48 protein-coding genes and 1 pseudogene (1 of these 49 running past the window's edge) are annotated in these 57,671 nt (G+C 34.4%); 24 read left to right on the plus strand and 25 right to left on the minus strand.

What is annotated here, in order from left to right; translation table 11 throughout:
- The 3 genes from BJS11_RS02995 to BJS11_RS13520 all read left to right on the plus strand — a co-directional run.
- A partial coding sequence (locus BJS11_RS02995; protein ID WP_245167056.1) for a glutamate synthase-related protein occupies positions 1 to 401 on the plus strand: 401 nt, incomplete at its 5' end.
- 151 nt (positions 402 to 552) lie between these two features.
- Entirely contained in the window at positions 553 to 1,629 is a 1,077-nt protein-coding gene (locus tag BJS11_RS03000) for a M42 family metallopeptidase (protein ID WP_069994450.1), read from the plus strand.
- A gap of 163 nt (positions 1,630 to 1,792) precedes the next feature.
- The gene (locus tag BJS11_RS13520; protein WP_142351550.1) at positions 1,793 to 2,005 is read left to right on the plus strand and encodes a hypothetical protein; all 213 of its coding nucleotides are present in this window, start codon (positions 1,793 to 1,795) and stop codon (positions 2,003 to 2,005) included.
- A gap of 37 nt (positions 2,006 to 2,042) precedes the next feature.
- Here the strand turns inward: BJS11_RS13520 and BJS11_RS03005 are convergent.
- Positions 2,043 to 2,861 (minus strand): annotated as a pseudogene (locus tag BJS11_RS03005) (SDR family oxidoreductase).
- Positions 2,862 to 3,078: 217 nt separating this feature from the next.
- Here BJS11_RS03005 and BJS11_RS03010 point away from each other — a divergent pair.
- From BJS11_RS03010 to hisIE, 13 genes are all read left to right on the plus strand, one after another.
- Entirely contained in the window at positions 3,079 to 4,617 is a 1,539-nt protein-coding gene (locus tag BJS11_RS03010; protein WP_069994451.1) for an AbgT family transporter, read from the plus strand.
- 219 nt (positions 4,618 to 4,836) lie between these two features.
- Positions 4,837 to 6,369, plus strand: coding sequence for an exopolyphosphatase (gene ppx, locus BJS11_RS03015; RefSeq protein WP_069994452.1), 1,533 nt, complete (start codon positions 4,837 to 4,839; stop codon positions 6,367 to 6,369).
- Between the two features lie 68 nt (positions 6,370 to 6,437).
- The gene (locus tag BJS11_RS03020) at positions 6,438 to 8,597 is read left to right on the plus strand and encodes an RNA degradosome polyphosphate kinase (RefSeq protein ID WP_069994453.1); all 2,160 of its coding nucleotides are present in this window, start codon (positions 6,438 to 6,440) and stop codon (positions 8,595 to 8,597) included.
- Positions 8,598 to 8,844: 247 nt separating this feature from the next.
- On the plus strand, positions 8,845 to 10,146 hold the full coding sequence (dsdA, locus tag BJS11_RS03025) for a D-serine ammonia-lyase (RefSeq protein ID WP_069994454.1): 1,302 nt from the start codon (positions 8,845 to 8,847) through the stop codon (positions 10,144 to 10,146).
- Between the two features lie 220 nt (positions 10,147 to 10,366).
- The gene (locus tag BJS11_RS03030; RefSeq protein WP_069994455.1) at positions 10,367 to 11,182 is read left to right on the plus strand and encodes an ATP phosphoribosyltransferase regulatory subunit; all 816 of its coding nucleotides are present in this window, start codon (positions 10,367 to 10,369) and stop codon (positions 11,180 to 11,182) included.
- A gap of 18 nt (positions 11,183 to 11,200) precedes the next feature.
- Positions 11,201 to 11,815, plus strand: coding sequence for an ATP phosphoribosyltransferase (hisG, locus tag BJS11_RS03035; RefSeq protein ID WP_069994456.1), 615 nt, complete (start codon positions 11,201 to 11,203; stop codon positions 11,813 to 11,815).
- Positions 11,808 to 13,079, plus strand: a complete 1,272-nt coding sequence (gene hisD / locus BJS11_RS03040; RefSeq protein WP_374699925.1) for a histidinol dehydrogenase — start codon at positions 11,808 to 11,810, stop codon at positions 13,077 to 13,079. Before hisG ends, hisD begins: the two co-directional genes overlap by 8 nt.
- Positions 13,066 to 14,070 (plus strand): pyridoxal phosphate-dependent aminotransferase, encoded by a 1,005-nt coding sequence (locus BJS11_RS03045; protein WP_069994458.1) that lies wholly within the window; start codon positions 13,066 to 13,068, stop codon positions 14,068 to 14,070. Before hisD ends, BJS11_RS03045 begins: the two co-directional genes overlap by 14 nt.
- Positions 14,048 to 14,626 (plus strand): imidazoleglycerol-phosphate dehydratase HisB, encoded by a 579-nt coding sequence (gene hisB / locus BJS11_RS03050; protein WP_069994459.1) that lies wholly within the window; start codon positions 14,048 to 14,050, stop codon positions 14,624 to 14,626. The genes BJS11_RS03045 and hisB overlap by 23 nt, the downstream gene beginning before the upstream one ends.
- On the plus strand, positions 14,623 to 15,201 hold the full coding sequence (gene hisH / locus BJS11_RS03055) for an imidazole glycerol phosphate synthase subunit HisH (protein WP_069994460.1): 579 nt from the start codon (positions 14,623 to 14,625) through the stop codon (positions 15,199 to 15,201). Before hisB ends, hisH begins: the two co-directional genes overlap by 4 nt.
- On the plus strand, positions 15,194 to 15,898 hold the full coding sequence (gene hisA / locus BJS11_RS03060) for a 1-(5-phosphoribosyl)-5-((5-phosphoribosylamino)methylideneamino)imidazole-4-carboxamide isomerase (protein WP_069994461.1): 705 nt from the start codon (positions 15,194 to 15,196) through the stop codon (positions 15,896 to 15,898). Before hisH ends, hisA begins: the two co-directional genes overlap by 8 nt.
- Positions 15,895 to 16,653, plus strand: coding sequence for an imidazole glycerol phosphate synthase subunit HisF (gene hisF / locus BJS11_RS03065; protein WP_069994462.1), 759 nt, complete (start codon positions 15,895 to 15,897; stop codon positions 16,651 to 16,653). The genes hisA and hisF overlap by 4 nt, the downstream gene beginning before the upstream one ends.
- Complete coding sequence (gene hisIE, locus BJS11_RS03070) at positions 16,650 to 17,282, plus strand: bifunctional phosphoribosyl-AMP cyclohydrolase/phosphoribosyl-ATP diphosphatase HisIE (RefSeq protein WP_069994463.1); 633 nt, start codon at positions 16,650 to 16,652, stop codon at positions 17,280 to 17,282. Before hisF ends, hisIE begins: the two co-directional genes overlap by 4 nt.
- A gap of 333 nt (positions 17,283 to 17,615) precedes the next feature.
- On the opposite strand, the gene BJS11_RS03075 is transcribed toward hisIE, so the two are convergent.
- Both BJS11_RS03075 and BJS11_RS03080 read right to left on the minus strand, forming a co-directional pair.
- Complete coding sequence (locus BJS11_RS03075) at positions 17,616 to 18,131, minus strand: GNAT family N-acetyltransferase (protein WP_069994464.1); 516 nt, start codon at positions 18,129 to 18,131, stop codon at positions 17,616 to 17,618.
- Positions 18,132 to 18,218: 87 nt separating this feature from the next.
- A complete protein-coding gene (locus BJS11_RS03080) occupies positions 18,219 to 18,923 on the minus strand; it encodes an SDR family oxidoreductase (protein ID WP_069994465.1) in 705 nt (234 codons plus the stop codon).
- A gap of 173 nt (positions 18,924 to 19,096) precedes the next feature.
- Between BJS11_RS03080 and BJS11_RS03085 the strand changes: the two genes are divergently transcribed.
- Positions 19,097 to 19,366: a DUF1413 domain-containing protein gene (locus BJS11_RS03085; RefSeq protein WP_069994466.1), complete on the plus strand. Its 270-nt coding sequence runs from the start codon at positions 19,097 to 19,099 to the stop codon at positions 19,364 to 19,366.
- 203 nt (positions 19,367 to 19,569) lie between these two features.
- Here BJS11_RS03085 and BJS11_RS03090 read toward each other — a convergent pair whose 3' ends face one another.
- The 7 genes from BJS11_RS03090 to BJS11_RS03120 form a co-directional block, all read right to left on the minus strand.
- Positions 19,570 to 19,761 carry a hypothetical protein gene (locus BJS11_RS03090; protein WP_069994467.1) on the minus strand — a complete coding sequence of 64 codons (192 nt, stop codon included), beginning with the start codon at positions 19,759 to 19,761 and terminating at the stop codon, positions 19,570 to 19,572.
- Between the two features lie 183 nt (positions 19,762 to 19,944).
- Positions 19,945 to 20,787 carry an SDR family oxidoreductase gene (locus BJS11_RS03095; RefSeq protein WP_069994468.1) on the minus strand — a complete coding sequence of 281 codons (843 nt, stop codon included), beginning with the start codon at positions 20,785 to 20,787 and terminating at the stop codon, positions 19,945 to 19,947.
- A 13-nt stretch (positions 20,788 to 20,800) separates the two neighbouring features.
- Positions 20,801 to 21,850, minus strand: a complete 1,050-nt coding sequence (gene uxuA, locus BJS11_RS03100) for a mannonate dehydratase (RefSeq protein ID WP_069994469.1) — start codon at positions 21,848 to 21,850, stop codon at positions 20,801 to 20,803.
- Between the two features lie 21 nt (positions 21,851 to 21,871).
- Positions 21,872 to 23,278, minus strand: a complete 1,407-nt coding sequence (gene uxaC, locus BJS11_RS03105) for a glucuronate isomerase (protein WP_069994470.1) — start codon at positions 23,276 to 23,278, stop codon at positions 21,872 to 21,874.
- 16 nt (positions 23,279 to 23,294) lie between these two features.
- Complete coding sequence (locus BJS11_RS03110) at positions 23,295 to 24,698, minus strand: MFS transporter (RefSeq protein ID WP_069994471.1); 1,404 nt, start codon at positions 24,696 to 24,698, stop codon at positions 23,295 to 23,297.
- A 14-nt stretch (positions 24,699 to 24,712) separates the two neighbouring features.
- Positions 24,713 to 25,723: a sugar kinase gene (locus tag BJS11_RS03115; RefSeq protein ID WP_069994472.1), complete on the minus strand. Its 1,011-nt coding sequence runs from the start codon at positions 25,721 to 25,723 to the stop codon at positions 24,713 to 24,715.
- A 4-nt stretch (positions 25,724 to 25,727) separates the two neighbouring features.
- A complete protein-coding gene (locus BJS11_RS03120) occupies positions 25,728 to 26,366 on the minus strand; it encodes a bifunctional 2-keto-4-hydroxyglutarate aldolase/2-keto-3-deoxy-6-phosphogluconate aldolase (RefSeq protein ID WP_069994473.1) in 639 nt (212 codons plus the stop codon).
- Between the two features lie 568 nt (positions 26,367 to 26,934).
- On the opposite strand from BJS11_RS03120, the gene BJS11_RS03125 reads away from it, so the two are divergent.
- Both BJS11_RS03125 and BJS11_RS03130 read left to right on the plus strand, forming a co-directional pair.
- Positions 26,935 to 27,780: an HAD hydrolase-like protein gene (locus tag BJS11_RS03125; RefSeq protein WP_069994474.1), complete on the plus strand. Its 846-nt coding sequence runs from the start codon at positions 26,935 to 26,937 to the stop codon at positions 27,778 to 27,780.
- Between the two features lie 4 nt (positions 27,781 to 27,784).
- The gene (locus tag BJS11_RS03130) at positions 27,785 to 29,509 is read left to right on the plus strand and encodes a glycoside hydrolase family 3 protein (RefSeq protein WP_069994475.1); all 1,725 of its coding nucleotides are present in this window, start codon (positions 27,785 to 27,787) and stop codon (positions 29,507 to 29,509) included.
- A 262-nt stretch (positions 29,510 to 29,771) separates the two neighbouring features.
- On the opposite strand, the gene uidA is transcribed toward BJS11_RS03130, so the two are convergent.
- From uidA to BJS11_RS03150, 4 genes are all read right to left on the minus strand, one after another.
- Complete coding sequence (uidA, locus tag BJS11_RS03135) at positions 29,772 to 31,565, minus strand: beta-glucuronidase (protein ID WP_069994476.1); 1,794 nt, start codon at positions 31,563 to 31,565, stop codon at positions 29,772 to 29,774.
- Positions 31,566 to 31,605: 40 nt separating this feature from the next.
- Entirely contained in the window at positions 31,606 to 33,009 is a 1,404-nt protein-coding gene (locus BJS11_RS03140; protein ID WP_069994477.1) for an MFS transporter, read from the minus strand.
- 245 nt (positions 33,010 to 33,254) lie between these two features.
- A complete protein-coding gene (locus BJS11_RS03145) occupies positions 33,255 to 33,437 on the minus strand; it encodes a hypothetical protein (RefSeq protein WP_069994478.1) in 183 nt (60 codons plus the stop codon).
- A gap of 93 nt (positions 33,438 to 33,530) precedes the next feature.
- Entirely contained in the window at positions 33,531 to 34,745 is a 1,215-nt protein-coding gene (locus BJS11_RS03150) for a helix-turn-helix domain-containing protein (protein WP_069994479.1), read from the minus strand.
- A 176-nt stretch (positions 34,746 to 34,921) separates the two neighbouring features.
- Between BJS11_RS03150 and BJS11_RS03155 the strand changes: the two genes are divergently transcribed.
- Positions 34,922 to 35,980 (plus strand): FRG domain-containing protein, encoded by a 1,059-nt coding sequence (locus BJS11_RS03155; RefSeq protein ID WP_069994480.1) that lies wholly within the window; start codon positions 34,922 to 34,924, stop codon positions 35,978 to 35,980.
- Between the two features lie 2 nt (positions 35,981 to 35,982).
- The gene (locus BJS11_RS03160) at positions 35,983 to 37,704 is read left to right on the plus strand and encodes an AIPR family protein (protein WP_069994481.1); all 1,722 of its coding nucleotides are present in this window, start codon (positions 35,983 to 35,985) and stop codon (positions 37,702 to 37,704) included.
- A gap of 309 nt (positions 37,705 to 38,013) precedes the next feature.
- Here BJS11_RS03160 and BJS11_RS03165 read toward each other — a convergent pair whose 3' ends face one another.
- The 10 genes from BJS11_RS03165 to BJS11_RS03210 form a co-directional block, all read right to left on the minus strand.
- Entirely contained in the window at positions 38,014 to 39,096 is a 1,083-nt protein-coding gene (locus tag BJS11_RS03165) for a YkvI family membrane protein (protein ID WP_069994482.1), read from the minus strand.
- Between the two features lie 269 nt (positions 39,097 to 39,365).
- Complete coding sequence (locus BJS11_RS03170) at positions 39,366 to 40,724, minus strand: gluconate:H+ symporter (protein WP_069994483.1); 1,359 nt, start codon at positions 40,722 to 40,724, stop codon at positions 39,366 to 39,368.
- A gap of 205 nt (positions 40,725 to 40,929) precedes the next feature.
- Entirely contained in the window at positions 40,930 to 42,474 is a 1,545-nt protein-coding gene (gene gntK, locus BJS11_RS03175) for a gluconokinase (RefSeq protein ID WP_069994484.1), read from the minus strand.
- Positions 42,475 to 42,509: 35 nt separating this feature from the next.
- A complete protein-coding gene (locus BJS11_RS03180; protein ID WP_069994485.1) occupies positions 42,510 to 43,190 on the minus strand; it encodes a GntR family transcriptional regulator in 681 nt (226 codons plus the stop codon).
- 168 nt (positions 43,191 to 43,358) lie between these two features.
- Positions 43,359 to 44,075, minus strand: coding sequence for a MerR family transcriptional regulator (locus BJS11_RS03185; RefSeq protein ID WP_245167059.1), 717 nt, complete (start codon positions 44,073 to 44,075; stop codon positions 43,359 to 43,361).
- Positions 44,076 to 44,150: 75 nt separating this feature from the next.
- Complete coding sequence (locus tag BJS11_RS03190; protein WP_069994486.1) at positions 44,151 to 44,846, minus strand: GTP pyrophosphokinase; 696 nt, start codon at positions 44,844 to 44,846, stop codon at positions 44,151 to 44,153.
- Between the two features lie 279 nt (positions 44,847 to 45,125).
- A complete protein-coding gene (locus BJS11_RS03195; RefSeq protein ID WP_069994487.1) occupies positions 45,126 to 45,539 on the minus strand; it encodes a DUF2188 domain-containing protein in 414 nt (137 codons plus the stop codon).
- 267 nt (positions 45,540 to 45,806) lie between these two features.
- A complete protein-coding gene (locus BJS11_RS03200) occupies positions 45,807 to 47,723 on the minus strand; it encodes an FUSC family protein (protein WP_142351551.1) in 1,917 nt (638 codons plus the stop codon).
- Between the two features lie 495 nt (positions 47,724 to 48,218).
- Positions 48,219 to 48,917, minus strand: a complete 699-nt coding sequence (gene budA / locus BJS11_RS03205; RefSeq protein WP_069994488.1) for an acetolactate decarboxylase — start codon at positions 48,915 to 48,917, stop codon at positions 48,219 to 48,221.
- 225 nt (positions 48,918 to 49,142) lie between these two features.
- Positions 49,143 to 50,420, minus strand: coding sequence for a pyruvate MFS transporter (locus BJS11_RS03210; protein WP_069994489.1), 1,278 nt, complete (start codon positions 50,418 to 50,420; stop codon positions 49,143 to 49,145).
- Positions 50,421 to 50,691: 271 nt separating this feature from the next.
- Here BJS11_RS03210 and uptA point away from each other — a divergent pair, with 271 nt between their 5' ends.
- The gene (gene uptA / locus BJS11_RS03215) at positions 50,692 to 51,300 is read left to right on the plus strand and encodes an undecaprenyl phosphate transporter UptA (RefSeq protein ID WP_069994490.1); all 609 of its coding nucleotides are present in this window, start codon (positions 50,692 to 50,694) and stop codon (positions 51,298 to 51,300) included.
- Between the two features lie 1,039 nt (positions 51,301 to 52,339).
- The gene (locus BJS11_RS03220) at positions 52,340 to 54,286 is read left to right on the plus strand and encodes a fructose-bisphosphatase class III (protein ID WP_069994491.1); all 1,947 of its coding nucleotides are present in this window, start codon (positions 52,340 to 52,342) and stop codon (positions 54,284 to 54,286) included.
- Positions 54,287 to 54,344: 58 nt separating this feature from the next.
- Here BJS11_RS03220 and BJS11_RS03225 read toward each other — a convergent pair whose 3' ends face one another.
- Complete coding sequence (locus BJS11_RS03225) at positions 54,345 to 56,120, minus strand: cation:proton antiporter (RefSeq protein ID WP_180365207.1); 1,776 nt, start codon at positions 56,118 to 56,120, stop codon at positions 54,345 to 54,347.
- A gap of 521 nt (positions 56,121 to 56,641) precedes the next feature.
- Here BJS11_RS03225 and BJS11_RS03230 point away from each other — a divergent pair.
- Positions 56,642 to 57,671 carry the 5' portion of a YkvI family membrane protein gene (locus BJS11_RS03230; protein WP_069994493.1) on the plus strand. 38 nt of this gene lie beyond the right edge of the window, so only the first 1,030 of its 1,068 coding nucleotides appear in the window; the start codon lies at positions 56,642 to 56,644; the stop codon falls past the right edge of the window.

The raw sequence follows: 57,671 nt of genomic DNA on the forward strand, positions 1-57,671 counted from the left end.
ACGGCATACGAGATCGTATTAAAATCTTTGCTTCTGGCAAACTTATCACACCAGATAAGATTGCCATAGCGCTTGGACTTGGAGCTGATTTAGTCAATATTGCACGCGGGATGATGATTAGCGTAGGTTGTATTATGAGCCAACAATGTCATATGAATACTTGTCCTGTTGGTGTGGCAACAACAGATCCTAAACGTGAAAAAGGATTAATCATTGATGAGAAAAAATATCGTGTCACGAACTTTGTAACAAGTTTACATGAAGGTCTCTATAACATAGCAGCTGCCGTTGGTGTAGCATCTCCTACCCAAATTACAAAAGATCATATAATTATTAAAAATAAAGATGGTGGCATACAGTCCATTCAAGACTATAAATTGAAATTACTGACACATCAATAAACACAACGTTCCATTTTTTAAGTGAATTGGAACTAAATTGTTCACTTTATCGTTCCGTTTATTTTCCCTGAGATTATTCAATCAAAAAACTATTATATTCAAGATGAAATGGTAAAATAAACTTAATTATATGAATTTGGGAGGACTGTTTATGAACAACTCTGTAAAATTATTAAAATCATTAACTGACGTGGATGGCATTGCAGGTCACGAAATGGCAGTTAAATCATTAATGCGTGACTATTTGACACCGATTAGCGATGAAATTATCGAGGACAACCTAGGTGGTATTTTTGGCAAAAAATCTGCAAACAATAGTCGGAATACCTTAATGATTGCGGGTCACCTAGACGAAATTGGCTTTATCGTCACTAAAATTGATCAAGATGGCTTCTTGAAATTCACGCCAATAGGTGGCTGGTGGAATCAGGTCATGTTATCTCAAAAAGTCACAATTACGACAGATGATGGCAAGAAAATCCGTGGTCTTATCGGTTCAAAACCACCACATGTACTCTCTCCAGAAGAGCGTAAAAAAACAATCGATATTAAAGAAATGTTCATCGATATCGGTGTCAAAAGTAAAAAAGAAGCTGAACAATTCGGTATTGAAATAGGTAATATGATTACACCTTACAGTGAATTTGAATTACTTGCGAACCAAAAATATTTAACAGCTAAAGCCTTCGATAATCGTTATGGTTGTGCGCTTGCTGTAGACGTTCTGCAAAATTTAAAAGACGAAGCTATTGATGTTAACGTAGTTTCTGGTGCAAATGTTCAAGAAGAAGTAGGTTTACGTGGTGCTAAGGTTGCAGCTAATAAGATTAAACCAGACTTAGCGATTGCTGTCGATGTTGCAATTGCATACGATACACCTGGTATGTCTGGACAAGTGAGTGATACTGCGATTGGTAATGGGCCTGTCGTAATTATTATGGATGCATCAAATATTGGACATGTTGGCTTCACTAAACATATTAAAGCCGTTGCCCAAAAACATAATATTCCCATTCAATTAGATACAACTGCGGGTGGCGGTACTGATGCTGGTAGCATTCATGTTGCAAACGAAGGTACACCTACCGTTTCTATAGGTGTGGCATTACGTTATATGCATTCTAATGTATCTGTGTTACATACAGATGATTATAAACATTCCGTAGCTCTAGTCACTGAAATTGTAAAATCATTAACTGACGAAGTCGTTGATCAAATCATTTGGTAAGTCATTTTTAAAAATCGTTTTACACAAATAAAAAACGCTCTATTTAGCTAGCATCAATGCACGAGCTATCATAGGGCGTTTTAATTTATCTAAATCTAATTGAATAAGGTTAACGAATACAGTAAAACTGTATATAAACAATACATTATGAAAGGCACTTCTAATGGATACTATCAATCAAATCACAGCACATCCATGGTTTTTTATCATGATACAATTCTTTATTTACCTTGCAGTAAGTTTTATTATATTCGGCATTTGCGTTTTTGTAGCCTTACAAAATACTTCTTTTATGGAAAAAATCATTACAACCCTCATATTATCAGTCGTTACTTCAGGCTTACTATCGCTCATCATAGCTTCAATCGTGTTATAACATTGACTTAAATAAACGACATTTTTTGTACATATGCTTATTTAGTTGAATGCTTCCAACTGTCATCACCGAGCATTTCTCCTGGCCATGTATAAGCCATCACACCACCATCGATAGTTATCGATTCACCTGTGATAAATGAACTATCATCAGATGCTAGAAATGCGACGAGCTTACCTACTTCTTCAGGTGTGCCTAATCTGCCAAGCGGAGTTACCCATTTTTGATTATCTCTAAATGCTTTGCCTGAAGCATCATCAGCTGTACCAGTTAATTTATCGACTAAAGGCGTTTCAATCGTCCCAGGTGAAATCGCATTTGCTCGAATATTTTCTCGGCCATATTCAATTGCTGTTGAGCGTGTGAAATTGATGACGCCTCCTTTTGCTGCATTATAACCAGATCGATTCAAGTCTGCAGCCAATCCGGAAAATGAAGCTGTATTGATAATCGAACCGCCCGCATCCATCATAAGAGGTAACATGAACTTCGTCATCAAAAATGTCCCTCTTAAATCGACGCCTATAATTTTATCGAAGACATCTACTGGATATTCATGTATGCGCCCCGCTGCATTATCGACGCCTGCATTATTGAAAAGTACGTCTACTTGCCCGTATTTATCTTTCACCTCTTCGGCAAAGCGTTCTACAGCGTGTGCATCGGAAATATCAACAATATATGCAGACGCTTTATTACCGGCATCATTAATGTCCTTAACTGTATTATGTACTTTATCAGAAATGTCGATAGCTAATACGTGAGCCCCTTCGTCCGCTAATACTCTAGCTCAAGCTGCACCAATTCCCGTACTCGCACCTGTTAATACCGCTATTTTTTGATTTAGTCTTCCCATTTTCATTCACATCTCCCTTGAAAGATTTGACTATCTTTATTATTTGCTACGCACTATATCCATTCCTTTTTTAACATTTATCGAAACTTATCATTCATTTGATTTCCTAATCATTAACATGCTGATATGCAATTATATAAATATTTTTCAGAATATTTGTTCTATTCAAAAGATAAATTTGTTATACTTTCGATAACTTAATTGGGAGGTTGCAATGATGACTACAAATACAAATGAAAAACCAACGCTCGTAAATAGGTTTCTGAATACAGTTGAAAAAGTCGGTAATAAATTACCTGATCCAAGCATTCTCTTTTTCTTAATGTGCTTAGGGCTTGCCATTTTGACATGGATTATCTCACTATTTCATGTCACTGTTAAGCATCCAGGTACTGGTGACATCATTGCAATAAAGAGTATTTTAAGTAAAGACGGTTTCATGATGATACTCAATGATGCAGTTAAGAATTTTTCAGAATTCCCTGCCTTGGGACTGGTACTAGCTGTCATGCTCGGTGTGGGTGTAGCAGAAAAAACAGGGTATTTTGATAAATTAATGATACAAGTCGTGCAAAAAGCACCACAAAAAATCATCGTACCTGTAATCATACTCATTGGCATTATCGGAAATGCGGCTGGGGATGCCGCACCTATCGTATTGCCACCACTAACAGCAATGGTATTTATCAAATTAGGCTACCACCCTATCGCTGGATTAGCTATGGCTTATGCCTCTGCTTTAGGTGGTTTTTCCGCAAATATCATGATTGGCATGTCGGATGCACTACTCTATGCTTTTACTGAACCAGCTGCCAAAATTGTGTCCGATACGACACACGTCAATGTAGCAATGAATTGGTACTTTGTAGCAGCAAGTGTCGTAGTTCTATTGCCAGCAGTTTATTGGGTCACTATGAAATTTGTTATTCCTAGGTTAGGTACCTATGATGATTCTAATTCTGATATCCAAGCGAATGATACAGATTCCAAACTCACTCCACAAGAAAATCGTGCTGTTTTTTGGGCAAATATTAGTTTCTTTATCATGCTATTACTGCTAATTGTTTTAGCTATTCCGCAAAATAGTTTCTTGAGGAATGCCAAAACAGGTAGTCTGCTTAATGATGCACCGATTATCAATGGTGTAGGTCTAATTATTCTCGTGCTATTTTTGGTACCTGGACTTGTATATGGCATCATGATGAAAGAATTTAAAGATTCTAAGGATTTAGGGAAAATGTTAGCCGATTCTATGGCTTCAATGGGTTCATTCATTGTCATCGTTTTCTTCGCCGCCCAACTATTAGCATTTTTAGAATGGAGTAATTTAGGTGTTATCGTTGCAGTTAAAGGTGCTGCCTTGTTACAGGGACAAAATGGAGTTGTACTTATATTAGGCATTATACTGTTAAGTGCTTGTATTAACTTACTAATCGGCAGTGCATCCGCAAAATGGGGTATATTGGCACCAATATTTATCCCTATGCTCATGCTTGTTGGTTTCCACCCAGCCTTTACACAAATGCTCTACAGAATAGGTGATTCCATAAGTAATCCAATTACACCTATGATGCCTTATTTACCATTGTTATTATCTTATGCACAAAAATACGATAAAGATATGAAACTAGGTTCATTACTTTCAAGTTTAATGCCTTATACAATTATTTTGAGTATTGCTTGGCCATTATTCATGATTGTCTGGTATCTACTTGGATGGCCACTTGGACCTGGTGGGCCTTTACACATAAAATAATTTATCAATATTTAAAGATAGACACACAATCACGTTCATCACTGTTGTGTTTATCTTTTTTTGATTAAAAAGGAAACATGTTTAGAGTTATTTTTAATTTGTATTGAGCAAAACGAAAATTTTAACCACAAATTAATGTAATTATTGTAATATAAGGATAAGAAACGGGTAAATAAAACAAGTAAAGTTTAAAAACCTCATTTTACATAGGAGGCAGAAATGGAACGTATAGGATTAATAGACATTGGCTCGAACACAATTAGGTTAGTTATTTTTGAATTCGATAAAAAGACTGGATTAAATGAATTATTAAATATTAAAACACCAGCAAGATTAAGCCAATATTTAACAGATGATTTAGCAATGAATAACGACGGTATTGAATTACTTACACAAACATTACAAAGCTTTAAAACAGTTGCTGATAAATTTGAAGTAGATGAGCTACATCCTGTGGCAACAGCAGCTATAAGACAATCCACGAATAGAACTAAAATCATTGAAAAAATCAAAAAAGATTTGGATATCAAAATCAAACTTATTCCTGAAGAGGAAGAAGCATTTTATGGTTTTTATGCAATTACACATACTACAGACATTCAAGACGGTATCTCCGTTGATATCGGTGGCGGTTCTACAGAAGTCACACTTTTTAAAAATAAAAAATTAAAAGCAGCGCATAGTTTCCCATTTGGTGTTGTTACATTACAACGTAAATTCTTCGACAATAAAGATCACAATGATAAATCTGCTATAAAAGATATGGAAAAATTTTTATCTAAACAATTTGATCAGTTATCATGGTTGAAAAATCAAAAAGTTGCACTTGTTGGAATAGGCGGTTCCGCACGTAATGTTGCGCGTATACACCAATCAGAGCATTCTTACCCTATCGGTGGTGTACATAACTATACGATGACTGAGGATAATATTGAAGAAGTTTATTCAATTCTGAAGAAAAGCTCTCGAGATGATCTTAAAGATATTGATGGTTTGAGTAGAGATCGTATTGATATCATTCTTCCAGCCGTGGCCGTCTTCAATTCCCTATTTGATAAAATAGATGCCACACAATTTACATTTTCCCGCAAAGGTTTACGTGAAGGTTATGTCATGAATACTATTAGCGAGCGTCATCCGTCAGAATTCAAAAAAGAAAACATTCGCAAAGATGCTTTGTATCATTTAGCAAACGAATATGGAATTGAAGCATCTAGTGCTGAACAACGTGTCAAATTAGCACAATCATTATTAGATCAACTGATTGATTTAGACAAAATTGAACTTTCTGAAAAAGAGCAAACACTTTTCGCTGAGGGGGCCTATTTGTACTATCTAGGTAGATTCATAGATGCTGATTCTAGTTCACCACATACGTATTACATCATCGCAAATTCAATGATTGATGGATTTAAACATGAAGATCGTGTCAAATTAGCACTGCTTGCAAGTTTTAAAAACAAGTCACTGTTGAAATTCTTTAGCCGAGAAACAAAGTGGCTTAAAGATAAAGAATTAGACAACATACAACATCTTGGCGGTATCATTAAATTTGTCAATGCGCTCAACATTTCTCATACAAGTGCAGTTGAACGCGTGCAATTAGAAGAAGATGAGGACAACGACAAATATCGTTTAAATGTTTACTATAATGGTGCCCCTATTGCCGAAGAATACCAAGCACATCGCCAGAAAAAACACATAGAGAAAATCTTAAAAGAGGATCTTTCCATTATCTTTACAAAATCTTAAAATACATATGTTAAGTTATTGTGTAGGAACATATGTATTTTAGACTACAACGAGGTGTATTAAGGATTATGCATAGAAATTTGGGAGATAGAGACTTGAACTTACCACAATATTATAATAATAGAGAGCTTAGTTGGTTAGATTTTAACTATCGTGTATTACAAGAAGCACAAGATAAAAATAACCCGTTGTTAGAACAACTGAACTTTATCTCTATATTCAGCTCGAATTTAGATGAATTCTTTATGGTGCGCGTAGCTGGCTTACAAGACCAAGTTAAAATGGGTTATGATAAACCAGAGAACAAAGCACAGTTAACACCAAAACAACAACTGGATCAAATTAAAATTAAAAACAAAGAAAACGTTGATTTGCAATATAAACGTTACAACGAATTAGTGAAAGAGTTGCGTCAATACCAAGTAGAAATTGTGCGTCCTGACGAATTACCAGAAACGCTATTGCAAGATTTAGAAACTGAATTCAAGATTGGGATTTTGCCAACTTTGACGCCTTTAGGCATTGATGCGTACCATCCATTTCCAAAATTAAATAATAAGAGTTTAAATATTTTTGTAGATATTGATACAAGAGATGACATTAATTCAGCGATTGTACAAATCCCTTCACTCATTCCTCGCTTCTATTCATTCAATAAAGGCGATAAACAATATATTGTAATGGTCGAGGATATCATCACGCACTTTATCAATGACTTATTTACTGGTTTTAAAGTATTAAATACTTTTACTTTCAGAATCACACGTAATGCAGATTTAAGTATTCATGAAGATGGCGCAGAAGATTTATTAATTGAAATTGAACGCTTCTTGAAAGAAAGAAAACGTGGTACTGCCGTACGTTTGGAGATAGATGGTAGACAAGCGGCAAATGAAGACATTTTGTGGATAATGAATCAATTAGATGTACATGATAATGACGTTTATTTTGTAGATGGCCCATTAGATTTAACGCTGTTATTTGAATTAGTTGATTATTTATCTAATAAACTGAAGCATCTTAAATATAATAAATATGTGCCACAAATCCCGCAATCATTAGGCACAAATAATATCTTTGATTTATCATTAAAAAGAGATATTTTCTTCCATCACCCATATGAAACATTTGAACCTATTGTAGATTTCATTCGTGAAGCTGCAGAAGATCCAAATACAATTGCTATTAAACAAACGCTTTACCGTGTTAGTAAGGATTCACCTATTATTAATAGTTTAAAATATGCTGCCGAAAATGGTAAACAAGTGACGGTACTTGTCGAACTGAAAGCACGTTTTGACGAAGAAAATAACGTACATTGGGCAAGAATGTTAGAGGATGCAGGTTGTCATGTAATTTACGGTATGACTCACTTGAAAACACATAGTAAAATTGCGTTAGTGGTTAAACGTATCAATAATAGTTTAACGTCATTCGTCCATTTAGGTACAGGTAATTACAATGATAAAACTGCAAATATTTATACTGATATGGGGATTATCACAACAAATAAAGAAATTGCAGAAGATGCCATCAATTTCTTTAATTACTTAAGTGGTTACTCACTTAAACCTCAGTATAATAAACTGATTGTGGCACCTTTCGATATCCGTGATGTATTCTTAGCTCGTATAGACACTGAAATCCAATCTCATCGTGAACATGGTAACGGAAAAATCATCATGAAAATGAATTCCTTAACCGATAAAGATATCATTCTTAAATTATTTGAAGCATCATGTGCTGGTGTTAAAGTACAATTAATTATTCGTGGTATTTGCTGTCTGAAACCAGGCATTCCTGGTATAAGTGAAAATATCGAAGTGGTTAGTATTGTTGGTAGATTTTTAGAACATTCACGTATTTATTATTTCCATAATAATGGTGAAGATATGATTTACCTATCCTCTGCCGATGCAATGACACGTAATATGATTAAACGTGTCGAAATCTTATTCCCAGTTGAAGACAGAACAATTGCTCAACGTTTATTGGAATATATGAACCTGCAACTTTCAGATAATCAAAAAGGACGTTATCAAGACCAACGTGGGTACTATCATTACATCGAAAATAACTTATCGCCACTTAATTCACAAGCTTATCTTATGAAAGAAGCAATGGATTATGGTCAACGTATCAAAGAAGAAAATGCACGTCCACAAGTGATGTCTGTAAATGAACGTAAAGGTTGGTTTACAAAATTTAGAAATCAATTCAAAAAATAATTTCAAAACCTACAATACACGTGCCTATATACGTGAATGTAGGTTTTTTTATTCTCTTATTTATGAAAATATCTTAAATTACTACTTACTGAGATGCCTCGCTACCTATATAACCTCTTCTCAATAAAAATAATACCTTCTTTCTCACTGCACATTTCGTTAATAATATCACTATTCTAACAAAGCGAATGCTCTACTATTTTTGCTATAATAAATGTATATATCGTGCTAAACAGGAGGAATTACTATGAAATCATTAGCATCACTTATACAATCATTCCCCTTAATCAGTGAATTACAGCTTTATCGTCCTGTATTTTGGGAAAATCCTCATTTTCATCATGAAGCATCGTTACCTTTCTCTATGGAAGATATCAAAGATGCCTCACGACGCCTTGAACGATTCAGTAGTTATATTCGTAAAGTATTTCCAGAAACTGAAAAAAATCAGGGTATTATTGAATCACCATTAAAACATATTCCTTTTATGCAAAATGAACTTTCACGCATTAATCAAATCGATACCATAGGTACACTATGGTTAAAATGTGATAGCCACCTTGCAATATCTGGATCAATCAAAGCTCGTGGAGGGATTTATGAAGTACTAAAACTCGCTGAGACGATTGCCTTACAAGAAGGTAATTTAAAAATGACTGATGATTATAGCGTGCTTGCCGAGCCTGAATATCAAAGACTGTTTAGTAAATACACTGTAGCAGTAGGTTCAACAGGTAACCTTGGCCTAAGTATTGGAATCATGAGTGCTAAATTAGGTTTTAGCGTTACTGTCCACATGTCTAGTGACGCACGCAAATGGAAAAAAGATCTATTACGTGCCCGTGGTGTAGAAGTCATTGAACATCAATCAGATTATCAATTTGCCGTTTCTGAGGGAAGAAAGTCAGCTGAAAATGACCCTATGTGTCACTTTGTAGACGATGAAGGATCTAAAGATTTATTCTTAGGATATACTGTGGCAGCATTGAGATTAAAACAACAATTCAGTGAACACAATATTCAAGTCAGTGCTGATCATCCACTCTTTGTATACCTTCCTTGTGGTGTAGGTGGCGGCCCAGGCGGTGTGGCGTTTGGTTTGAAACAAGTCTTTGGTGAACATGTATATTGTATTTTCACTGAACCTACACACGCCCCTTGTATGTTACTTGGAATGATGACGCAACTTCATGATCAAATTTCAGTCAATGACATTGGTATCGATGGACGAACTGATGCAGATGGGCTCGCAGTTTCTCGTCCCTCTCGTTTAGTTGGACAAATTATGGATTCATTATTATTTGGCGCACAAACTGTATCAGACAATCAAATGTACCGCTACCTCTATTTACTAAGTCAAAAGGAACGAATTTTCATTGAACCTTCTGCTGCTTCAGGTTTCGCTGGCATTAAAGCTGCCTCTAATTTAGCTAAACAAAAAGGTATTGCACTTAATAACGCAAACCATATCGTTTGGGCAACCGGTGGTAACATGGTTCCAAAAGATGAAATGTTAAAATATGTAGCACATGGTAAAGATTTAATTTAATCATTATTTTAATAACAAAGTTCATTCTAGTTAAAGCGATTGAATTTTATGACGTGGTATAAAATCTTGTCTTGGATTAAGCATTTTATACTACGTTTTTTTAACTTTATTTTTTTCAGAATATTTGTTGAATTCTAAAAATATCTATGTTACAGTATGTTTTATCAATTCGCTTTAACTTGGTAGAGAAACAAAGTGAAGGTAAAGGATGGTTATATTTATGAACACAAGCGAACTCATCAATAATAAAGAATTAGAATTGGCATTCTTGAAACATTTTCAACATGCGCATTTTAAGCTCGTTGATTTTGATTTTATTGAAGCTTTATCATGGCAGTCATTAACGCAAGATGATCTACAGCAAATGACTGAGCGTAGCTTTTGGCAACATGACCATCAAATCTTTGCTTTGCGTAATGATTTTACCGATCAACTCTTACGATATTACAGTAATTATCCAACAGAATATGAGAACGTTGCTTATGCCGGACCAATTGTACGTAACAATGAAATTTATACACAACTTGGTATAGAACACTACAACCCTACGATTACAGATATGCAGGAAGATTTTTCTAGCTTTTATTCATTTATCCAAACATATCTTGAAGATGATATAGATTTTGTCATCTTAGGTCATTACCAGTTGATTGATTTATTACTTGCACCTCAAGAACAAACAAATGGCAATTTAAAGTTAATACAAGAACGCAATATTTCAGAACTTACAACATCATTAGGCGTTGCACATCCTGTTGTCCAATTGCTAACGACAAAGACAACTGAACAATTAAATGTATTAAGCCAGTTATTTTCTCAAGAGCATCGCGCGATACAATCTTTACGTCGATGGGAACAATGGTTTAAATCACTAAACATTACAGACATCCACTTAGATATTACACCTCAAGCCCCTCGTTCATATTACAAAGGTGCTTTCATGAAATGTCATCTTAAAAAAAATAAAACACAACAATTAACTGGTGGTTTTTATAAGGGAGAACTTGAAGGATTCGGCCTCGGATTTATTCTATAAGTTAAAGGAGTTAACATCATGCTTACAGTAGCACTAGCCAAAGGAAGGTTATTAAAAAGCTTTATTTCTTATTTGAAGCAAGTTGATGCACAACAACTCGCGGTTGCATTAGAAAATAGAGAACGACAACTACTCATAACGGTTGATCAAATACAATTTATCTTAGTCAAAGGGAGTGACGTGCCAATTTATGTCGAACAAGGCGTTGCAGACGTTGGCATCGTTGGAAGTGACATATTAGAAGAAGGTCATTATGCAATCAATAATTTACTTAACCTCCCTTTTGGAGACTGTCATTTTGCCTTAGCGTCAAAACCAGAAACCACAACCTATCATAAAATCGCGACTTCTTATATCGAAACCGCGCGTACCTATTTTGAGTCTCAAGGTTTAGATGTAGAGTTTGTAAAATTATCCGGTTCTATAGAATTAGCCTGCCTTGTTGATATGGTCGATGGGATTGTAGATATTGTCCAAACTGGCACCACGTTAAAATCTAATGGCCTAGTTGAAAAAGATAAAATTAAACACATTAATGCCAAACTCATAACAAACAAACAGTCATATTTCAAAAAATCCATTGAAATTGATAACTTCATTCAATCATTGGAGGTGTCAGTTCTTGATATATAATAAAACAAATTTTTTAAGCAAGGGATTCAAACAGTCATCTTTAAACGAAGATTTATACCCAATTGTCAAGGAGATTTGTGACAATGTAAAACGTCTTGGAGACGAAGCACTCATTTCGTATAATCAGACATTTGATCACGTCGAAACTGCACATTTAGAAATTAATGATACTGCTTTACAAGACGCCTATCATCGTCTTGATGAAGATTTACGTCAGGCATTACACCAGAGCCATGACCGAATTACTGCGTACCAACAAAGCATTAAACAATCCGATCGCCAAGGAACTTCAGACTGCTATGAAATGTATCACCCATTAGAAAGTGTTGGTGTCTATGTACCAGGTGGCAAAGCTAGTTATCCTTCAACTGTGTTAATGACAGTAACTCTAGCAAAAGTTGCTGGCGTCAAGCATATTTATGTTGTCACACCACCACAACAACAAGGATTGCCAGATGTTGTATTAGCAGCATGCTATATCACAGGTGTTGATCGTGTATTCCAAGTCGGCGGTGCACAAAGTATAGCAGCACTCGCTTACGGTACAGAAACCATCCCCAAAGTAGACAAAATCGTTGGTCCCGGTAATCAATATGTCGCTTATGCTAAAAAATATCTTTTCGGTCAAGTGGGTATTGATCAAATCGCAGGTCCAAGTGAAATCGCACTTATTATTGATGAAACAGCTGACTTAGATGCCATTGTCTATGATGTATTTGCACAGGCAGAACATGATGAACTTGCTCGTACTTTTGTCATAAGCGAAAATTACGCTTGTTTACAACAACTAGAACACAAAATACAACAAACACTTTCAACGATTGAACGTCAGCCTATTGTTGAAGCTAGTTTAGCCAACCACCATTTTCTAATTCATTCATCTAACTTTAATGAATCTTGTGATTTAATGAATACTATAGCACCAGAACATGCATCTATTCAAACAGCTTGTCCACACGATTATTTAAATCATGTACGTTATGTTGGCGCATTATTTTTAGGACACTATTCACCAGAAGTCATAGGTGATTATGTTGCTGGTCCAAGCCATGTCTTGCCGACAAATCAAACAGCAAGATTCACAAATGGTTTATCCGTAAATGACTTTTTAACACGTCATTCCGTTATTAATTTATCTCAAGATACTTTTTCCGAAATTGAAGGTACTGCACGTCAAATCGCACATGTGGAACAACTATTCAACCATGAATATTCTATTAAAATTAGAACGACAAAGGAGCACAACAACAATGATAAGAATTAACAAAAATGAAAGTCCTTTACGTCCATTATCTGAAACACAATTATCATCATTAATTCAAAATGCAGCATTTAATTTCTACCCAGATGATGAATATGAACGCTTTAAACATGCCTATGCACATTTTTATAATATTGAAGCCGATCAAGTCATCGCTGGCAATGGTTCAGATGAACTTATTCAGAAGCTCATGCTCATCATGCCAGATGGTCCAGCATTGACGCTTAACCCCGACTTCTTTATGTACCAAGCCTATGCACAACAAGTACATCGTCCAATAGAATTTGTAGATGCAGAACCTGACTTAACTTTTAAACTTGAACGCATTATACAACGTATCGATGAAGTACAACCGTCATTCTTTATTATGAGTAATCCACACAATCCTTCCGGCAAGCAGTATAGCATGGATTATTTAAACGCCATTGCAGACAAGATGGCTGAAATTGGTGGCTACTTCATTATTGATGAAGCTTATTTAGACTTTGGAGAAGCCTATACATTTAAGATGCAATCACATGTCATCCAAATGCGTACACTTTCTAAAGCCTTTGGTATCGCTGGTTTAAGATTAGGTGTACTCATTGGAACTACTGAAACCATACAATATATACAAAGTATCGAACATCCCTATCCTTTAAATACCTTGACATTGCACATCGCACTATACATGTTTGAGCATGTATCAATGACACAAGATTTTATAGATCATCAAAGAGCATTAGCCAATCGATTGAAGCAAATTTTTAATGACCAAGTTTCAGACGTAATGACCGTCTTCCCGTCATCTACAAATTTTGTACTCACGAAAGGTAAAGCCGCTCAAAGTTTAGGTGCGTATATTAAAGACAATGGTTTTCTACCTCGTGTGTATGATGAACCTGAAATGAATGACTATGTACGTTATTCCATAGCAACTGATGTGCAACTTGATCAACTTGAAACAATCATTAAATCATGGAGGTCTCAATATGATGTATCAAAAAACACGTAACACAACCGAAACGCAACTATTTATTACACTAGCGGATGACAATCGTCCAAGTGACATTCACACGGGTGTGGGTTTTCTAGATCATATGCTAACGCTTTTCTCCTTTCACAGTGGCCTCTCTATTTCTATCGATGCCAACGGAGATACACAAGTAGATGACCATCATGTCACTGAAGATATAGGCATTGTTTTAGGACAACTTTTATTAGAAATGGTTAAGGAACGCCAAACATTTCAACGTTATGGTGTAAGTTATATTCCTATGGACGAAACTCTCACACGGACAGTGGTCGATATCAGTGGCAGACCTTACCTGTTATTTAATGCTCATTTAAGTCGTGAAAAAGTAGGCTCTTTTGATACAGAATTAGTCGAAGAATTCTTCCGTGCACTTGTCATCAACGCTCGATTGACAACACATATCGATTTAATACGTGGCGGCAATACCCATCATGAAATCGAAAGTATCTTCAAATCGTTTGCACGTGCGTTGAAAGTTGCCTTAGCAGAAAACGATATTAATCAAACGCCATCATCCAAGGGTGTGATTGAATGATTGCCATCATTGACTATGGTTTAGGCAATATTAAAAATGTACAACGTGCCGTGCAATATCTGGGTTATGAATCTAAGTTAACAGATAAACAAAGCGACATTGAACAGGCAGATATTATTATTTTACCTGGTGTTGGTCATTTCAAAGATGCTATGGAAGCCATTCAAACTCGTCATTTAGACATTATTTTACGAAACATAAAAGATAAACCTATCATTGGCATTTGTTTAGGTATGCAGCTCTTATACGATTGGAGTGCTGAAGGCAATGTTGAAGGGCTGAAACTTTTCCCAGGAAATATTGTCCCAATAACTACACCATACCCAGTGCCCCATTTAGGATGGAATAATCTTATTAGTGAAAATATATCGTTATCCCAAGACGTTTACTTCGTCCATTCTTATCAAGCTGAAATGTCAGAACATGTGATTGCTCATGCAACATACGGCACACAAATACCAGCAATTGTACAATATAAGCACTATATCGGTATACAGTTTCACCCTGAAAAAAGCGGTGACGACGGACTGGCAATACTCAATCAAGCACTGAAAGGTGGTTTCTCACATGATTAAATTATGGCCGGCAATTGATTTAATCAATGCTACCAGCGTACGACTTACAGAAGGCAAGTATGATTCAGAAGAAAAAATGGCGCGTAGTGCGGAAGAAAGCATTCAATTTTACAATCAATTTAATTGCGTAGATCGCATTCATATCGTTGATTTACTTGGTGCTAAAGAACAAGCATCTATCGAACGTGACTACATTGCAGCATTACGTAAACTGACAGATAAACCTATAGAAGTTGGTGGCGGAATTCGTAGTTTAGATACACTTGAAGCCTATTTCAAAGAAGGTATCGACTATTGCATTATTGGTACAAAAGGCATTCAAAATTTGGAATGGCTCGCTAGTATGGCACAGCAGTTTCCAAATCAAATATATCTTTCTATTGATGCCTATCACCGTGATATAAAAATAAACGGTTGGGAACAAGATGCGGCACTCGATTTATTCGAGTTAGTTAAACGTATCGAATCACTTCCTCTTGGTGGCATCATTTATACAGATATTGCTAAAGATGGTCGCCTGGAAGGTCCTAATTTTGATATTACAGGTCAATTGGTCCAAGCAACTGAAAAGCCTGTTATCGCATCTGGAGGCATTCGACATCAACAAGATTTATGTCAGTTGGAATTACTTGGCGTTGCAGCTGCTATAGTCGGCAAAGCAGCACATAACGAACACTTCTGGGAGGGATTGTCATGATTAAAAAGAGAATTATTCCTTGCTTAGATGTCAAAGATGGTCGTGTTGTCAAAGGTATTCAATTTAAAGGGCTACGTGATATCGGTAATCCTGTTGATTACGCGCTCTATTATAATGAACAAGGCGCGGACGAATTGGTCTTTTTAGATATTTCTCGAACGGAAGCTGGTCATGACCTTGTCCTCGATGTCATTGAGGAAACTGCTGAGAAACTCTTTATACCTTTAACAGTTGGTGGTGGTATCTCTTCCCTCGAGGATATTACACAACTTTTAAATCATGGTGCAGATAAAGTATCACTTAATTCTAGTGCACTGAATAATCCATCATTTATTAAAAGTGCCAGTGAAAAGTTTGGCAGCCAATGTATATGTATTGCAATTGATAGTCACTATGATAGTGAAATCGGCGATTATTTTTGCTATACCCATGGTGGCAAACAACGCACAGATAAACGCGTATACGATTGGGTTCAAGAAGTAGAAGCACTTGGTGCTGGTGAGCTATTAATTACAAGCATGACACATGATGGCATGAAGCAAGGTTTCGATGTGACACACTTACATGCCATTGAACAGCTGGTCAATATTCCAGTCATCGCATCTGGCGGTGGTGGTCAACCTACACACTTTGTAGAATTGTTCGAACAAACAAATGTTTCAGCAGGACTTGCTGCTAGTATATTGCACGATAAAGAGACGACTGTGAATGAAATTAAAGAGACTATGACACAAGGAGGTATTCCTGTAAGATGACTCTACAACAACCTGATTTCAGTAAAGGACTGATACCAGCAATATTACAAGATGTGCATACCAAAGACGTATTAATGTTAGGTTATATGAATGAAGCGGCATACCAAAAGACATTAGAAGATGGCATCGTATGCTTCTACTCACGGTCTAAAGAGCGACTATGGACAAAAGGTGAAACGTCTGGTCATACGCAAATCGTAAAAAATATACATTTAGATTGTGATCAAGACACCCTTCTCATTGACGTTGTCCCTAATGGACCAACTTGTCATACAGGTAGCCAGAGTTGTTTTAAGACAACGACGTCATTTCAAGTACAACAACTTTCAGAGACTGTAGCCACAAGTGCACATGCAAATAAAGATAATTCTTATACGCAGTACTTATTAAAAGAAGGATTAGAAAAAATCACCAAAAAATTGGGCGAAGAATCTTTTGAAGTCGTTATTGGTGCCATGAAAGGTGAACGTGAAGAAGTCACAAATGAAGCGGCAGATTTAATGTATCACCTATTTGTATTGTTCCATGTTTTAGAAATTGACTTCAAAGATGTAGAAGCGGTGTTGGGTGAACGTCACCAAACGTCGAATAATTTTAAAGGCGAGCGTGATGAAATAGATGAATGGTAGTACGGTATAGAAACATTATATTCAAGTTTCTTATAATACTAAATTGATATAAACTTTCAACAATTATTAAAAGGTCCAGAGCACATATCAAATTGTACTCTGGACCTTTTATATTACAACTTATGTTGCCAGTTGTTCATCTATCAGCGCTAATGCTAGTTTCAATGCTTGAATGCGATTTTGCAACAATGTAGTGCGACTTCGCGGATTGCCATTATCTTCCATCTTCTTTAACGCATTTTGACATTTTGTTAACATTTATCGTAATTGCGTTTTACTTTATTCTAATTCAAATTGGATATATTGTGTCATATTTGCTCCTGTATATCATTATCACTCAAATAAATATACATCTCCAGCTTCCTCAAAATCATTGAATTGCTCGTTAACTTTAAAACCTAGAGACTGTGCCGTCATAATAGAAGCTATATTATTATATTTCGTCCTAGCAAGTATTTGATTTTCTATTTTAATATCGTTTTTCACATAGTTCATCATCGCGTTACACGCTTCCTTTGTATAACCACGTTTTGTATAATCTGGACTTAGTCTATACGCTAGATTTAAATACGTATTGTCTTGCAAGTTCTTATAGGTCAATCCACACATACCAATCATTTGACCACTCTGCTTTTCAATCATTAGACTATAGCCAAACCGGTGTTGTAACCAATGCGCCATCCAAGTGTCAAGCATTTCCATAGTTTCATTTATATGTAGGTGTGGTCCCGCTGGATTATAAATATTCGTGCGAGGATCTGAATGGATGTTATGCAATTCCTTTAAATATTCATATGAAGGTCGTACTAAATATAATCTATCTGTCTCTAAAATAAAATTTGTCTTCATTTTGTTACACCTCACCTTATTTTCAGTGGATTGCATTAAAATCCTAATTCAACCTATTTTAAAATACTAATGCATTATGCATTGACGTTATACAGGTCTAACAGTCACTTCATTAACATTAACATGGCTTGGTTGTTGTAATGCATAGACGACTGCTTCTGCAATATCTGAAGGGTCTAATTTTTTACGCGCACCCCAATCTGTGTCACCACTCAATGGTGTATCTACCATCCCTGGTGAAATGCTTGTCACACGGACCCCTGTTTTAGCCAATTCTTTTTCTAGCCCTTGCGTAATAGAATGAACAGCCGCTTTAGAAGCACTGTATAACGTACTTTGTTTCGTCACTTCAAATCCGGATATAGAAGCAATATTAATAATATGACCACTAGATTGATTTAGAAAAGTAGGCAATACAGCATTAATACCGTATAATGTGCCTTTAATATTCACATCAATCATTGCATCCCATGCGTCTACTTCCCCTTCTGTTATTGCCGATGAAAGCATTAAACCAGCACTATTAACTAAAATATCAACGCGTCCCAACTGCGATTGGGTATCTGCGACTATTTGATCAACTGCATCTTTGTGTGTTACATCAACAACATGTGTTACAACGGACGCTTCAGAAGTAGATTTAATACGGGTTGCCACTTCCGATAATCTTTGTTCATTACGCCCTACTAATACGACGTTAACACCATGTTGCGATAGAGTTTCTGCAATACTTGAACCGATACCACTACTTGCACCTGTGATAATCGCCACTTTATTTTGTAATTCAACCATTTTAACGCTCCCTTTCACCTTGATATATACATATGTTTTTCTTATTTAAAACAATTGTATCATGTGTATTTTTATTTTATTAGTTTTTTGGTTTATAACTACTTGTCATTCTCCACCGTTCACTATAAAGTGGGTATTATAATAACTATATTAAAGTCGAGGGGGATTAAGTCATGAATTTTGACGTACGATTAGAAACGCTAAGACAGTCCATCGATAAAACGAGCTTTGAATTTCACTTCGAAGCATTATTCGATAAAGAAGAATGGATTCAATTACCTATAGCAGAACGCAAGCGACTTGAAAATGAGTTCCGAAAATATGTTGCACAACATAGTCATCTGCGCATTCCATACGCATCTGAAGATCATATTCGTATGCGTATGTATAATTCACTGTATGCATACAATGAAATTAAGCATAATTTTAAAGCCTACGTTTAGTACAACTTCTGACTATTTCACAAATAAAAATAAAGCCTACGTTACAAATAAATAAGTAACGTAGGCTTTCTAATACTTAAGGGCGCTTCAAACAAATCATGAAAGTTAATACTGAGAGAAAATATCCATAAAGTATCACACAACTTATGCAGAGCAACTTGCATTGTTATATCATACTTCATGCAACAGATGTATACAGTGTACTAACTATTTACTAATAGCTTTTTTTTCATTCCATAGTTGTAAATTTTCTCTGCATCAATATAAGCTATATAATCAATACTTCTGTATCCATCTTTAATGTCATTAATAATACCTTGATTTACACCTGTATGTGTGTAAATTTCGTAACTGCTCTCATCTGAAAAAATGACCGCTTCAATTACTTTTCTCATCATAATCACTCCGAAATTTTTATTTCGTAAAGGCTTTGTTATCTTCTACACCCTTATCATAATGGATAACTATGCAAATTGAAAGGTTTTTGTGATTTATTTCACAAAACTATCACTTTTTCATAATTCTAGTGCAATATTAATGTACTATGATTGACATTTTAAAGTACTATTTAAATTACTTTACACACCTGCATATGCATTAAATCCGCCATCAACAGGTAGTACTACACCATTAATAAAACTAGATGCCTGTTTGTTAAGAAGAAATAATAATGCACCTATTAATTCTTCTGGCTCTCCAAATCGTCCCATTGGTGTTGCATTAAGAATTTTTTGCGAACGTTCAGTGTAACTGCCGTCATCATTTAACAATAGTGCTTTGTTTTGTGCTGTTAATAAGAAACCTGGTGCAATCGCATTGACTCTAATGTTTGTTTTTGAGAAATACACGCTAAGCCATTGCGTAAAGTTACTGATTGCTGCTTTGGCTCCACTGTATGCTGGTATTTTAGTTAATGGTGTAAAAGCATTCATAGATGAAATGTTGATAATTGCTGCATCAGCTTTATCTACCATATCTTGCGCAAACACTTGTGAAGGAATAAATGTTCCAATAAAGTTTAAATCAAAGACAAAACCGACACTCTTCTCGTCCAATTCAAAGAATGATTTCATGTCTTGTTTCAAATTAGGGTCATATTGTTCATCATCAGTGGTACCTTTTGGATGATTGCCACCTGCACCGTTAATAAGAATATCTACTGTGCCAAATGTATCGTGCACTGTATCTTTAGCTTTTTCCATTGCTGCTTTATCAGTTACACTTGCAACAATAGAGCATGCTTTGCCACCTGCTGCTTCAATTTCTTTAACAACACGCTCACCGCCCGCTTCATCAATACCAATGATAATTATATTACCACCGCATTGCGCTAATGATTTAGACATTTCGGCACCGATTACACCCGCGCCTCCTGTTACAACAATATTCTTTCCGCTTAAATCTACATTAAATGGTAGCATCTATATGTCCTCCCTATTCTACGTTGTCTTTCGTAATTGCTTCATATAAACCATTTAAATACGTTGCACCTAATGCGCGATCGTATAAGCCATACCCAGGTTTACCTGTTTCTCCCCAAATCATACGGCCATGGTCTGGTCTAATTGGTCCTGTATAACCAAATTCATGTAATGCTTTGATAACGCGATACATATCTATAGATCCAGTTTCCGATAAATGTGCCGATTCTTGGAATGATTTGTTACCGACTAATTTTACATTACGTGCATGTACAAAATGTACTCGTCCTTTTTTCCCAAAATATGCTAACATTTCTGGAAAATTATTATTTTTATCTGAACCTAATGAACCTGAGCACATTGTTAAACCGTTATGCTTAGATGGATGTAGTGCAATAAAGCGTTCCAAATTTGCTTTGTTAGTAATAATTCTAGGTAAACCGAATATGCCCCATGGTGGATCATCCGGATGTATTGCCATTAAAATATCTTCTGTTTCCGCAACCGGAATCACTTTATTAATAAAATAACCTAAATTCTCCCATAATTTTTCTTCATCAATTTGTTTATAATCTGCAAATAATTCCGCTAAATCTTCTTTGGTATAACTTGAATCCCAACCAGGTAATGAAAGTTCTCCTTTTAATGGATCCATTTTAGCAATGTCATTCTCATCATAAATAAGTGCTGTAGAACCATCAGGTAAACGATAGTCTAATTGTGAACGTGTCCAGTCAAAGACAGGCATAAAGTTATAACAAACTACTTTAATACCAGCTTGCCCTAAATGACGTAAGGTTTGGCAATAATTCTCAATATATTGCTCACGTGTTGGTTTGCCTAGTTTGATATCTTCATGCACCGGTACACTTTCAATAACTGATAATTCTAATCCTGCAGCTTCAACTTCTGATTTAAGTGCCTTTATTTTTTCTAATGGCCATACTTCCCCCACTGGTATATCGTAAATCGCACTAACGATGCCTTTCATACCAGGAATTTGTTTGATGTATTCAAGACTAATTGGATCGTCTTTGCCATACCATCTAAATGTCATTTTCATAACAAATGACAGCCCCTCTCTTTAAATTAATTTGAAATAGTTATATGCATTGTTGTAACAAATTTGTGTAATTAATTTTTCTAATAATGCAGCATCATCAGGTATTTCATTTTTCTCTACTAAGTCACCAATAAATGTACATAAAATTCTGCGGAAATAGTCATGTCTAGAATATGAAATAAAGCTTCTAGAATCTGTTAACATTCCAACAAAATGCATGAGCAACCCTTGATCCGCAAGCGATGCCATTTGATTTAACATGCCACGTTTTGTATCGTTAAACCACCAACCAGCACCGTGTTGTACCTTACTTTGGATATTCGGCTCATTTTGAAAATTAGCAATCGTTGAACCGACAATATCGTTATATGTTGGATTTAAGTTATACAAAATTGTACGTGGTAAATGCTGATCTGATGCCATCATATCTAGCAATTGATTTAAATTATTCGCTAAATTTTGTTGGTCGCTGATTGAATCAAATCCAGCATCTGCGCCTAAAGTTTCAAAGGCTTTGCTATTGTTATTACGTATCGCACCAAAGTGAATCTGCATTACCCAATCCTTCTCTGTGTATAGTTTGCTTAATTCATACAGTAAAAAGGTTTGGAATTGAGCTTTTTCAATTTCTGTAATGTATTGATGCTTCAATCCTTTATCAAAAATGTGTTCAATCTCATTTTGTGAATATGGTTGATATTCAATCGTGGCTAAACCATGATCAGCAAGTCTTCCACCTTTACTGTGGAAATAATCAATTCTTTGCTTCATACCTTCTATAAATGTTCCAACACTATCAATGAGGATCGTTAATTGACTTAATTTTTCAATAAAATGCGCAAAGTCAGGTGTATCTACTTTGAACGCAACATCCGGTCGAAATGCTGGTAACACTGTTGTTGTAAAATCAGATTGTCCTTTGATGTCATCGTGATAATGTAAATCATCAGTTGGATTATCTGTTGTACATATGAGATTTACATTTGATTGCATAATCAACGATTGTGCAGTCACGTGGTTATTTTTTAAATATGTGTTAATCTCATCGTATAATCTATCTGCATTGGCTTCAGTTAATAATTCATGTACGTTGAAATACATTGCTAGTTCTAAATGTGACCAATGGTAAAGTGGATTGGCAACGCAGTTTTCTAGTGTCGCAGCCCACTTTTTAAATTTTTCTCTGGGAGATGCATCACCCGTAATGTAGTGCTCATCAATGCCTTGTGCACGCATCGCACGCCATTTATAGTGATCACCACCTAGCCAAAGTTCAGTAATATCATCAAAATGCGTATTCTCGCTAATTTGCTGAGGATCTAAATGGCAATGGTAGTCATAGATGGGCATAGCTTTAGCATATTGGTTATAAAGCTCAATTGCTTTATCATTTTGTAGCATAAAATTATCATTAATAAATGTTGTCATGGTATACACTCCTATCTTAAATCTCTTCTCTCAATGCTAGTTCTTTAACAATTTGTTTATGACGTTTATCTGTTAATGGATAGCCAAATAGGAATATGAATAATGCGATTAAGCAACCTATGGCCGGTACTGCGAAGAACAAGACTTTAAGACCAGCTAACGTTTCGGCACTTTGCGCAACATTCGGCTTATAACCAATCATCGTGAGGGCAAGACCTGGAATAAATCCGGCCAACGCCTGTGAAATCTTACGTGTGAAGCTATAGCTCGAATATGTGATGCCTTCTGAACGAATTCCAGATTTCCACTGACCATATTCCACTACATCTGCAATAAATGCCCATGCCACAGTATTTGGAATCACCAAGAAGAATGATGATATGGTATTAACGACTAAGAACGTAGTGATATCGTCACCGAAGAAGAGATAATTGAGTACTTCACAAACGATAAAACCGCCTATCCCAATCACTGCTGTCATTTTTTTACCTACCTTTTTACTTAACAACGTTGTTATATATAAACCTGGAATCAGAATGACAAAGTTCAATGTACTTACAAAACCAACTAAGTTAGGTGCATCCATCACATATTGGAAATAATATAATTGTGAGGATTGTTTCAAGAATGTCGCCATAATCGTTAACAAAGTATACGTTGCTAATATTGCAAATGCGCTATTTTTTACTAAGCTGATAAATGCTTGTTTACCCATGCCTTTTGTTTTAGGACGTTGAATGACATGTCTCTCTTTAACGTTTTTATAACAAATTAAATGTAATATCACACCGACCGCTGCAAGTAATCCTACTGCTATAGGATAGCCAAGTGCGTGATTCGGAAATTGATTGACCATAGGGATTACAACAATACCTGCTACAAAAAGTGCGCCTTGTGAACCTAAATTTCTATAAACTGATAATTGTGTTCGATCTTCTGAGTTTACTGTCATTGAAGCGGACAAAGATCCATAGGGAATATTCACTATAGAATACGCCGCGTTAAACAACATATATGTTGCAAATGCCCAAATGATTTTGCCACTTTGATCTAAATTAGGTGAAATAAATGATAATACTGTACAAATTGCTAACGGGACTGTGCCGAACAGAATAAAGGGTCTGAATTTTCCACGTTTTCCTATATTTGTTCTTGAATCCACATAAGTCCCTACTCCTGTATCTACAAATGCATCAAATATCTTAGAAACTAAAAATACAAGTCCACCATAAAATGCAGAGATACCCAATATGTCTGTGAAAAATTTCAATAAATAAATTTGTCCCATGTCGAACATCATACCGTTCCCTAAATCTCCCAAACCGTATGACAATTTTTCTTTGAATTTTAATTTTGGTGTTCCTATTTCTTCAAATTTTGCGTGTTTGTCTTGATTTCTTTTCGTTGTCATTGAAACCATAAGATGACCTCTTTCTAACGTTTGATGTCTAGTTCCATTTCAGTAATATCTTTAATACGATCAATATTTGTAAAATTATAATCACCTTCAACTGCATGTTTATATAGCATATTGTTGACGGCAATATTGACTGTTTCTTGCATCGATAAACCTTTCATAATGCCATAAATAACGCCCACACTGAAAGCATCTCCTGTGCCAACACGATCCAAGATTTCACTTTCATAAGTCTCTGTTTTTACTAGCTGATTTTTAGAAGACAAAAATCCTTGTAAGCGATTTCTAGAGTTTGCAATATTTTTTCTTTGTGTAAAAGCGATATATGCAATATCATATTTGTCATGAATTTCTTGCAATATCGGTCGTAGCGTTATTTCATCTGCAAGTCGTGATAATCCATCTTTTTTATCTTTGCCGGAACCATCAGGTAAACTCAAAGGTTCATAGCCAAAAATTAAATCGACATACGGCAACAATAGTGATAATTTTTCTCTTGCTGTTTGAAAATCCCAAAGCATTGCCCTAAAGTTTAAATCGCAACTTACATAAAGCCCCATATATTTAGCGAGTTGTACACTTTGCAATATCGTATCGAACAGTGCGTCATTTAGAGCTGGTGTAATGCCAGTAAAGTGAAACCAGTGGTGATGTTTAAATGCATTTTCAAATTGAAAATCATCATAACGCATTTTTGTAAACAGTGAATAATCTCTATCATAGATTATATGAGAAGGTCGAAATGCAATGCCTTTTTCCATATAATATAGTCCAAGTCTACCTTCACCATTCTGAATATAGCGTGTTTCAACATCATATTTTTTTAACATCTGTATCACTGTCTGACCCAAGTCATTATCCGGTAATGCTGTAATCATTGATGTATTTACGCCTAACCCTGAGAGCCCAATTGCCACATTTGCTTCAGCACCTCCAAACTGAATATCAAAACGATGTGCTTGTTGAAATGTTTGATAATTGGGTGGCATAAGTCTTAAGAGTAATTCTCCAAACGTAATAAATGACATGGTCTTACCTTCTTATTTCTTCAAATTTTTTCACAAATGCTTTGGTTTGACTTACTACTACATGATGATCATCACTTGTTGCACCTCTAGTTAAGGCACTTCCAATGCCAATTGCGAATGCACCCTTGTCATACCAGTCCTGCATATTATCAATGGATACACCACCTGAAGGCATCATTTCAACTTGTGGTATCGGTCCATGCACATTTTTAATAAAATCTGCACCTAGTAAATCACCTGGGAACAGCTTTACAACATCTACACCACGCTTCATGGCTTGCGTAATTTCTGTTACTGAACCACAACCTGGCAAATACGGAATCGCATATAAGTTACACATTTCGGCAATACTTTCATCAAAATGCGGACTAACAATATAACGAGCGCCATTCATAATAGCGATACGTGCTGTTATTGCATCCATCACAGTACCAGCACCAACTAATACATTTTCATGGTTTTGTGTATTCAATGTTTTAATTACTTCTTCAGCTTGAGGGGTCGTAAATGTCACTTCAATATTTAAAATGCCCCCTTCAATAATTTGTTTGCTCTTTTGTAATGCGTCTTCTTGTGAATGACCTCTCACTACTGCCACAAGATAATTGTCATGCAGTTGTTGTAAAGTTTGCATTTTTTTCATTATCATCTTCCCTTTCCTTATAGCTTCCCTACTCAACTCATTTTCATTATATTTTTTATTTAATTCAAGTCAATTACAATATTTTCATGTCTGAATTGTGTAGCTGTAAATTTAATACATTATATACACTGTAAATAGCGTTATTACAATGTTTAGCGCATTTCTATTGAAATTCAATATGATTAATAACAAATTGTGAACAAATTGATAAAATTACATCTATTTATCTGAAAATTCGTTTAATAGAAAATGTTTTTATCATTTATTTGACTTTTTTAAGAAAAATTTGTCCTAAATCATCATTTTTGTGAATTAAATCACATTATTTTTTGAAATCCTATAGTTTTTTTAAAATTGAAATGCTAACTTTAACAGTGTAAAGAAAGCGTTTTATTTTAAATACTCACTCTTTCTTTGAACAATATATTTATATACTCCCTAACTTAAACTCAATTAAATAGTATATTTGCCTTGCACTCCTATTAAATAGCAACATTCATAATATTTATGAGCAGCATTACTTAGGACTTCACACATATTCAAAAAAATTTTGAGAGGAACATGTCGAATGATCGAATCTTTACCACAATATCAACCTAAATTTAATAAATTAATTTGTGTCGATTCTGATGGTTGTGCCATTGATTCAATGACTATCAAACATGAACGTGCATTTGGACCTGCACTTGTTGAAGAATGGCAACTTGAAGATAATGCCGATGCGATACTGCAACGTTGGAACGCCTTTAATCTTTATGAAATTACAAGAGGTATTAATCGATTCAGAGGATTAGAGAAAATGCTCAGCGAACTTGTCGCAGATAATATAACTATTGAAGGTTACGAAGATATCAAGCAATGGGTTGCAACGACTGAATCATTTTCAAATCCAAGTCTAGAAGCAGCAATTGCTAATGCACCAACACAAACCGGTCTTAAAAAAGCCTTGTCTTGGTCGCTGAATGTCAACACACGTATTAAGAAATTGCCAAGTACTGGTCCATTTAACCACGTCTTAAATAGTTTGAAAAATGCTGCTACATTTGCCGATATTGCCATCGTGTCATCTGCAAACTTATCCGCTGTACAGCATGAATGGGAAACATACCATCTCACACCTTATTTGAACGGTATGTTTGCGCAAGAAGCTGGCACCAAAGAACAATGTCTAGATGTCTTAAAGCAATATTATAAACGTGAGGACATCATTATGTTAGGTGATGCCAAAGGAGATATGGACGCCGCACAGTCACATGACTTATATTTCTATCCAATACTTGCTGGTCATGAGGATCAATCATGGCTTGATTTTAACAATAAATATTTAAATATTTTCAAAGAAGGACAGTTTAACGAAGCAATACAATCTTCATTAATTGATGTGTTTTATAACAATTTTAAAGGAGCGAAATAATGATATGGTAAACGTAAATTTAAAAGCAGCACCTTATAACTTAGACGATGAACAAATCACATGGGTAGAACAAACATTAAATAACTTATCAGACGAAGAAAAAATCGGCCAACTCTTTTTTAATTTATTCTCATTAGAGGGCGGCAAAAAATTTAATGATTCTGATTTAAGTAATAAAGAAGTACTTGAACGCTATCACATTGGTGGTGCACGCTATGAAGGTGGAAATAAAGCAGATGTGCAGCAGTTGTTAAACGATTTACAAACACATGCTAAAATTCCTGTATTAGTTGCCGCAAACTGTGATTCTGGTGGTAATGGTTCCTGTAAAGATGGGACTTATATTGCAAGTGCTGCACAATGTGAAGCTGCGCAAGATACGAAAGTTGCTTACAATGCTGGTCTAGTATCTGCACGCGAGTCTTCAGCGTTAGGTGTTCACATCAACTTTGATCCATGTGTAGACATCTTAGAGAATTGGCGCAATACCATTGTCAATACACGTGCATATGGTACAAATGCTGAAACTGTCATCAAGTATTCCAGTGCATTTATCGACGGCTTTAATGCAGAACGTGACATGATTACATGTATCAAACATTTCCCAGGAGATGGCACAGAAGAACGCGATCAACATTTAGTATTAGGTGTCAATGAATTGTCAACAAAAGACTGGGATAACAGCTTCCGCAAAGTTTATCAACACCACATCGACCGTGGCGTTCAGATGATTATGGCAGGGCATATTGCACAACCTGCTTACTCTAAAAAGTTAAATCCAAGTTTGGAAGACAAAGATATTTTACCGGCAACACTCTCTCATGAGTTAATTACTGACCTGCTTAAAGATGACATGCACTTCAATGGCTTAGTCGTAACAGATGCTAGTCATATGTTAGGTATGACTGCGGCTATGCGTCGTGAAGATTACGTACCACTTTCTATTGCAGCAGGTTGTGATATGTTCCTATTCTTTAATGATTTAGAGGAAGATTATAACTTTATGCTAAATGGTTATAATAATGGGGTAATTACAGAGGAACGTTTAAATGATGCAGTGCGCCGTGTATTAGGTTTAAAAGCACAATTAAATCTGCATAAAAAACAAGCAGATGGCTCGATTATCCGCCCACAAGAAGACTTAGCTATTATCGGCTGCCAATCACATTTAGATATGCGTACTGAAGCTGCAGATTTAGGTATCACATTAGTCAAAAACACATTAGACCAACTCCCAATTCGCCCTGAAACGCATAAAAACATCCAGCTTTATGTTATTGAAGGAGAAAAAGACGGTATTTATAAACCTGCGAATAACGTGCAAGAAGATCTTATTAAAGAATTAGAGTCGCGTGGCTTTAACGTTACCTTAAATGATGGCTCAACTCGCGTTAAAGGTAAAACATTAGATTATCGTGAAAAAGTAGATGCTGCGCTAGTGTTCGCAAATATAATTGGCTATGCTGCTGAAAATAACTATCGTATTAAATGGGGTACAGCGATGAGTAATGAAATCCCGTGGTATGTACATGAAGTACCTACTGTATTTGTTTCATTAAACTTCACCACACATTTACACGACGCTACAATGGTCAAAGCCTACATCAATGCCTATCATTCAAATCCTGAAACAATCAAACAAACTGTCGATAAAATCATGGGTGAAAGTGAATTCAAAGGCAGCTACAATGACTTAGTATGGACAGACAAATGGCAAGCAAAATTATAATATCTTAAATACATGAAAAGTAAATTAAATGAATTAAGCTTCATTGACATGTGTTGTTTAAACTAATAAAAATTTCAAGACGAGAGTCGGACAATGAATCTTTTAGTAATATTAAATCGGTGTCCCACTCCCGTCTTTTTTATTGTTGAATGATGATCGATATCAATACAAAAAGTAGCCCTTCTCCTATGCTTTATAGAAGAAGGGTATTATAATCAACTAAACGATTTTTAATAATTCTAGTTAACAGGATTGAGGCATGTTATCCTTTGTATCCAAAATCTGGGATACTTTCCCAACGTTGTTTGAAATAATGTGCAACTGCTTTAGGTCTGCGTTCACGCGTAAAAATACCTTTCTTATTACCTTGAACTCTAATTATCCCTGTCGAAGTTTCAAAGTCTGCAAAATTCCACGTTTGTTCCCCAATGAATTGCGGATATCGATCAATGACTTCATGATTCGCCTCATAATAATGAATTTGATATTCTTCAGTAAATAATTCATCATTCAATGAATGCATACCTGCCACTGTATCGGCACCGTATTCTGTGAACATAATCGGTTTGCCTGGTTGCTTTTCAGTCCAACCATCTAATTCTTGTTCTAGCGCTATTTTCGCTGCTTCTAAATCCCCTGATTGTGTGTACCAACCATAATAGCGATTTAAACACAACACATCTACTAAGTCTTGAACTTGGCACGTATCCGGTTGCGAAGTCAAAATAGTTACTATTGTCACTGGTCTATTTTGTGGATCACTTGTACGCGCTAAATTGATTAATGGTTCAAAGTATTCTTTAGCCCCTACTTCATCTGATGCCGGTTCATTGGCAATTGACCACATTACTACACAGGCGTGGTTTTTATCACGTGCGATTAATCCTTTAATCACATCTTCATGAGCTGCTTTCGTCCCTATTTCTTTAAATGTATCTCTTGTTCTGTTACCACTTAAAATGGCACTGAAATTCAAATGCACACCTACTGCAGTTGTTTCATCAATGATGACGATACCTTGTTCATCGGCTAAACGCATCATCTCTTCTGAGTATGGATAATGCGACGTTCTAAATGAGTTGGCGCCAATCCATTTCATAAGGTTGAAGTCTAATACATTGGTTACTTCATTCATACCACGACCATTATAATAGCTATCTTCATGTTTGCCGAATCCTTTAAAATAGAACGGTTTATCATTAATTAAGAATTGACCATTTTTTACTTCTACAGAACGTATACCAAAGCGCTCTGCATATGTGTCAATAACAGTACCATTTTCCAAAATTGAAACTTCTAAATGATACAAATAGGCATTTAAAGGTTCCCATAAATGTGGATGTTCAACTTGAATTGTGCCAGATTCACCCGTTGCTTCAGCAATATAATTATCATCTTCATCAACTAACCTTACTTGTACAGCTTCAACTTGTGCACTTGTTGTTACTTTATATTTCACAAGCGCAATGTCCGCTTCAAGTTCTGGTACAATTTCAATATCTTCAATGAACGTTTGAGGTGTTGTATAAATTTTCACTGGTCTATGTAAGCCTGCATAGTTGAAGAAGTCAAAGTTTGGTGAATTTTTCTTAATAAGGTTACCGTCCTTATCTGTCGATTCACTGTAGTCACCCACTGGTAACGTCGTCTCATCTAATATGTTACTCACACATACAGTTAAACGATGCGTGCCTGAGCTATGGACTTCTGAAAGTTCCACTTCAAAAGGTAAAAAGCCACCTTGATGCGATGTCACTTCCTGACCATCAATATAAATCGTTGCTTTATGTGTAGCAGAGCCAAATCTCAGTACAATACGTTCATTTCGTAATACATTCGGTACAGTAAATGTTCTTTCATACCAAACATTGCCTACATGATTGCGAATATTAGCAGTAACACCTTGGTCATTATAAGAGCCTGGTACTGCCATGACTTTGTCTGTTTGTAATGGTTGAGATACATCTACCGTTTCATTATTGTTTTCTAATTTGAATTGCCAAATACCATTTAAATCAATGATACTTCTATAATCATTTACAACTGGATATAACATGTTGCATAACTCCTTTCATATGTCGAAATCTATTTCAAAATTATAATTCTTCTCGTAATGCTAACTCTTTAACAATTTGTTTATGTTTGCGATCAGTCAATGGATAAGCGAAGAAGAACAAGATTACTGCAATTAAACAAGCTGATGCTGGTACAATAAAGAATAAGATTTTCAAACCTTGTATTGTCTCTGCTGATTGAGCCGCATTTGGTACTAAGCCTATTAGCGTTAAAGAAGCACCAGGTATGAAACCAGCTAAACCTTGAGATATTTTTCTAGTAAAGCTATAACTTGCATAAATAATCCCCTCAGATCTAAGGCCTGTTTGCCATTGTCCATATTCCACGACATCGGCTATAAATGCCCAAGTTACTGTGTTAGGAATTACTAAAAATAATTGTGCGGTCGTATTTATAGCTAAAAACATCACAACATTATCAGAGAAAAATGCAAAATTGATAAATTGGAATATTATAAACCCTCCAATACCAATAATTGCAGTCATTTTTTTACCAAACATTTTACTTAAAAATGTCGTTAACAACAATGCAGGAATTAAGACAATAAAGTTCAATGTACTGACAATACCTACCAAATTTGCTTCTCCTAAGACATATTTCAAATAAAATAACTGAGATGATTGTTGTAAAAACAATGCACTAATTGTTAGTAATGTATAAACTGCCAAGACTATGAATGGTCTATTCTTCAATAAATTTAAAAATGCTTTACGCCCTATGCCCTTTTCTTTCGGTCTTTCCACTGTATGTCTCTCTGTTACCCCTTTATAACAAATCATATGGAAGATCACACCAGCAATCGCTAAAATACCTACAGCAATTGGATAACCAATTTGATGATTTGGAAATAAGCTAACTACCGGAATGACGACAATACCAGAGATAAACATTGCACCTTGCGATCCCATGTTACGAAAGACGGATAATTGCGTCCGATCATCCGCATTAATCGTCATAGACGCAGATAATGAACCATAAGGAATATTCACAAAAGAATATGCCGCATTAAATAATAAATATGAACCAAATGCCCAGATAATTTTACCAGTTTGACCAATGTCTGGAGATAAGAATGTAATTACTGTTAGTATTGCTAAAGGTATACTGCCGTATAAAATAAAAGGCTTGAATTTTCCACGTTTCGCAAAATTGGTCTGATTATCAACTAAAGTACCCACAGCCGTATCTACAAAAGCATCAAAAAATTTCGACACTAAAAACACCATGCCGCCAACCCACGAAGGAATACCTAATATATCCGTATAGAACAATAGCAAATAAATTTGCCCCATATCAAACATCATACCGTTCCCTAAATCTCCAAAGCCATATGACAATTTCTCTTTGAATTTCAACCTAGGCTCTTGAATTTCTTTAAAACTTTTCAACTTACTATATGCCGGTTTTAATTTTGCTGTAACCATACTGATTACCTCTTTCCACCATCAACATGTTCGAATCGCTACTGTCATCCAAACTGCTTTTGGTCTGTATTCGTGATTTTAGTCATAACAAGCATCCGTAAATAGATATAAATTGTAAGCGTTTTCTTGTATATCCGAAAAATAGTTCTCCATAAATTTCATCGATTGATCAAGTCGATGACATACATCCCCTGTAACTCATTTATAGAGAGCTTATTTTAATTATATTTTGAAAATGGAAACAGTCAATCAAAAATAACAACGTTGTTATATGGTTGGAAAGTGTATCTATTTTGTATGATATTTTTCGAATCGTCGATAACAGTTGAAATCATGCCTATCTTAAAAAATTCGGCGCTACTAGCACTATTTTTCTTTGTATGCAATTTAAGTTGTAAAAATACATTATCAAAATGATTATTCAACATCTTTTCCGAACTCTTTTTAATATTATTTTTACATTTTTATAATTTTATTTACCAAAAATCACAAATTTCTCGTCCATTACTCAAATGGAAGCTCTAATAAAACTCTTTATGCTCCATTCGATATTTTAATGGTGTCATGCCATATTGTTTTTTGAAACATTGCGTGAAGTAACTCTGCTCCTTAAAACCAACATACGTCGCTATTTCTGATACAGACATCTTAGTTCGTGAAATGAGATCGCGTCCTTTCTTCACTCTTAACGCGATAATATATTGTGAAATAGATTGATCTAACTCTTGATTAAATATGCGTGATAAATAACTCGGCGCAAGATTGACATGGCCTGCTAGTTCGTTCAAAGATAATGTACTATCCAAATTCTGTTCGATATACTGTATTACTTTGCTTATTTTTGGACTATAAGCATTTGCTTTCGTTCTCATCGCACGTTCAGCATATTCTTTTACAATTAAATGGATAACTTCATTAAGTGTTTCACTATCCATCGTTTGATCTATTATCGCTGCATATTTTTCAGAAATCTCATCAATATGAACTAAACTTATACCTGCTTTTTCGCCAGCTTTACGACATAAAGTATTAATTAAAAATGCTTTATATTGCTCATTAGACACATCGTCTTTCACTCTACGTAACCCTGCTACAGACAAATTCATTTCATTTAATATTGATAATGCTTCATTAACATTGCCATTTTCTACAGCAGTTAGCAATTGATTTTCTAAATTATACCGTTGCTCAATTTCTTGTAACGTATAATCGATTTGTGCCTTCGAAGCAGCTAAAACTTCAGAAGTCGCATGAAAATTCAAATCAATTTTGACCGTTTCATAACTGGTATTCCTTTTCTTTAAAAAACGAATTGCTAAGCGACACATTTTTTGCGCTTTAACATGGTGACATAACGGTATTCGCAATAAGTATTGTTTCAAGATAGATAGTTTAGATATTTTTATATTTGCACTTTGAAGCAGCTCATTACAACGGCGCTCATTCGGTCTTTGCTCCATATAAGGCCCTATGATATACACTTGCTTATATTTTTTGAATTTAAAAATCAAAAAGTTCACGCCAAAGGTATTAGTATAATGATAAATTTTATTACTATTCATGTGAACGATAAAGTGTTTAAGCTCATTTCTATACTGTTTACGTGTCGTATTAGTGAACGGTGTCTTAATATGGTTACTAATCCCCTTTAAATCATCCATATCAAATCCTTCTAATTGAATCCCTAACAATTGAAGTGCATTCATCTGCAATATTTCCAACGTTTCTTCGTTCATAAAAAAACACCCCCATTCCTATAATTTTATTATAACTAAAAAATAGAAATAAGGTGTGCTTAAAACCATATTGTACGAGTATCCATTTAGTTAAATATTAAACTAATAATAACTTTTATATTCTAATGAGAGTCATTGGTTTATAATTAAATTATAATTATGCAAAGGAGTACGAAATGGGAAAAATAAAAAATATTAGCGAATTTATAAAAGAGATTCAGCAAGCCACTGATTATTTCAAATCTACTTTAGGAATAGATATGGTTTGCTATCGAGGAGAATCAAAAAAACATGACTACCCTGGTATGCCAAATTTATTTAGAAACCCAAACTATAGAGGGCGAAATTTTGAAAAAAATATACTTGATGAAGTAATAACCAATAAACTATCTGAAAATAAAAATTATTTACAAGCAGCAATGAATGCACAACATGGTGGATTTCCAAGTAGATTATTAGATGTTTCTTTCAATTCATTAATAGCTCTGTTTTTCGCTGTTACACCACACTTCACAGAAGATATAGATTCTAGAGATGATAACGATGGGAAAGTCTTTATATATGCTATTGATAAAATGTACTCATCTAATAACGAAACTATACAAAGATACTTTGAAAATATGTTGAATGGGAAGATTGGACTTAACAGACTGCAAGGGTATGTACATAGACTTATAGATTATACAAATTTAAATGAAAGAATCAAAGCTCAACAAGGTGGTCTTATTTTATTCTCAGGAAATGATTATATTTCAATACCTGAATGGAAAACGAAAATTATCACTATCGATTGTGAATTTAAAGAACAAATAAGAACTGACTTAAAGCAATTATTCGGAATTAATATGGGAAGTATATATCCGGAATCAGAACATCTAGTGAATTATTTAACAGATAAAGCTTTACTTTTGGCAGAACATAATGATTATCAAGACCTTTTATATGAACTTGATAGGCAAATCAATTTTTTTCTAACTTCAATCTTCGATACTTTTGAAAATGAAAAATATAGGGCCAAAATTAAGTTTTTAATGCAAGTTGAAAAATACTTATTGATATATACCCAAAGCATAAGAGAATTTAAAGTAACAGAAACTTCTAGTGAATTTAAAGCTTTCAAAAACTCTGTCAACTGTAAAATTAGTGAATTTATTGATAATGTGAATTATTACTTACCTAAAGGATATACATTCATACCATTTGACAAGTTATCATTAAAAAAGGACGAGGAATAAATATGAATAATCAATTAATAGAAAATTTAAAAAGAATCTTAGATAATAATGATATTGAAGATTATACAAATGATTCATTAGAAAGATGTACTCGAAAGCTCTTTGAAACAAATGAACAAAATCTTATTACTTCATTTGATATTGAACTTGGCGACGAAGAACTTTTACTATTAATTAAAAAAGAAAGTTTAACTATTTCAGATTTCGAAGATTCACTAAACCAACTTAGTGATAAAGTAGATTTATCAAATATAGACAAAGTATTACTTTTAGATATATATCAAAATACTAAAAATTTACATAACAATAGCAAAGATCATATATCAAAATTAAGAAAATTGATACAAGGAAAATTGAAAGAAATTAAAAAAAATAATAAATTTTTACTCAGAAATATCGAATATAATTCACATTTACTTGTACAAATACCCGATGAAAAAACACTTAGTATTTCTATCAATAATCGAATACAATGTTTGGAAAATGAATTAGCAATTCAAAATAGCTGCATTTCACTTAAAAGTTTTGTATTTACAGCTACATTACAAGATGTAATATCATTATATGATAATGTCGGTGACAGACTATTTCAAAATAATTTAAGAATAGGACTAAGTGAACAATTAAATGTCGATAATTCAATTAAATCAACCTTAGCTAATAATTCTGGTGAATTTTGGTTTTTAAACAATGGAATTAGTATTTATGTTCCTGATGAAAATTTAATGAGTTTAGCAAAATTTGACGAGTTACAACTTACAATAAAAAGTAGTGAATTAATATCAGTTATTAACGGAGCTCAAACAATTAGTACAGTAGCAAGAACAAATTACAGTAAAAATGATTCCTCTGTTCTTTTAAGAATTTTTACATTTTCAACACAAACAAATAAAGAAACTGGTTGTACTGACAATAGCATAAAAGATGAAAAAAATATAAATAAAGAAATTCAAAAAAAACAAATTGATAAAATAACTGTTGCACTTAATAGACAAAAGCCTATTAAACAAGAAGATATTGCTTACACTTATGACTTTACTTACCAGATGAATAACTTAGATACAACAACCGAATTTCAATTCGAATTAATTAGGAGAGGTGAAAGTGAAAGTATCAATAGTAGACAATTTATTTTAAGTAATTTTGCAAGACTTACAAAAGCATACTTAGGACAGAAACCTGGAGATGCTCGATCAAAAGGTATTTCTACATTATTAAAAGAAGACAGTGACAAACCAGGAATTTTTAATGATCAAGACATTTTTAAAAGAGATGAAAATCTTACTTTTAATGATTTATTTAACAAGTACTATAAACCAGTTAATTTTTCTTTTGAATTAAAAAAATTAATTACCGAAAACTTCTTAAAAGATCTATTAAAAAAACTAGAGTCTAATGAAAAAATAGAAAATATAGAATCTATAAAAGTTTTAATTAAATACGGACGATACTTCCTCATCGCATTGACAATTAATATAATAAATAAAAATAATAATGACTTTAGTAAATGGCAGTATACAAATATTAAATCAGATAGTGTAAATGAAGATACTAATCATATATACAAATTATCTAGTATAGAAAAGCTAATAACAGATATATTCAAAAATTTTGCAGAATTTATTTCAGACGCAAACTATAAGGATATTGACTCTAATATGTTTAAAAAAAATGAGTTGTATGAAAAATTCAAAAACAAGAATTTTAATTATGAAAATGATTAATATTTAAAAATATATTCCTTATTAGAATATGTCAGAATTTAGACAAATCCCATGTGCTAATTTGCCCATGGGTTTGTTTATTTTTATAGATAGTCTATTTCAAAATTATCAGTGCTTTTTCAAATCATTACCAATTTCCAGTTACTTGTCGCATTGATTTGAGTTACATACTATCGTGAAATATTTTTAGATATCTCTTTCTTTATATTCCTACACAAAATATCCAGTTTCAGTCCAGTCTTATTTAGTTTCTGTTTGATATTCCACCATGTTTTTATTTATTTTATATTTCCATAATCTAACCTTTGTTCATTTTTTTCTATAACCAATTCTACCTAATTTCAATTTAAATGGTGCATAGAACAATACCAATATGAGGACTAAGCCTAAATAACCAATTAACGGATAGAATATGGCTACTAAATCCGTAAAACCTACAAAGCTTAAACACAAACCAATAACAACGGTAAGCGTATAAAAGACTTTAAATTGACGTGAATCCGCTTCAGTAAACCGTGTCGCAAAAGCATAAAACATACCCAGTCCAGTATTAAAAATCATGCCAAATATCACGATAGCCATTATAATCCCTAATACAGGTGAGATGTTATTGACAATACCTAGCATCGGCATTTCCATATCTCCAACCATATCTATTTGTGTAAAAATAGCTAAATGGCTTAACACAATCATTAGGCCTAGTGCCAGTCCGCCTATCAACCCACCAATTGCTGCAATTTTCGTATTCTTTTCAGAACCCCCCATTACAATTGCCATAGATGCACCTACTGCAGTGTTAAACGATGCATAGTTTACACCTGCCACAAACCAGTTTGGCAATGTCGAACTTTTGGCATCTGCAAGCGTATTTAATTGTGAAAATGATGTATCCGCCGTCATAAAACTAAATACAGAAATAATAATAATGAAAATAATTAAACATGGCGTGATATTACCAATGACTTTCACTACACCTTCTACTTTTAACATGCCTGCCAATAAAATAAGGACTGTCATTAATAATGTACCTACAATACTTGGTAGTCCAAATTGTTGATTTAAATTGGAACCGGCACCAGCAATCATGACAACACCGACGCCAAACAATGTAAAGATGATCACCAAGTCAATGATCCAACCCAACATTTTCCCAAAGCGTGACGTACCAGTGATACGATGAATGACTGCTTTATGCGAATCAGTCTTTGATTTACTACTAAGCCAGACAAGCATCATGCCTACATATGTAAATAATACTGTGGTAATGATTGCTCCCAATGTTCCCATCATGCCGAAACTAGTAAAGTATTGCAGTACCTCTTGCCCTGATGCAAATCCTGCTCCCACAATTACACCAATAAAGGCACTCGCAATTAATAGTATTCTTTTCATAAAATCCCCCCCTTTGATGTGTATACAAGTTGTTAAAAACACCTATACGTTATGATTATATTTAGAACTTTAAATTAAGACGATTATTGCAACACAATCATAACTTCTCCATTTTATCATTTCGAAAAAAAGTCGTGTTGTATTTTCAATAGTGTATGTCTGAAATCCTATGCTTATTATTCAATTAAAAACAAGGTCTGATGCAAACAAATACCTCCATAATGATATCAATCAAAATGAAGGCATTTTACGCATATTTAGATTTAATTTTAAACAAAAATACTTAAAATCAAGATAAAGACGAGTCCAGAAACCGATATGATGGTCTCAAGTAATGACCATGTTAAAAATGTTTCCTTAACTGTCAATCCAAAATACTCTTTAAACATCCAAAATCCTGCATCATTTACATGTGACAAGATGACGCTACCCGCACCAATCGCAAGTACGACTAAAGCGACATTCACATCTGATGATTGTAATAATGGTAACACTATTCCCGTAGATGAAATTGCTGCAACTGTAGATGAACCTAAAGCAATACGTAGAACAGCTGCCACGATCCATGCAAGTAATATTGGAGACATTTCCGTTCCCTCAAATAATTTAGCGATGGTATCACCAACTCCACCATCAATTAAGACTTGTTTAAAGGTGCCACCTCCACCAATAATCAAAATCATCATACCAATTGGATATATCGCACTTGAAACGGAATCCATAATGTCAGCATTTTTACGGCCTTGCTTAACCCCCATCGTAAACATTGCGAACAACACAGCGATTAACATTGCTGTACCTGCTGTACCGATAAAGTATATAAAGGATTCAAACCCATTCGTCGCAGATTCATGTCCCGTAACTAATTGTACAACCGTTGATAGTAACATTAAAATAACCGGTGATATCGCTGTTAACAAACTAATACCAAAACCTGGCATTTCAGAATCTGTAAATGTTCTTTGCGCACCTAACGCTGAAATGTCACCTTCACGTTCGTAGGCAGTGGGCGTTATTTTTTGTGCAATTTTATTAAATAATGGTCCTGCAATGATTGTTACTGGTATCGCAATAATAATACCGTATAACAATACATGTCCAAGATTAGCTTGTAATTCTTTAGCAATCACAACCGGTCCTGGATGCGGTGGTAAGAAACCATGTGTCACTGATAATGCCACAACCATAGGAAGTCCTAATTTTAATTGTGAAATATTTGCACGCTTCGCAATTGTAAATACCAGTGGAATCAGTAAAACTAAACCTACTTCAAAGAACAACGCAATCCCTACAATAAATGCTGCGATGAGCATTGCCCATTGTACATGTTTATGTCCAAATTTCTGAATCAAAGTGTCGGCAATTCGCGTAGCACCCCCACCGTCTGAAAGTAACTTACCTAGAATTGCACCTAGCCCAAATATCAATGCAATATGGCCAAGTGTACTCCCCATGCCAGTTTCTACCGTATCAATGATTTTTTCTAAAGGCATACCTAGTAAAATTGCCGTTATAATCGAAGTAATAATTAGTGAAATAAACGTATTTAATTTTAGGAAAATAATAAGTGACAATAATACAACAATTCCTATTACCACTGTGATGAGTGGCCATATCATTTCAAACATTTGTGCGCTCCCCTTTCAAAATAAGGATAGTAATTAAACAAATCTAAATAACAGCCTATCCTTGATAACGCTTTCTTTTATAAGTAAAATTTTTATTTATATAAACTAAACACTTGGGGTGCCGAAATCACTTTTTACGTATTCAACTTCGATACCCCAGTGTAATCATGTCTTTCTTAATTGTAAAAACAATCTATGAAAGCAACTAATGTTCACTCACATGATTGCGTTGAAACGTCGCAATTTCTGCATAACGTTCTTCTAATGAACGACTTAAATTAATAAAAATTGTAATCAATTGTTGATATGTCATAACATTCGTTTCATTTGGTTGATGTTCATTTGTTGTGCCTACCATTTCTTCAATAATTGAAAAATCCTCAATTTCACCTAATGCTTTCATGCCAAGGACACATGCACCTAAACAAGAACTTTCATAACTTTCAGGTACAATTAGTTTTGTATCAAAAATATCTGCCATCATTTGGCGCCAAACTTCACTTTTTGCAAAACCACCTGTAGCCTTAATAGTTGAAGGTGTTTCTTCCATAACTTCAATCAATGCAAGATAAACAGTATACAGATTATAAAGGACACCTTCTAATGCGGCTCTTATCATATGTTCCTTCTTATGTGACAATGTTAAGCCAAAGAAAGAACCTCGCGCATCTGCATTCCATAATGGTGCACGTTCTCCTGCCAAATATGGATGGAAGATTAAGCCACCTGAACCTGGCTGAACACGGTTCGCAATTTTCGTTAACACATCATATGGATCTACACCTAGACGTTTCGCTGTTTCAACTTCACTTGCTAACATTTCATCGCGCAACCAACGCAAGACCACACCACCATTATTTACTGGACCCCCTATGACATAATGATCTTCAGTTAGTACGTAACAGAAGATACGCCCTTTTTTATCGGTCCGTGGTTTGTCAATCACAGTTCTAATAGCACCTGAAGTGCCAATTGTCACGGCAACTTCACCTTTTTTAAATGCACTAACCCCTAAATTAGATAATACGCCATCACTCGCACCCACGATGATTGGAGTGTCTTCGTCTATGCCCATCAAACTTGCATATCTGCGCTTCATGCCAGAAAGTACGTGCGTTGTCGGGACAACTTGAGGTAATTGTGATTCAGTAATACCTAATAATGCCAAAGCTTCTGAGTCCCATGTAAGTGACTCCAAGTTCAACATACCAGTAGATGAAGCCATAGATTGATCGATTACATACGTTTCGAAGAGTTGATAAAAAATATATGTCTTTATATCTGCAAAAGTCGCTGTTTGTTTGAATATTTCTTGCTGTTCATGTTTCATCCAATATATTTTAGCTAATGGTGACATTGGATGAATAGGCGTGCCAGTTCTTTGATAAATTGCATCACCATCATGTTGTTGTTTAATTTCTTCTGCATATTTACTTGCACGATTATCTGCCCAAGTTAAGTTCTCTGTCAGTCTTTGATGACTTGCATCCATTGCAATTAAACTATGCATTTGTGCACTGAATGAAATGAACTTCAAATCTTCCTTAGAAACATTTGCTTCTCTCATAACATATTTAACAGTCATTAAAACTGCATCAAATAATTCATCAGGATTTTCTTCTGAAACTTCAACATTCGGTGTATGTAACGGATAGCCAATATTATGTTTCATAATCAACTGACCTTGTTCATCATATAGAACCGCTTTTGTACTCGTTGTACCTATATCAACGCCAATCATATATTTCATGATTTAACCTCCCAATTTTTATTACATTGAAAATGCTATCTCAACCAAAAACTATCAATGTCATCGCCAACATCATCAAAGTTTAAATGAAATGCTTCTCTTAATTTAGCTGCGTCTTGTGATGCTATCGCATCGATAAATACTTCATGATTATGATGAATACGCTCAAAATCCTCTGGGTCTTCATTCATCCGTTTACGCATAGATAACAATATCAACGCCTCCATTACTGGACGTAAATTATTCCAAAATGTTTTTAAATACTGATGTTTGGAAGCCATAATTGTCACTTCATGAAATTTCATATCATGTTCTGTAAATGCTTCTGCATCTTCGAATTTCACTGCTACTTTCATCATTTCAAGTTGCTTCTTCAATTCTTTAACAATCTGATCATGATTTAATGTTTTTATTCTACTAAATGCAAAAGATTCCAGCATAATACGTAAGTCATAAAGTTCTTTCTTCTCTTTGTCATCGAAAGTCAGTACCTCTGCACCCATACGCTCTAAATTGATAAGTTGGTCTTGTTTTAATAATTTAAATGCATCCCTTACCGGTGAGCGACTCACGTTAAAAGATTTCGCAACTTGGTTTTCAGTTAATAATGTGTCAGGTTCGATGGTACCATCGACAATACCTAAACGTAATTCAGCTGCGATCATTTCTCCTTTTGAAACACCTTCCAACCACTGTTCTGGATATGCGTATTCCATATTAAACAACCCCTATCTACTAATACGATGTACTTGTATACAAGTATGTTAATACACAGAGAATTAATTTGCAAGCGCTTGCAATCGATTGCTATTTACTTCCTACACAAAAAAGCACATCAGGACGATACCTGAAGTGCGCTTTAAATTAATATATGCTTTTCATTTCTATTTCGCAGTGGCAATACAATTATTCACTTGATTACAGTGCGGACAGCTCAATCTTCTCGTTTGTGGTGTATGACGTGCGAACATCCAATTTAATAATTTGGGATTAAATGTTGATTGACAATTTGGACAAATATACGTCACTTTTTGATATATATAATGTGTAAAATATGCTGCATATCCAATCAAAAATGGCATTGCCAAAATAAATGGCCACCATTTTTTCATATAAATACTCGCTACTAAACTTGTATGTTGTAATATTACCACAGGAACAATGCTATACATTATTGGTCTAGTCACTCGTTTTAATTTCGGTTTTGCCTTAACATAATGCTGCGTATTAAGAATTTTTTCTAATGATGCATCTGATGACTCTCCAATATATTCACTAAATTCGCGTACTTCCTTCAATAAAATTTGTTGCGACTTTAATTCATTTTCTACTTCTATTGCTCTTTGCTGTAACATTGTTCGAACGGTCTGTAATTTATTGTCTTGCAGCATTATTTTTTTAATATCTTTTAACGAAAATCCAAATTGCTTTAGAATTAATATAATTTCTAAATCTCGCTTACTTTCGTCATCAAAAATACGTCTCCCGTTTTCTCCAGTTGTCACTGTTGTTAAAAGTCCCTGTTTATCATAGTATTGGATTGTTCTAACTGAAATGTGATACTGCTTTGCTAAATCACCTGTTTGATATGTTATCATCATATACTACCTCCTTACCATCACCCTATATAATGACGTTACGTAACGAGCAAGCATTATTTTATATTTTTTAAAGTATTAATGATCAAATACTTCAGAATGAATATCTTGCATTTTACTTTCTACCGAGGTAATATCTGTCGCGCACTGCTTCAAAATCCCCTTATATTTTTCAGTGTTTTCACTGTTTTTATAACGTATCTTATGCTCTAAACTTGCCCACATATCCATACCTATCGTTCGAATTTGTACCTCAACAGGTACAGTTTCAACAGAATGTGCTAAAAATACTGGAACTGTGACTACAATATGTAAGCTTCTATAGCCATTTTCTTTAGGATGTTCAATATAATCTTTGCGCTTTAATAATTTAATGTCTCCTTGTTTTAACAATAAATTTTCAATCACATAAATGTCATCGAAATAATTACATATAACCCTGATGCCGGCAATATCAAATATGTTTTCTTTTGCAGATGCTGTGCTCACTTCATATCCTTTTCGGTCTAATTTTTTAATTAAACTTCTCATTTCCTTCACACGACGCTCCATGTGATGAATTGGGTTATGTTTATACATTTGTTGAAATTGATCGTCTAATATATCTAGTTTCGTACTAATTTCTTTAAGTGCCGAAGTATACAATTGTTCCAATGCAACAAAACCAACAATCATATCTAATGCTTCTTCCGAGCTATTTATATGTTTAATACTTTCTTTAAATTCTTGTTTTAAGTCGTCAATATTTAACGAAGGTTTACGTTCTATGTACATATATTTCGTGCCTCCAGTGAATTGCTTCTTTTAAAATTCATTATACCTAATTTCAAATTACAATTTAAATATAAAGGGGCACCTCTTACTTGAAATCAAAAAGCTGAAACAACTGCTTAGCACTTATTTAACACGCTATTTTTTATCGATTTGCATTTCTTAAAACTAACAATAACGTCCATAAATATAGCGACTGCTTCATGAATGAAGTTGAGCCGCTCTTTAGCAATACTTTTGGTTTTTTTGGCAAATTTGTTGCTATCCTTGCATTGAAGGATTTTATTCATTTTTCTTATGTGTAATCATGTCAGTACCACGATTATCTGCAATTTGACGTGCACGGTTTTGTGCGTCTTCTTTCTTTTCAAATGTTTCCGATACTTGTTTAGCACCTTCTGTTTTAATTTTCCATTGCTTATCTTCATAAAAAACATGAATATCATTGTCATTCAATGATGGACGTGCTGTATCATCTTTCTCATGTTGCGTAATTTTTTTGTTTTTTAATGTGGCTAAATCACTATCTGTAGCATCCTTATACCATGATTCTGCCTGCTTTGTTGCAATAGGAATAACATCACTTTCCGCGTAACCATCTGTCAACATAGCATTGCCTATATCAATAGCCTTTTTTCGTTCTAACTCGTCCAAGTTTTTCCAACTCTGAGGGTAGTCATTCATTGTCCAAGGCACATTATTTCCTCCTCATTGATTCATCTCTTTTTTAAATGTTTACCACTTTCCAACCATTTAAAACTTCTAATCCTATGTATTGAAGATATAATCAACGTCACATCAACACGGTGAGCAGTCATACCGAAGACAACCCTAAGACTACCCACACGTGTAATTACATAACTTTCATTTATTCAAAATAAAAAGACGCGAGTGACGAAACCTAGGTAACTCTAGATTTCGTTTCTCGCGTCCCGATACATGCTATTTTGCTGGCATGTTCATTTAAGCCAGTGACAATTTCACTTCTTGTCTTGCATTCATACAGTTATTTTGAATACGCATTAAAGCCGTTCTGATATGTGCGTATTGTGGTAATGATGATAACTCTTGCACTTGAATATTTGTACCACGTTCAAAATGCTTTGCAATATTTTCAAAAATCAATAAATATTCACCCATGGTTTCATCATCAACGTGATAGCGTTTCTCGTTACTTAACGCCCGTGTTAGCATAAAGCTAATTTCTTCTAAAGCATAGATACTTGGATAATAGTATTGCACCACCATTTTACTACTAAACAATTCACCGTTGGCACTATTATAGACTTGTGTCATGTTATTCAATTTTACACTTAACTTAAGCATTTCTTGTTTATCTTGTTCTCTAGAAGCGTATTTATTACTTGAAAATATATAGTGAAATAAGACTGCCTCATCACGTGCTACTGCTGCAAGTGTCCCCGGTAACATAGATGAAGCTGTTTTTCTGCCTATAATCAATAAGCAAATTACTGCAATAATAATTCCAACGATAACATCTATAACTCTAGGTAATGCGATGAGTATAGATAAGTGATTAGACGCTAAGCCATTTAATAGAATTACTTGAATAGTGATAAAAATAACAGCAAAAGAATAATTGGCGCCGACAAACATTTCCGTGACACCTGCTGCTAATGCGAGCAGTACGATTGCTACTGGAACAGGTGGTGTTGTTAACAATATCAATGATAAAATTAACACACCGACAATGGTTCCAATACCTCTTGAGCCTGCACGCTCAAAACTGTGCAATGTTGTGGAACCTAACAATACGGTATGCGTACTTAATGGAATCCAATATGCTTTTTCAAAATCAAACATTAACGCAATGAAAATTGAAATCGCCATGATAATTGTATAACGTACTGTGTTCCTAAATACAAATGAATCTAAAGTTAAATTTTGTAACATACGGTGACCATAAATTGGTACACGAATATCGATTTCATGTTCAACACGATCATTATCTGCATTCATAATCGCATCTACTTTAACAATACTATCCATTAAATTTTCATAAATCTTATCAACATCGACTTGTTGAGTCCATTGCTGTTGGGTCTTGCCTTGTGAATAGACCAGTTTGATGACATAATCCGTCATTGCTTTTATTTCATTTGGCAATGGGCGAGCATTTTTCTCATTTAATTCTAAAAGTTCAGAGTGAATCCCTTGTGCTGTATTGTGTAATAACAATAAACGCTGAAATTCTGGTGATTCTTTCGATTTAGCCGTGCTTGATGTAATCAATTGATTATCAGAATTTCTAAAAGCTGTTACTGCAAATTGCGACGCTTTTGCAAAAGTTTTTGGATCATCAAAGTTATAAATCAATTGCTTAATAATATTATAATCATTTTTAATAGCTTTAAACTCAGTAGTTTCTTTAGAGAATAAGATGACTACTACCACAATTGCAGTAGCTAGTAATCCTCCAACAAACATTGCCAGGCCACGAGTCAATGCTTCTTCAGGCGCAATTGGCAAATTAATTGGCAAACTAAAAGCCACAATAAAAAACGTTGAAGATGGTCCAGGAATATTTAATGAGCTAAAGATATAGTATGGAATGACAGTGACAAACAACAGTAGTACTCCAAAAATCAATGGTTGATTAACGGTAAGTGTCCCTAATATCATTCCTACCGATAAGCCTATTGATGAGAAAAGTACTGTGCGTAATTTAGAACGAGACGATCCTCCAAACACATAAATATGTGCCAATGTTCCTGTTGAAATCAATAAGCCTATTGGAAAATGATCTGTCATATAACCTACAAGTAAAGGAATTAGCATGAGTATACATTGTCTTATCCCTTTCGCTACATCTATTTTCATAGCATTAAAACGTATCAGTGATTTTAAATAGTCAATCAATGGTATCACCCAACTCCTTTATAAATATATTATTTAATACTTCGTGTATAAACTACACATATAAATATGCATATAAAAAGGATGGGATAGAAATCAACTTCTCCTTTTGATTTCGCTTCCCCACCCTACAAAGCTGGCAAGATATTTACAACTTCAAACAAGTTTCTATTAGATATCAAACAGCAATTACTTGGGAGTGGGACAGAAATCAAATTTTCTAATAGGGATTTCGGAGTCCCACCCCGGCAAGAATGACTAGAATTTAAAAGTTTACCTAAGCTAAAGCTCAGGTATAAAGTCACCTACTGCCTAATTGAACAAAAAATCCGTGTCATCTATTTAGTCTCAGTCACATCTCTTAGACGCTTCGCAAAAAAGCTTCAAAGTTACGTCAATTTAATGCATTACTTTACTATTTTAACACTTTTTTAAATTCTTCTAGAGCCATTTGTTTACAATGTACTGATATTTGCTTACACAATCCACTAAAAATAATTATTCGGCTTCTGTAATATCTTCACTAATACGCGTATAATCGATGTCAGTTTCTAAAAATGTTTGATTTTTCACTGGAAAATGTTGTTCTAATGTTTCAATATTACTTAAGTCTACCGAACCATAATTCAATTCAAAGTCTAGTACATGCCCACCAAAACTTTTCTCATCATCCACAAAGTGAAGATGAAAACCACCTGCCGCTATACCATGAAATAATTGCGGCGAGTAAAATCCAACAACTGTTCCATACACTTGTTCTCGCTTATATTCTGGTTGTCGTTTCGCAGATTCTATTAATTTTGTATATGGTGGTTCTTGTTTAGGCATCATTCTGACATGCATCATCTCAAATTTCCCTGTAATTTTAACAGCAATAAATATATTGTCGCTTAAAGCATGTTGTCGCACTTTATTCAACAGTGCTTCAGAGTCAGTGATGTGACGCACATCAAAATGGTCATCTGCTTTAAATGGTGTAACCGTTGCGAAAGGTGTTAATTCATTCCCAGATAATATTTTAAACTCGCCATGTTCATTCGCATGATACGCTTTCCCGTCTAAGATGATGACTTCACCATCAGATCCGGTTAATGTTCCGATTCCCAAATCACCATGATTTAATATTTCATTTATTGTTGCTGTACCTTCTAATAATCCCGCCATCAATGTACCTAATGTCCCATGTTGATATAACATTGTGCGATACTCCTTATCATTAATGTATACTTTGACAATGACTTACTTTATCTACAAATTTCTTTTAAAATGATTCATATAAAATTATACACCTCAATATAACAACACGACAGTGTTATGCTTCATAATAAAAATAAAACATAAGCCGCATACTCCTAAAAAGTATTTGACTTATGTTTATATATTTATATTCAATTTCCTCTTAAAAATTATGACATTAGTCGGTTATAGCTTTTCTTTTTCAATAATTAATGGTTGATCTGGCTTCACAAAGAACCACATAACGATTGCAAAGATAACTGGGATAATGACAAGTTCTAATGTTACCGTCCAACCTACTATATCAACCATGATACCTGCTAATAAAGGACTAAGTAACGCACCAATATTTCCCCATAAGTTCATCCAGCCTGAAACGGAACCTGAGAAATTGCGTCCTAAGTCTGTCGCTGCTGCCCAACTCATTCCTGTAGCAATACCAATACCACCCAGACATAATGATAGCCAGAAGACATTAACGACTAAATTATCTGTTTGAATTGACATGAATAGCGAAATACAAAATACGACGAACCCAATAATAGCAATAGTTGCACGCGCAATAAATCGAGACTTACCACTTTGTAATAATTTATCTGAAATTGCACCACCACATAAAATTAATACAAACATTGCTATCCAGGGTGCACCAGCCGCCCAAGCCATTTCTGGATCTGTCAATTTAACTTGATATTGTTCCGTTAAATAGGTTGGTAACCAAATCAAGAACAATGATACTACAAATTGTACGACGAAATATTGCGCTGCTAATGCGTAAAAACTAAAGCGTTGTAAGAATATATTCCACGGTGCTTTAGATTTCTCCGTTTTGATAATATCTCTGTTTTCAATGATATAATCCTTTTCAGCTTCATTGACCATTTTATGTTGCTCTGGTAAATCTTTTGCAATAACCATCCAAAGTAAGGCAATAACAAACCCTACAGCACCAAAAATATAAAATACAGCCTGCCAACCAAACAAATTTACAATTGCAATCGTCACTACAGGTGCAATAACTGGTCCGAAATATGAACCTGCTAATAGTGCACTAGATGCACGTCCTTTTTCACCTTTAGCAAACCAATTAGTATTAAATACAGCATTAGATGGATACATCGGCGCTTCTCCAATACCAAATAAGAATCGCACTGCATAAAGCATGCCATGATTTTTTACAACTCCAGTTAAAATCGTAAATGCACTCCACCAGACCAGTGCAATCGTCAGCATTTTCTTAGAACCAAATTTTTCTGCTAAAAAACCAGATGGCACTTGCATTAATGCATATCCAAGTGAAAAGAATGATGCTAACAATCCAAATTGCTTTTTACTTAAATCTAAATCTTCCATCATTGGACCTGCAATTATCGATATATTTGATCGATCCATATATGCAATAACACCAATAATAAAAAAAGCAATTGCAAAATACCATCTAATATTTGTTTTCTTTTGTCCCATATATTCCCCAACCTTCTCCCAATATCTAGTCATCATATGACCTAATGTATAAAATATTACCACATCGTGAAATCGCTTACAATATCTTTTTTAAATAATTTATTTTATATATTTAGAATTAATAAGGGCGCGTTTTTCTAATATAACGTTTATCGATATTTCATCCTTAAGACCTGGCAGTAATATATGTACAATCTCAGTATTTAGCTTATAATATAGAAAGCATATAAATTAACCATTAAGTGAACTTTGAAGGAGCGCATTGAAACAAATGGAACAAATCTTAACTGACTTTATCAGTACTTGGGGCTACGCCGCAATCACGATACTTATATTACTTGAAAACATACTACCATTTATCCCGTCAGAAATTATATTAACGTTTGCTGGGTTAATGTCAGTGAAATCAGATCTATCAATTCCTATACTATTTATGATATCTACAATTGCTTCATTAGTAGGTTTACTTGTACTTTACTATATTAGTAGACTTGTATCTGAAACACGTCTATACCATTTTGTTGATAAATACGGAAAATGGATAAAATTAAAAGGTAAGGATGTAGCACGTGCCAATGATTGGTTTAAAAAATATGGAGCTATTGCTGTCTTTATTTGTCGTTTTATTCCAGTATTACGCGTGCTTATTACAATTCCTGCTGGTATTAACCGTATGAATGTTGTGTTGTTTGCTATTTTGTCACTCATTGGAACAACTATTTGGAATTTCGCTCTAATTTATTTAGGAAAAATGCTTAGTGGTAGTTGGGACGTCTTAATGACTGGCCTTCACACTTATTCATATATAATGTATATCATTATCATCTTGGCAGCTATCTACATCGTATTTAGATTGTTTAAGAAGAATAGAGTACAATAATCAATGTTGCATATTATTTTTAAAATGTGTTTATAGCAAGTTATATAGTAAAAGGACAGTACATCAAAGCTAATGCAATTATTAGCCAAGATATTACTGTCCTTTTTAATTCAACAAAAAAGGAAGTGGAACAGAAAGCCATTTCTCTAATAAAGATTTCGTAGTCCCACCCCGGCAAGGATGACTAGGGTTGAAATGTTTACCTGAGCTGAAGCTCAGGCATAAGTCTCACTAACTTAATAAATTAAAGCAGTGAGACTTTATATTTCCAATTCAGTCATCTACTGCCTAATTCGATAAGAGCCTGAGACATCTATTTATGTCCCAGGCTCTTCATCTATTTATAATTTCCCCCATCGAGCTTCGGTATTCGAAGCAAAGACTTGATCTTTCAAATTACAATAGTCAATATCCAAATGAACTGAAAATGCTTTGAAATAGATCATAAAATGCCCTTATTCTTTAAGGCATTTAGTCACCCCTATGTAAATGCTTATACATATGTATCACATTCTCAAGTCACTTTTGACTTGACTCGTTAGAAAAAGTCATGAAACAAAATTCCCCTATATAATTTTGTTACATGCATACATTATACAAAAAATCTCATAAAATAAAACATCATTTTTAAAATTTCATAATATTACGTTTAAAAAAACAGAGTATTAACTACTAAAAAAGCTTTTACTACAGCTTTTTACTGCCGATAAATTATTTTTGTAAAATTACACCGTAATTCAATATAGCACTTTATTTAAATTCATAAAATCACATTTTTTTCAATATAACTATTTAAATACCCAATATTTTATATTTGAGTTACATGAATATAATAATACATAAAAAAATTATGGGTTAGTACAACTCATTTCATTTTTTCCTTTTGTAATTCTTTTTTTAGAATTTAAGTTATGTTCATAATATAATAAGAAGTAGACAAAGCTATTACTATTAATGCTACAATAAGAGATATATCATGAAAGCGTTTTTAACAATGTATTTCATAACCCTGAAATTTATACAACTGGAGTGACATAACATGCATAAAACAGTAGATAAAAGCATAAAAGATAGATTTTTAGATTTACTTTCCGAACAATATAGCACTAAAGAAGAACTCGCAACGGAGATTATTAATTTAGAATCCATTCTCGAACTTCCCAAAGGTACTGAACATTTTGTAAGTGATTTGCATGGTGAATTTCATGCCTTTCAGCACGTGTTACGTAATGGGTCTGGTAATGTGCGTTCAAAAATCAACGATATTTTCCAAGATACTTTAACTCGCAAAGAAATCAACGAGTTCTCTGCGCTCGTTTATTATCCTGAAGAAAAATTAAAATTAATCAAAAACAGCTTTAGTTCAAAATCGGAACTCAATGAGTGGTATATTACGACAATTAACCGACTTATCAAGCTCATCACATATGCATCATCTAAATATACTCGCACAAAACTACGTAAATCATTACCGAAAAATTATGTATTTATTGTAGAAGAATTGCTCTACAAAAGTAATAAATATAATAACAAGCGCTCATATTATGAAACGTTAATCAACCAAATTGTAGAATTAGAACAATCAGATGATCTTATAATTGGATTATCTTTTACCGTACAACACCTTGTAGTGAATCATTTGCACGTTGTTGGGGATATTTATGATCGTGGACCAGAACCAGACAAAATCATGGAAACTCTAATCGACTACCCTTCTGTCGATATTCAATGGGGAAATCACGATGTACTTTGGATTGGTGCATATGCAGGCTCTAAAGTTTGCTTGGCTAACCTACTGCGTATCTGTGCACGCTATGATAATTTAGACATTATCGAAGATGCATATGGCATTAATTTACGTCCATTATTGACGCTTGCCGAAAAATATTATGACGGTAAAAATCCTGCCTTCAGACCAAAAAATGCTGAAAATTTAACGGAATTAGAACAAATTACGAAAATTCACCAAGCCATCGCAATGATACAATTTAAGTTAGAGGCACCTATTATTAAGCGTCGTCCAACTTTCGAGATGGAAGAACGTTTAGTCCTTGAAAGTATTGATTTCGAAAAAAACGAGGCAACATTATATGGTAAAACGTATCCGTTAGAAAATACTTGTTTCCAAACGATTGATCCAAACAACCCTAATGCGCTTTTAGATGAAGAATCAGAAGTGATGGATAAATTATTATTATCTGTACAACAATCAGAAAAGTTAAAACGCCATATGACATTTTTAATGCAAAAAGGCACACTTTACTTACCATACAACGGTAACTTACTCATTCACGGTTGTATCCCTGTCGATGAACAAGGTGAAATGGAAGCAATGGTTATAGATGGCGTTAAATGTTACGGCAGAGACTTGCTCGATCATTTTGAAACGTATGTTAGAGAAGCGTTTGACCACAAAGATGTCCAAGACGATTTAGCAACTGACTTAGTATGGTATTTATGGACCGGAAAATATTCATCGTTATTTGGTAAACGTGCTATGACTACATTTGAGCGTTACTTCATTAAAGATAAGACTGCTCACAAAGAAACAAAGAATCCTTATTATCATTTACGTGAAGATGTTGACATGTGTAGAAAAATGCTTAAGGATTTCGGCCTAGACCCAGAACAAGGTCATATTATTAACGGACATACACCAGTTAAAGAGATTGATGGCGAAGATCCAATAAAAGCAGAAGGTAAAATGATTGTCATAGATGGTGGCTTTTCTAAAGCCTATCAATCTACAACTGGTATCGCCGGTTACACATTGCTGTATAATTCATTCGGCATGCAACTTGTGGCACATCAACACTTCAATTCTAAAAAGCATGTATTACTGAATGGTGCAGATGAATTATCCATTCGTCGTGTCGTTGACAAAGAATTACAACGTAAAAAAATACGAGACACAAACACTGGACAAGAAATACAAGAAAAAATAAATATCTTAAAAGAACTTATGCATGATCGATTTGTGAATTAATTGAATCAATAAAATCCCCCACTTGTACAATTTGAATTGTCGCAAGCGGGGGATACTTTTATATATTTAAATGTAAATAGGCATCTTTTAAATAGCCAATCACACCATTATCAGTGTGTGTAAGCTTTTGGTTTCCACGTTGAAATGTTACTTCATGCTGCTCATTGATATGATAGAGTACCATATCATTTTCTGTTAACTGCTCTCTATTGTACGCCTCTATTTCTAGAATATTATGTTCTACTATAAATCGATTAAACCAGTGTGTTGTCATATTATTATCAAAAAGAATATGATTCTTTATTGGTCCTTCTATGTTACTACGCGCATGTTCGTCCATAAATGAAACTGGCATCATGTTCACATTTTTCAAACCAAATTCAGGAACTAATTCATTAAATGCCAAACTATTAAAAACAAATGATTGGGTCATTAATAAGCATTTATTATACCTTGTCATATCTGCATAGATACGATCACTACTAGAAAGTAAATTACCTTCAAATACTTCAAAATCTAGATCATATGCTCGATCCGAAGTATTGCTAAACAAGTTAAACGTCATAACAGGAATTTGATGTTCTCTTAACTTCGCACCTAAATGAAAAGAAAACTCACTTTCTCCAACGATAATAACACCTGGGGGCTCTGTGCTTGATAAGCGCATCACCTTACTTAGTGGAACGAAACTAAATCCATATATCACAACCGTGATAAAAACAAGTCCGAATGTAACAGGCGTGATAAATTCAGCCATAGGTGTGCCCTTTTTAATGAATAGTCCCGCGAAAAATTGCGCAACTGTTAAGACGACAATTCCGCGTGGCGCCATTAATGAAACCATCGCCCTTTCTCTTTTAGATATTTCTGTTCCTATTGTTAACAGGATGATAGACAACGGTCTGACTAAAATAATCATAATGCCGCAGAAGATGAATAATTTCCATGATATGACACTTTCTAGCACATTTAATGTTAATGATGATGTGATTAAAATAAAGACTGTTGAAACCATGATAGAGGATGCATTTTCAATAAAATGGTCTGACTCTTTAAAAATCAAATCATGGCGCTTCATACGTGCCATCATTAAACCAAATATCGTAACCGCTAGAAGTCCAGATTCACGCAATATTTCATCACATAGCGCAAATATTAATAAAATAAAGACTAATTGTATCGGTGGCATCAAATTTTGAGGAATTGCATCGCGTTTAATTAACCACATAAATAGATATGACGCTCCAAAACCAATGACAATTGCAATAATAAAGCGCAGTACAAAGCTTAAAATAATTTGAAATTCGAAGCCTTGTTCAATGATTTGAAATACATAAAATGCACCTAGTGCTAACATCGGTCCAATTGGATCTAAAATGATACTTTCCCAACGTAAGATTGAATCGACACTTCTCCTTACTTTCGCTTGTTTTAATAATGGTTGAATCACTGTGGGTCCTGTGATTAAAAATAATCCACCTAACACAAGTGAAATCGTAATTGAAAAACCTAAGATTACATGTAGCGCAATCGCCCCAAGTATCCAAGCAATCACCGCGCCTATTGTTATAATTCTTATGACGGCTTTGGAAATTCCCTTCAATTCCCGAAAATCTAAATTACTACTACCCTCGAATAAAATAATTGCGACCGCTAGTGAGACAATAGGACTGAAAACCGCTTCACCTAAACTATGTTGCGGATTTACTAGCCCTAATATAGGTCCTACCATTAGCCCCACAATCGCCATGACGACAATAGATGGCCATTTAATTCTTGTTGCTAACCATTGGCTAAAAATGCCCAGCGCTAAAAATATAGCAATTAGTAACATTAACGGTAAATTTAATAAAGTCACTTTATTCCCTCTCTCTGTGGCATATATTGCGCACGACTGCTCATATGTGCTATATCACTATTTATATCGACATTACATGTAAAAGCATGTACGTTTTTATGTGCTCTTTGAACTTCACAGTGTACCCCCTCTAAGGATATTTAATCAAATTACTTCAAGACCATACTATACATGATAATTGATGAAATTGGCATTATATATATGTCTCAGGCTCTAGTCAAATTAGGCAGTAGATTACTGAATTGAAAATGTAAAGTCTCACTGCTTAATTCATTAAGTTAGTGAGACTTATGCATGAGCTTCAGCTCAGGTAAACTTTTCAACCCTAGTCATCTTTGACAGGGTGGGACCACGAAATCTTTAATAAAAAATGGGATTTCTGTCCCACTCCCACCTTTCTAATTTATCTTTTCATTTTTTTCAGATAAAATTACATAATGTGCAGCAATGATAATGTAATGCACCCATTTTTTATCCAAGAAAGGATTTCAAGTTTTATGAAAAACTTAAAAGAAATTATTACCGTCGCCTTCGCTTTTGTTGGCGTTGTTGTAGGTGCTGGCTTTGCAACCGGCCAAGAGATTTTCCAATTTTTCACAAGTAATGGCTATTTCAGTATTTATGGTGTATTGATTACTGGCTTAATCATTACAATCGGTGGCATTTTTGTACTACATACAGGTTTCAAATTACGTTCACATAATCATACTGAATCTATTAAATACTATCTACCACGATCAGTCGCTACGATATTTGATATTGTCTTAACTTTATTTTTATTTGCATTGGCTATGATTATGACTGCTGGTGGTGTTTCGACGATTCATGAAAGTTTTGGACTGCCTTATGTACTAAGTTCCGCAATTCTGGTTATGATTATTTTACTAACTTTATTTTTAAAATTCGACCGCCTCATTACAGTATTAGGGGTTGTCACACCCTTTTTAGTAATTATTGTAACGATTATTGCAGTTTATTATTTATCTAAAGGCCAACTCCATTTCGAATCTGCAAATCAATATGCGAATACTAATGGTCATTCTGATAAATTGTGGTGGTTTGATGCCATCAATTACGGCAGCTTACAAATTGCAGCAGCGTTTAGCTTCCTTTCCGTTATGGGTGGGCGCTTAAAGTCTGAAGTTTCTACAATTTGGGGCGGTATTATCGGAGGCATCATCATTACATTCTTACTGCTCATGCTTAACTTAGGAATGATTGCTCAATTCACAGAAATCACGCATGTAGCTTTACCTTCATTATTATTAGCTAAAAACATTTCACCTATTATCGGCTTATTTATGTCAATAGTCATGGTTCTTGTCATATATAATACCGTTGTCGGTTTAATGTACGCATTTGCTTCGAGATTTACAGAACCTTACACAAAATCTTATTACACCATGATTATCGTTATGGCAATTGTTACTTTTGCAGCAACATTTATAGGATTTATTGCACTGATTGGTCGTGTATTTCCAATAATGGGTATTTTCGGTTTCATCTTACTTATTCCTATTTTTATAA

It is taken from the genome of Staphylococcus caeli (assembly GCF_900097965.1).
Classification (GTDB): domain Bacteria; phylum Bacillota; class Bacilli; order Staphylococcales; family Staphylococcaceae; genus Staphylococcus; species Staphylococcus caeli.

What these genes read in the sequence shown, in the direction of transcription:
- BJS11_RS03000 (WP_069994450.1), top strand. Translation starts at nt 553, where the DNA reads ATGAACAACTCTGTAAAATTATTAAAATCATTAACTGACGTGGATGGC.
- BJS11_RS13520 (WP_142351550.1), top strand. Translation starts at nt 1,793, where the DNA reads ATGGATACTATCAATCAAATCACAGCACATCCATGGTTTTTTATCATG.
- BJS11_RS03010 (WP_069994451.1), top strand. Translation starts at nt 3,079, where the DNA reads ATGACTACAAATACAAATGAAAAACCAACGCTCGTAAATAGGTTTCTG.
- ppx (WP_069994452.1), top strand. Translation starts at nt 4,837, where the DNA reads ATGGAACGTATAGGATTAATAGACATTGGCTCGAACACAATTAGGTTA.
- BJS11_RS03020 (WP_069994453.1), top strand. Translation starts at nt 6,438, where the DNA reads ATGCATAGAAATTTGGGAGATAGAGACTTGAACTTACCACAATATTAT.
- dsdA (WP_069994454.1), top strand. Translation starts at nt 8,845, where the DNA reads ATGAAATCATTAGCATCACTTATACAATCATTCCCCTTAATCAGTGAA.
- BJS11_RS03030 (WP_069994455.1), top strand. Translation starts at nt 10,367, where the DNA reads ATGAACACAAGCGAACTCATCAATAATAAAGAATTAGAATTGGCATTC.
- hisG (WP_069994456.1), top strand. Translation starts at nt 11,201, where the DNA reads ATGCTTACAGTAGCACTAGCCAAAGGAAGGTTATTAAAAAGCTTTATT.
- BJS11_RS03045 (WP_069994458.1), top strand. Translation starts at nt 13,066, where the DNA reads ATGATAAGAATTAACAAAAATGAAAGTCCTTTACGTCCATTATCTGAA.
- hisB (WP_069994459.1), top strand. Translation starts at nt 14,048, where the DNA reads ATGATGTATCAAAAAACACGTAACACAACCGAAACGCAACTATTTATT.
- hisH (WP_069994460.1), top strand. Translation starts at nt 14,623, where the DNA reads ATGATTGCCATCATTGACTATGGTTTAGGCAATATTAAAAATGTACAA.
- hisA (WP_069994461.1), top strand. Translation starts at nt 15,194, where the DNA reads ATGATTAAATTATGGCCGGCAATTGATTTAATCAATGCTACCAGCGTA.
- hisF (WP_069994462.1), top strand. Translation starts at nt 15,895, where the DNA reads ATGATTAAAAAGAGAATTATTCCTTGCTTAGATGTCAAAGATGGTCGT.
- hisIE (WP_069994463.1), top strand. Translation starts at nt 16,650, where the DNA reads ATGACTCTACAACAACCTGATTTCAGTAAAGGACTGATACCAGCAATA.
- BJS11_RS03075 (WP_069994464.1), bottom strand. Translation starts at nt 18,131, where the DNA reads ATGAAGACAAATTTTATTTTAGAGACAGATAGATTATATTTAGTACGA.
- BJS11_RS03080 (WP_069994465.1), bottom strand. Translation starts at nt 18,923, where the DNA reads ATGGTTGAATTACAAAATAAAGTGGCGATTATCACAGGTGCAAGTAGT.
- BJS11_RS03085 (WP_069994466.1), top strand. Translation starts at nt 19,097, where the DNA reads ATGAATTTTGACGTACGATTAGAAACGCTAAGACAGTCCATCGATAAA.
- BJS11_RS03090 (WP_069994467.1), bottom strand. Translation starts at nt 19,761, where the DNA reads ATGAGAAAAGTAATTGAAGCGGTCATTTTTTCAGATGAGAGCAGTTAC.
- BJS11_RS03095 (WP_069994468.1), bottom strand. Translation starts at nt 20,787, where the DNA reads ATGCTACCATTTAATGTAGATTTAAGCGGAAAGAATATTGTTGTAACA.
- uxuA (WP_069994469.1), bottom strand. Translation starts at nt 21,850, where the DNA reads ATGAAAATGACATTTAGATGGTATGGCAAAGACGATCCAATTAGTCTT.
- uxaC (WP_069994470.1), bottom strand. Translation starts at nt 23,278, where the DNA reads ATGACAACATTTATTAATGATAATTTTATGCTACAAAATGATAAAGCA.
- BJS11_RS03110 (WP_069994471.1), bottom strand. Translation starts at nt 24,698, where the DNA reads ATGGTTTCAATGACAACGAAAAGAAATCAAGACAAACACGCAAAATTT.
- BJS11_RS03115 (WP_069994472.1), bottom strand. Translation starts at nt 25,723, where the DNA reads ATGTCATTTATTACGTTTGGAGAATTACTCTTAAGACTTATGCCACCC.
- BJS11_RS03120 (WP_069994473.1), bottom strand. Translation starts at nt 26,366, where the DNA reads ATGAAAAAAATGCAAACTTTACAACAACTGCATGACAATTATCTTGTG.
- BJS11_RS03125 (WP_069994474.1), top strand. Translation starts at nt 26,935, where the DNA reads ATGATCGAATCTTTACCACAATATCAACCTAAATTTAATAAATTAATT.
- BJS11_RS03130 (WP_069994475.1), top strand. Translation starts at nt 27,785, where the DNA reads ATGGTAAACGTAAATTTAAAAGCAGCACCTTATAACTTAGACGATGAA.
- uidA (WP_069994476.1), bottom strand. Translation starts at nt 31,565, where the DNA reads ATGTTATATCCAGTTGTAAATGATTATAGAAGTATCATTGATTTAAAT.
- BJS11_RS03140 (WP_069994477.1), bottom strand. Translation starts at nt 33,009, where the DNA reads ATGGTTACAGCAAAATTAAAACCGGCATATAGTAAGTTGAAAAGTTTT.
- BJS11_RS03145 (WP_069994478.1), bottom strand. Translation starts at nt 33,437, where the DNA reads ATGTTGAATAATCATTTTGATAATGTATTTTTACAACTTAAATTGCAT.
- BJS11_RS03150 (WP_069994479.1), bottom strand. Translation starts at nt 34,745, where the DNA reads ATGAACGAAGAAACGTTGGAAATATTGCAGATGAATGCACTTCAATTG.
- BJS11_RS03155 (WP_069994480.1), top strand. Translation starts at nt 34,922, where the DNA reads ATGGGAAAAATAAAAAATATTAGCGAATTTATAAAAGAGATTCAGCAA.
- BJS11_RS03160 (WP_069994481.1), top strand. Translation starts at nt 35,983, where the DNA reads ATGAATAATCAATTAATAGAAAATTTAAAAAGAATCTTAGATAATAAT.
- BJS11_RS03165 (WP_069994482.1), bottom strand. Translation starts at nt 39,096, where the DNA reads ATGAAAAGAATACTATTAATTGCGAGTGCCTTTATTGGTGTAATTGTG.
- BJS11_RS03170 (WP_069994483.1), bottom strand. Translation starts at nt 40,724, where the DNA reads ATGTTTGAAATGATATGGCCACTCATCACAGTGGTAATAGGAATTGTT.
- gntK (WP_069994484.1), bottom strand. Translation starts at nt 42,474, where the DNA reads ATGAAATATATGATTGGCGTTGATATAGGTACAACGAGTACAAAAGCG.
- BJS11_RS03180 (WP_069994485.1), bottom strand. Translation starts at nt 43,190, where the DNA reads ATGGAATACGCATATCCAGAACAGTGGTTGGAAGGTGTTTCAAAAGGA.
- BJS11_RS03185 (WP_245167059.1), bottom strand. Translation starts at nt 44,075, where the DNA reads ATGATGATAACATATCAAACAGGTGATTTAGCAAAGCAGTATCACATT.
- BJS11_RS03190 (WP_069994486.1), bottom strand. Translation starts at nt 44,846, where the DNA reads ATGTACATAGAACGTAAACCTTCGTTAAATATTGACGACTTAAAACAA.
- budA (WP_069994488.1), bottom strand. Translation starts at nt 48,917, where the DNA reads ATGTTATATCAACATGGGACATTAGGTACATTGATGGCGGGATTATTA.
- BJS11_RS03210 (WP_069994489.1), bottom strand. Translation starts at nt 50,420, where the DNA reads ATGGGACAAAAGAAAACAAATATTAGATGGTATTTTGCAATTGCTTTT.
- uptA (WP_069994490.1), top strand. Translation starts at nt 50,692, where the DNA reads ATGGAACAAATCTTAACTGACTTTATCAGTACTTGGGGCTACGCCGCA.
- BJS11_RS03220 (WP_069994491.1), top strand. Translation starts at nt 52,340, where the DNA reads ATGCATAAAACAGTAGATAAAAGCATAAAAGATAGATTTTTAGATTTA.
- BJS11_RS03225 (WP_180365207.1), bottom strand. Translation starts at nt 56,120, where the DNA reads ATGTTACTAATTGCTATATTTTTAGCGCTGGGCATTTTTAGCCAATGG.